The following is a 56,295-nucleotide window of genomic DNA, read 5'->3' on the forward strand; positions in this document are numbered from 1 at the left end:
CCGGCTGGTGACGTCGCCGGTCGGCAGCGGCGGGGGCTCCGGCGGGACGAAGTGGTCGTCGTCGCCGTCCTCGGCCAGTTCGAAGTCGCGCGGGCCCGAGTTCGCCGCCGGGAGCACCGGCCGGCCGGAGCGGGGGCGGGGCTGCGGTGCGAGGTCGGCGAGGTCGTCGGGGTCGGCCTTGCGGTCCCCGTCCTTGTAGCCGCCCTTCAGCTCGTTCTGGGCGCGGAGGTTCTCGATCTCGGGCCAGTTCGGGTTGTTGAGGTCGACCGGGTCGTCGAACTGGGCGACCAGGGCGGCGAAGATCTCGTCCTGCTCGGCCTGGCTGCGCTCGGGAGTCCGGTGCGGCCGGGGCCGGGCGGGGGCGGCGGGACCGCTGTCCGCGGGCGCGGGCGTGGTGCCGCCGTCCGCCCCGGCGCCGGGTGAGGGCGCGTCTGCCGCGGCCGCGTCCTCCGGGGGCACGTCCTTCGAGGCGGCACCGCCCGAAGGCGCACCGCCCGAAGGCGCACCGCCCGAGGGCGCGTCTCCCCGGGCCGTGCCGCCGTTGGTCGCGCCGTCCTCGCGAGGTGCCTCGTCCCCGCCGCCCGCCGTGCTGCTCTCGTGCACTTCCGGCCCTTCAGCCATGGTGATCGTCCGATTCGACCCGGGTGACGCCCGCCGTGTCCGCGGGGGCCAGCCGATGGATGAAGTCCAGGCTCGCCGCGAATATTTCCGCCGCGTCGTGGTCCAGCGTCGCGACGTGGAAGCTGCGCTCGCACAGCCGCTCCGTCACATCGGTCGAGGATATCCGGGCGAGCACCAGTTCCGAGTTGGCCGGGGAGACCACGTGGTCCTGCGGGCTGTGCAGGAGCAGCACCGGCCGGGTCACCTCCGGCAGCCGCCGCTGGACCTCGCGCCACAGCCGGGCCAGCGACCAGGCGGCGTGCAGCGGCGTCCGGTCGTAGCCGTGCTCGGTCACGCCCGGTGCGGCGATGTCGTCCGAGATCCCGGGCACGCTCGGGACGAGGTGGCGCAGTACCGGAAGCAGCACACTCGCGGGGGTGTCCGAGCGGACCGACGGGTTGACCAGCACCAGCCCGCTGATCGTCGGGCCGTGCAGCGCCGCCAGCCGTAGGGCCAGGGCGCCGCCCATCGACAGCGCGCAGACGAAGACCTGCTCGCACTCCCCGGCCAGGATCAGCAGCTCGCGCTCGACCTCGGCGTACCAGTCCTCCCAGCGGGTCAGCTGCAGGTCCTGCCAGCGGGTGCCGTGCCCGGGCAGCAGCGGCACCGAGACGGTCAGGCCGGCCGCCGCCAGTTCCTCGGCCCACGGCCGCAGCGAGGCCGGCGACCCGGTGAAGCCGTGGCACAGCAGCACCCCCACGCGCCCGCCGCGGTGGCGGTACGGTTCGGCACCGGGCAGCAGCGGCATGGGCGGGCTCCTTCGCGGGCGGGCGGCGCTGGGGGAGGGGACGCTGGAGGGGGAGGGCTGCGGGAATCCGCATCGTCCCACGCCGCGCGCCGGGCCGTACACCCCCTTACGGCGGGCCCGGGCACGGCCCGCGCCCACGGGGCATTAGGATCGACCGGTCCGCATAACAGGAGGCCCGGGTTGTTCTACCGACTGATGAAGTTGATCGTCGCGCCACTGCTTCGGATCTTCTTCCGGCCGTGGTTGGAGGGCGAGGAGAACATCCCCGCCGAGGGTGCGGCGATCATCGCGAGCAACCACCTGTCCTTTTCGGACTCGTTCTTCTTCCCCGCGCTGATCAAGCGCCGGGTGACCTTCATCGCGAAGGCCGAGTACTTCAACACCCCGGGCCTCAAGGGCCGGCTGACCGCCGCCTTCTTCAAAGGCGTCGGCCAGCTGCCGGTGGACCGCTCGGGCGTGCGCGGCGCCGGCGAGGCGGCGATCCGCAGTGCCATCGCGGTGCTGGACCGCGGCGAGCTGTTCGGCGTCTACCCCGAGGGCACCCGCTCGCCGGACGGCAAGCTGTACCGCGGCAAGGTCGGTGGCCTGGCCCGCGTCGCGCTGGCCACCGGCGCGCCGGTCATCCCGGTCGCGATGATCGACACCGAGAAGGTGCAGCCGCCCGGCCAGGTGATCCCCAACTTCGGCATCCGCCCGGGCATCCGGATCGGCCGCCCGCTGGACTTCTCCCGCTACCACGGCATGGAGAACGACCGCTTCATCCTCCGTTCGGTGACGGACGAGGTGATGTACGAGATCATGCGGCTCTCCGGCCAGGAGTACGTGGACATCTACGCCACGGCGGCCAAGCGGCAGATCGCGGACGACAAGAAGAAGGCGGACGCCGAGCGGAAGGCCGCCGCCAAGGCCGAGAAGGCCGAGGCCGAAGCGGAGAAGGCCGAGGCGGAGAAGGCCGAGGCGGAGAAGGCCGAGGCCGAGAAGGGCGAGCAGAAGGAGGGCGGGTCGGCCTGACCCGCCCGGCGGGGCCAGGGGAGGGCTGGGGAAGGACAGGGCGGGGATGACGGACGGCGCGCACGGCAGAACGGCCGGCGGCACGATCGCGGCCGGGGGCATGTCGGTCGAACTGCCGCTCTGGCGGGCCATCTCCTACTTCCGGGTGCTGGCCCTCAGCTACGCCCTGCTCCGCTACTTCAACTCCTACCTGCACTTCCTGCACCCCGTCGCGGGCTGGATCTACTTCGGCGCGCTCACCCTGTGGACGCTCGCCAGCACCCGCGCCTTCGGCGACCCGCGCCGCTGCACCTGGTACGTCCTCGGCTTCGACCTCACGCTGGCCGTCACCGGCATCGTGATGAGCGGCTTGACCGACGCCCCGGCCCGGATCAGCCACGGCGCCCCCACCCTGCCGACCATCTGGGCGGCCGGCACGGTGCTCGGCTTCGCCGCCAAGGGCGGCTGGCGCCCGGCGGCCGCCTCCGGCTCGGTGATCGGCGTGGCCAACATCCTCGGCCACGGCGGCCCGACCGGCGACAACATCCACAACATCGTGCTGCTGCTGGTGGCCGGCGTCGCCATCGGGTACGTCGTCGAGCTGGCCCGGGCCAGCGAGGCCACCCTCACCCGGGCGCTGCAGGTCGAGGCCGCCACCCGGGAGCGCGAGCGGCTCTCCCGGGACATCCACGACGGGGTGCTGCAGGTGCTCGCCCTGGTCCAGCGGCGCGGCGCCGAGACCGGTGCCGCCGGGGACCTCGCCGAGCTGGGCCGCCTGGCCGGCGAACAGGAGCGCGCGCTGCGGGCGTTGATGACCGGCGGCCCGCTGCCCGCACAGCGAGCGGCCGAGCCGGCCGCCGCCGAGCCGGACGACCTCACCGCACTGCTGCGCCCGTACACCGACGAGCGGATCACGCTGTCCGGGCCCGGCACCCCCGTGCTGCTGCCGGGCCCGGCGGCCGGCGAGCTGGCCGCGGCGGTCGGCGCGGCCGTGGACAACGTGCGCCGGCACGCCGGGGAGTCGGCCCGGGCCTGGATCCTGGTCGAGGACGAGCCGGAGGCCGTCACGGTGAGCATCCGCGACGACGGGCCCGGCTTCGCCCCCGGGCGGCTGGGCGAGGCGGAACGGGCCGGGCGGCTCGGCGTCTCCCAGTCCATCCGCGGGCGGCTGGCGGACCTCGGCGGCACGGCCGAGCTGTACTCGGCGCCCGGGGAGGGCGTCGAGGTGGAACTGCGCGTCCCGAGGAAGGCCACCCGATGACTGACCAGCGAACGACCGAGCAGCCGATCACCGACCGGCCGGTGCGGGTGATGGTGGTGGACGACCACCCGATGTGGCGCGAGGCCGTCTCGCGGGACCTGGCCGAGGCCGGGCTGGACGTGGTGGCCACGGCGGGGGACGGCGAGGAGGCCGTCCGCCGGGCCCGGGCCAGCTCGCCGCAGGTCGTCGTGCTGGACCTCAACCTGCCGAGCCTGCCCGGCGTCGAGGTGTGCCGCCAGGTGGTCGCGCACGACCCGGCGGTACGGGTGCTGGTGCTGTCGGCCAGCGGCGAGCACCAGGACGTGCTGGAGGCGGTGAAGTCCGGCGCGACCGGGTACCTGGTGAAGTCGGCCGGGCGGGACGAACTGCTGGACGCGGTGCGGCGTACGGCCGTGGGCGACGCGGTGTTCACCCCGGGGCTGGCCGGCCTGGTGCTCGGCGAGTTCCGCCGGCTGGCCGCCGAGCCCGCCCCGGCCTCGGCGCCGGACGTCCCGAAGCTGACCGCCCGGGAGACCGAGGTGCTGCGGCTGGTGGCGAAGGGCCTGTCCTACCGGCAGATCGCCGACCGGCTGGTGCTGTCGCACCGGACGGTGCAGAACCACGTGCAGAACACCCTGGGGAAGCTGCAGCTGCACAACCGGGTGGAGCTGGTGCGCTACGCGATCGAGCAGGGGCTGGACGAGGAGCTGTAGCCGGGCCGGCTACGGCTCCCCGTCCGCTCGACGGGTCAACCGCTCATCGCGTCGACCGCTCGACCGCTCGACCGCTCAGCGCCGTACGGCCGTCGCGGAGCGCAGCAGGCCCGCGACGATGTCCACCCCGTCGCGGGTGAGCACCGACTCGGGGTGGAACTGCAGGCCCGCGAAGCCGGGCCCGCGCAGCGCGTGGACGTCCCCGGTGACGGCGTCCCGGGCGACCTCGACGCCCCGGGCGGCCAGCCGCTCCGCGTCGGCGTCGGAGCAGCGCGCGGTGAAGGTGTTGTAGAAGCCGACCGTCCGCTTGGTGCCGAACAGCTCGACGGTCTCCTGCGCCCCCTGGTACGGGACGGCCTTGCGGGCGAGCGGGAGCCCGAGCTCGGCGGCGAGCAGCTGGTGGCTGAGGCAGACGGCGAGCAGCGGCGCCGTCCGCTCGCCGGAGCGGACGGCGGCCAGGGCGTCGGCGACGACCGGCCGCAGCAGTGCCATCTTCGGGTCGTCGGCGAGCGCCGGGTCGCCCGGGCCGGGGCCCAGCACCAGCGGGCCTCGGTGCGCCGCGACCAGCTCGCGCAGGCCGGGCCGGTCGAAGCGGACGATGTCGACCTGGTGGCCGAGCGAGGTGAGCAGGTGGGCGAGCATCGCGGTGAAGGTGTCCTCGCCGTCGACGACCAGGGTCGGCTCGGGCTCGGTGACCTCGGCCGGGGACTGCATCCGCAGCCAGAACGGCGCGAGGTCGGCCCGGCGGGAGTCGAGCGCGGCCTGCACCCGGTGGTCGTCGGCGAGCCGGGGGCCGGTCGGGCCGGGCACCCGGGCGGTGGTGGGCCGGGCGCCGATGGCGGTGAGCACGCCGGCGGCCTTGGCGTGGGTCTCGGCGACCTCGGAGTGCGGGTCGGAGTGGCGGACGAGGGTCGCGCCGGCCCGGACGACCAGGCGGCCGGTGGCCGGGTCGATGTCGGCGGTGCGGATGCAGATGGGGGAGTCGAGCTGCTGCCCGCCGCTCGCGGAGCGGCCGATCAGGGCGAGCGCGCCGGAGTAGTAGCCGCGCCCGGTGGGCTCGTAGCGCTTGATGACCCGGGTGGCGTTCTGCACCGGGCTGCCGGTGACGGTGGCGGCGAACATGGTCTCGCGCAGCACCTCGCGGACGTCCATCGAGGTACGGCCGCGCAGCTCGTACTCGGTGTGGGCGAGGTGGGACATCTCCTTGAGCCGGGGCCCGAGGACCTGGCCGCCGAGGTCGCCGACCGTGCACATCATCTTGAGCTCCTCGTCGACCACCATGGTCAGCTCTTCGAGCTCCTTGGGGTCGTGCAGGAACCGGAGCAGCGAGTCGAGGTCGGCGCCGCCGGCCGGGTAGCGGTAGGTGCCGGAGATCGGGTTCATCACGACGGTGCCGCCGCTCTGCCGGACGTGCACCTCGGGGGAGGCGCCGACCAGGACGCGTTCCCCGGTGTGCACCAGGAAGGTCCAGTAGGCGCCGCGCTCCTGCTCCAGCAGCCGGCGGAAGAGCGTCAGGGCCAGCGCGGGCGAGAAGTCCTGGAGCGTGGCGTGGAAGTCGCGGCGGATGACGAAGTTGGCGCCCTCGCCGTTGCCGATCTCCTCCTCGATCACCCGGCGGACCATCGCCGCGTACGTCTCGTCGTCCACGTCGAACCCGCCGCCGGTCAGGGAGACCGGCAACTGCGGTAGTGCGGCGGTGAGTTGGGCGAGCGGAAGGGCGTGCTGCTCGGTCACCGAGAGGGCCAGCAGCGGGGTGCCGTCGTCGTGCGCCTCGAAGCCGCGCTCGCGGATCTGCCGGTACGGGACGAGCGCGAGCAGGTCGTGCGTCGGGCCTCCGGCCGGGGCGCCCTCGGGCACGGGCAGGTCGGCGAGGTGCTCGTAGGCGTCGACGGTGCCCAGCAGCACCTCGACGGTGTCCGGGGCGTGCCGGGGGGTGCGGCGGTGCAGCAGGGCGAAGGCGGGGGCGCCCGGGGCGGTGAGACGGGCGAGCAGCTCGGCGGCGGTGGTCACAGTACGGCTTTCCTTCCGGAGTGGATGGCGAGGGCGGTGCTGGGTCCGCTCCCGGAGAAGCCGTCTGTTCCAACGTCGACGGCCGCCCCGAGGGGCGGCCGTCGTGTCGTCTAGGAACGCGCGATCGGTGGGCCACCCTTGAGGGAAGCCCACCACCAGGAGTGGCTGTGGGGCGCGTGCATGGGGCCGAGCGTAACGGATGGGGCCGAGCGGGCGAGCCCGGGAGCGGCGATTGTCCGGAAGGTGTCTCACCCAGCGAGCAAAGGTCACGGATCGGCGCCGTCACCCCGTAGCCTTGGCGCTGTGACCGTGACGAATCTCCACTCCTGGCAGTCCCTGCCCGCGGCGCAGCAGCCTGAATGGCCGGACCAAGAGGCTCTGCGCAAGACCCTTGCGGAGCTCGCCTCCTATCCGCCGCTCGTCTTCGCCGGCGAGTGCGACCAGCTGCGCGCCCGGCTCGGAGCCGTGGCGCGTGGGGAAGCGTTCCTGCTGCAGGGCGGCGACTGCGCCGAGGCCTTCGACGGCGTCTCGGCGGAGCACATCCGCAACAAGCTGAAGACCCTGCTCCAGATGGCCGCCGTGCTGACGTACGCGGCCTCCGTGCCGGTCGTGAAGGTCGGCCGGATCGCCGGCCAGTACTCCAAGCCGCGCTCCAAGTCGACCGAGACCCGTGACGGCGTGACGCTGCCGGTGTACCGCGGCGACTCGGTGAACGGCTTCGAGTTCACGCCCGAGTCCCGGATCCCGAACCCGGAGCGGCTGAAGCGCATGTACAACGCGTCCGCCGCGACGCTGAACCTGGTGCGCGCCTTCACCACCGGTGGCTACGCCGACCTGCGCCAGGTGCACGCCTGGAACCAGGACTTCGTGCGCAACTCGCCGGCCGGCCAGCGCTACGAGCAGCTCGCCCGGGAGATCGACAACGCCCTGGCCTTCATGAACGCCTGCGGGGTCGCCCCGGAGGAGTTCAAGACGGTCGAGTTCTTCTCCTCGCACGAGGCGCTGATCCTGGACTACGAGACCGCGCTGACCCGCGTGGACTCGCGCACCGGCGAGCTGTACGACGTCTCCGGCCACATGGTGTGGATCGGCGAGCGCACCCGGCAGCTGGACCACGCGCACATCGAGTTCGCGTCCAAGGTCCGCAACCCGATCGGGGTCAAGCTCGGCCCGACCACCTCGGTGGACGAGGCGCTGACCCTGATCGAGAAGCTGGACCCGGAGCGCGAGCCGGGCCGCCTGACCTTCATCACCCGGATGGGCGCGGGCAAGGTCCGCGACCACCTGCCCACCCTGGTGGAGAAGGTCACCGCCTCCGGTGCCCAGCCGGTGTGGATCTGCGACCCGATGCACGGCAACACCTTCGAGGCCTCCAGCGGCCACAAGACCCGCCGCTTCGACGACGTGCTCGACGAGGTCAAGGGCTTCTTCGAGGTGCACCGCGCGCTCGGCACCCACCCGGGCGGCATCCACGTGGAGCTGACCGGCGACGACGTGACCGAGTGCGTCGGCGGCGGCGACGAGGTGCTGGTCGACGACCTGCACCAGCGCTACGAGACGGCCTGCGACCCGCGGCTCAACCGCAGCCAGTCGCTGGACCTGGCGTTCCTGGTGGCGGAGATGTACCGCGGCCAGTGAACGGCCGGCCGGTGAACGGTCGAGCAGTGCCCGGCCGAGCAGTGCACGGCTGATGTGACGAAGGCCCCTCCGGATTCGGGATTCCCGAGCCCGGAGGGGCTTTTTCGTACTCGATTCGCCAGGTAAGGTGAGGCTCAGTGAACTAAGGCTTGCCTTAGTCAAGATCCACTCCGCTCCACCCCGGGAGAGACCGCGATGTACGTGTGCATGTGCCATGCGGTCACCGAGGCCCGGGTGAAGCAGGCCATCGACGAGGGTGCCAACACCCCCCGCCAGATAGCCAAGGGCTGCAAGGCCGGCACCGACTGCGGGTCCTGCGTCCGGCGGATCCAGGCGCTGCTCGGCGAGCACGGCGCCCGGCCCTGCCCGACCGCCCGGCTGGCGGCCAAGCTGGGCCTGGCCGACCCGGAGTCCGAGGCCGCGCCGGCCGACCCCGCCCCGGCCCCGGTCGCTCCCGCCGCGGTCGTCGTCGCGCCGGTGCTGCCGCTCCGGGTGGCGTAGGCGTAGCCGCGGGCGTCGGTCCTAGGATTCCGGCTGCTCGATCAGCTGGGCGATGTAGAGCGCCTCGCCGAGCTTCTCCAGCAGTTCCAGCTGGGTGTCGAGGTAGTCGATGTGGTGTTCCTCGTCGGCCAGGATGTCCTCGAAGATGTTCGCCGAGGTGACGTCGTTCTTGGCCCGCATCACCACGATCCCGCGCTTGAGCCGGTCGATCGCCTCGGCCTCGATCTGGCGGTCGGCCTCGAACATCTCCTTGACCGTCTGGCCGATCCGGACGTGGAACAGCCGCTGGTAGTTGGGCAGCCCGTCCAGGAACAGGATCCGGTCGGTGAGCGTCTCGGCGTGCTTCATCTCGTCGAAGGACTCGTGCCGGGTGTACTTGGCGAGCTTCGTCCAGCCGAAGTTCTCCTGCATCTTGGCGTGCAGGAAGTACTGGTTGATGGCGGTCAGCTCGGCGGTGAGCTGCTCGTTGAGGAACTCGATGACCTCCGGGTCGCCCTGCATGGCGGTGCCTCCTGGGTGAACTCCTGCGGTGCCCGGCGGTCGGGCCTGCGCTGGGCATCCTGGCACCGGAATGGGAAGAAATTCCAGTAAGTTCACACTCACTAGGACATGTGTCGGAATATCCGATTTGTGCGGAAGTCGGTGGGTGGGCGATCGACCGTTGGCCCGTACGGGCGGGGCGCGAACCAGCGCCAAGGGGCGCGCGTGGGGCGCCGCCCGCCGTCTGTCACCATGGAGCCATGGGTCAGTCCGAACAAGAACCGCTTCCGCCGTCTGACCCGGGCCGGCCCGAGGCCGACCTCCCGCCGGGGCAGCGCGTGCAGCACGGCTGGCCCGCCCTGCACTACGGGCCCGTCCCCCGGTTCAACCGGCTGACCTGGGACCTCCAGGTGTTCGGCGCCACCGCCTCGGCGGAGAAGCACAGCCTGGACTTCGCCGCCTTCAACGCCCTGCCCCGCGCCACCGTCCGCGCGGACCTGCACTGCGTGACCAAGTTCTCCGTGCTCGGCAACGAGTGGACGGGCGTGCCCGCCGCCGCCCTGCTCGACCTGGCACCCCCGGCGCCGGGCGTCACCCACGTGATGGTCTGGGCCGAGTACGGCTACAGCGCCAACCTGCGGCTGGCGGACTTCGCCGACGAGCGCACCCTGCTCGCCACCCACCGCAACGGCGAGCCGCTGACCGCCGAGCACGGCTTCCCGGTCCGGCTGGTCGTCCCCCGGCTGTACGCCTGGAAGGGCCCCAAGTGGGTCCGCGCGGTCGAGTACATGCGGGCCGACCGGCGCGGCTTCTGGGAGGAGCGGGGCTACCACAACCTCGCCGACCCGTGGCGCGAGCAGCGCTACTCCCACCAGGAGGAGCCCGGCGACGGGCCGCTGCGCTGAGCCCTCCCGGGTGTTGAACCGCCCTAGATGAACGGGAAGTTGACCGTCACGACCGAGCGCTGCGGGCGCCGCTCGCCGGCGGCCGGGGACTGGCTGGACACCTTGCCGGTGCCGAACAGGTTCACCCCGCTGGTCTGCATCGTGAAGCCGGCCGCCTGGAGCGCCTTCTGCGCGTCCTCCTTGCTCATCCCGGTCACGTCCGGGACGGCCACCATGCCCTTGCTCACCACCAGCGACACCGCGGTGTTCTCCGGCAGCAGCTGACCGGCGGCCGGCGAGCTGCTGATCACCGTGCCCTCGGCCACGGTGTCGCTGTTGGTCTCGGTGACCGTGCCCCTGGCCAGCTGGGCGCCGGTCAGCGCGGTGGCGGCCTGGTCGGCGGGCTTGCCGACGAGGTCCGGCACGGCGATCCGCTTGGGGCCCTTGGAGACGGTGACCGTCACGGTGTCGCTGCGGCGGGTGCGCGCGCCCACCCCGGGGTCGCTGGAGATCACCTGCCCGGCCGGGACGGACTCGCTGTACACCTCGACGAACCTCCCGTGCATGCCCTCGTCGTCCAGCAGGCGCTGCGCCTCGGCGCGGTCCTTGCCGAGCATGCCGGGCACCGGCCCGTACAGGCCCTGGGTCAGGCCGTACGTCGCGCCGCCGACCGCCAGCACCAGGGCGGTCAGCACGGAGGCCCAGATCAGCGGCTTGCGGGGGAGGCGGCGCGGGCGGCGCGGCCGGCGCGGCCGGGCCGGGGTCGGCTCGTCGTACGGGCGCGGCTCGGCGAGCAGCTGGTCCAGCAACTCCGGCGGCACGTCCAGCACGCTGGTGCGCTCGGTCGGCGGGGCGTCGGCGGGCCGGGGCAGCGGCTGGATCACCGAGGTCGGCTCGTTGGTCGGGTAGCGCGGGCTGGGCCGGGTGGAGGCGGGCGGCTCGGCGTCCAGCTCGGCCGGGGTGAGGCCGCGGCGCACCCGCTGCAGCGCGGCGAGCAGCTCGACCGCGTCGTACGGGCGGGCCTCGGGAGCCCGGGAGCAGGCGCCGGCGACTATCGCGTCCAGCGCCGGGGCGACGGCGGGGGCCACCAGTGAGGGGGCGGGGACGTCCTCGTGCAGGTGCTTGTACATGACCTGGACGGGGTTGTCGCCGGTGTGCGGGCGCCGGCCGGTGAGCATCTCGTACAGCAGGATGCCGGCCGCGTAGACGTCGACCCGCTGGTCGGTGGACGCGTCCGGGAGGATCTGCTCGGGGGCCAGGTAGGAGACGGTGCCGAGCACGGTGGCGCCGGTCGCGGTGGTGGCCGTCGTGGGGGCGCCGTCCGCGCTGCCCAGCACCCGGACCAGGCCGAAGTCGGCGACCTTGACCAGGCCGCTCTCGGTGATCAGCACGTTCTCCGGCTTGACGTCCCGGTGCACCAGCCCGGCCCGGTGGGCGGCGCCGAGGGCGGCCAGCACCGGCTCCAGGACGTCCAGCGCGGCCCGCACCGACAGCGCGCCGCGGTCGCGCAGCAGGTCGCGCAGGGTGCGGCCGGGGACGTACTCCATGGCGAGGAAGACGTGCCCGGCGTCCGCGCCCTGGTCGAAGACGTTGACCACGTTGGGGTGGGTGAGCCGGGCGACGGCCTTGGCCTCGCGGATGAAGCGGGCGGTGAAGCCCTCGTCGCCGGCCAGCTGCGGGTGCATCACCTTGAGCGCGACGACCCGGTCGAGCCGGGTGTCGGTGCCCCGGTACACGGTGGACATCCCGCCGGCCGCGATGCGCTGCTCGACCCGGTACCGGCCGTCGAGCAGGGTACCGATCAGCGGGTCGTGCGATGCCATGTCCACCCGGGGGAGTCTAGTGGCGCGGCCGGAGGCCGATCCCGGCGGACACCGCTCCGGGACCGGCTTGTGACACGGCCTACCGGGCCCCGGCCGTCAGAAGGCCGGGTGCTCGCGGGTGTCCAGGTCCGCCCGGCCCGCCATCGCGGAGGAGGCCTCGGCGTGGAAGCGGCGCGGGATGCGGCCGGCCCGGTGGGCCAGGCGCCCGGCCTCGGCGGCGTGCCGCATCGCCTCGGCCATCAGCACCGGGTCCTGGGCGCGGGTCACCGCGGAGGCGAGCATCACCGCCGAGCAGCCCAGCTCCATCGCCAGCGCCACGTCGGAGGCGGTGCCGGCGCCCGCGTCCAGGACCACCGGGACGTTGGCGCTCTCCACGATCAGCTGGAAGTTGTGCGGGTTGCGGATGCCCAGGCCGGAGCCGATCGGCGAGCCCAGCGGCATGATCGCCGCGCAGCCGACGTCCTCCAGCTTGCGGGCCAGCACCGGGTCGTCGTTGGTGTACGGGAGCACGGTGAAGCCGTCGTCGACGAGCGTCTCGGCGGCGTCCAGCAGCTCGATCGGGTCGGGCAGCAGGGTGCGCTCGTCGGCGATCACCTCCAGCTTCACCCAGTCGGTGCCGAGCGCCTCGCGGGCCAGCCGGGCGGTCAGCACGGCCTCGCCGGCGGTGAAGCAGCCGGCCGTGTTGGGCAGTACCCGGATGCCGTTGCGGGTCAGCACGTCCAGCACGGAGCCCTGGGTGCTCGCGTTCACCCGGCGCATCGCCACCGTGGTCAGCTCGGTGCCGGAGGCGAGCAGCGCCCGCTCCAGGACCTCCAGGCTGGGGGCGCCGCCGGTGCCCATGATCAGCCGGGAGGAGAAGGTCGTCCCGGCGATGGTCAGCAGGTCGTCGGCCATGGTCAGCCTCCCTGGACGGCGGTGAGGATCTCGATCCGGTCGCCGCTGTTGAGCGACGTCTCGGACCACGAACTGCGGGGCACCACGGCCTCGTTGAGCGCGGCGGCGACGCCGGTGTTGGCGGCGCTGACGGTGGCCACCAGCTCGGCGAGGGTGGTCGTGGCGGGCAGCCGGCGGGGCTCGCCGTTGACGGTCAGGGCGATCTCGGTCATGCGGAGGCCTTCGTGACGGGGTGGTCCTGGGCGAACCGGGTGGGCGTGAACGGCCGTGCCAGCTCCGGGACTTCGCCGGTGGTCAGGTAGTCGGCGAGCAGGTCGGCGGTCACCGGGGTGAGCAGCACGCCGTTGCGGTAGTGGCCGGTGGTGGCGACCAGGCCGGGCAGCGAGGTCGGGCCCAGCAGCGGGGCGTTGTCCGGCGAGCCCGGGCGCAGCCCGGCCGAGGTCTCCAGCAGCGGGAGTTCGGTGATCCCCGGGACCAACTCGTGGGCGTCGCGCAGGAGTTCGTAGACCCCGCCGGCGGTGACGGTGGTGTCGTAGCCCTGCTCCTCGGTGGTCGCGCCGACCACCAGCTCGCCGTTCTCGCGGGGGACGAGGTAGATGTGCTGGCCGCGCACCACGGCGCGGACGTTGCGGGACAGGAACGGCCGGTAGGCGTCCGGTATCCCCAGCCGCAGCACCTGCCCCTTCACCGGGCGGATCGCGGGCAGCACGTCCTCGGGCAGGCCGGCCAGCCGGTGGCTGTGCGGGCCGGCGGCGAGCACGACCCGGTCGGCGGTGACGGTCTCGCCGGAGCCCAGCCGGGCGCCGACCGCGCGGCCGTCCTCGACCAGCAGCTCGACCGCCTCGGCGCGGTGCAGCAGCACCTTCGCGCCCTCGCAGGCGACGACCAGGGCCTCGAGCAGCCGGCGGGGGTCGACCTGGTGGTCGTCCGCGACGTGCAGGCCGCCGCGCACGCCGGGGGCGAGCATCGGCTCCAGCCGGCGGGCCTCCCGGCCGGTCAGCCAGGTCGAGTCCAGGCCCAGCCGCTGGTGGAAGGCGTGCAGTTCGCGCAGCTCCGCGCGGTCGTCGGAGTCCAGCGCGACGGCGATCGTGCCGCAGCGGCGGTAGCCGGTGTCCAGGCCGCCGCTCGCCTCGGAGAGCTCGGCGGCGAAGGCCGCGTACCGCTCGTTCGAGGCCATCCCGAGGCGCAGCAGCGGCTCCTCGCCGTACTGCAGCTCGGTGACCGGGGCGAGCATCCCGGCCGCGACCCCGGCGGCCCCGCCGCCGGGGGCGGGGTCGACCACGATCACGGTCCCCGCGCCGCGCTGCGCGGTGCGCCAGGCCACGGCGAGGCCGATGATGCCCCCGCCGATCACCAGCACGTCCGCGCGGGCGCCTGATGGCAAGCGTGACAAAGCTGCTCTTCTCCCTTCGCCGGTATGACCCGGATCAGGTTCGGACGGTCGCGGGCCGTGCCAGCCCGCCTCTCAGCCCGGTCCGCCGGGCTCCCGTGTGGTGCCACCACCTTAACGCCGGGGGTCGGCCCGGCCGAAGGCCCGTACGCAGGGCGGACGGGCCCGCGCGCGGTGGCCCGCGGGACGGCCGAAGACCCGTGCGGCGGGCGGGCGGTGGAGGGGCCGGCGGGGCCGCGGAGACCCCTCGGTACAGTGACGGGCGTGGCAGAGCTGAGCGGAACGGACCAGGTGGTCGTCATCGTCGGAGCCGGGCTGGCCGGGGCGCAGTGCGCCCTGAAGCTGCGGCAGGGCGGCTGGCGGGGGCGGATCGTGCTGGTCGGCGAGGAGCCGCGCGCGCCGTACGACCGGCCGCCGCTCTCCAAGGACGTGCTGCTCGGCAAGGCCGACGCCACCACCCTGGACATCGACTACGAGGAGCTCGGCGTCGAGCTGCTGCTCGGCCGCCGCGCCACCGGCCTGGCCCCCGGCGTGCTGCACACCGACGCCGGCGAGCTGCCGTACGACGCGCTGGTGATCGCCACCGGCGCCGTCCCGCGCGCCCTGCCCGGCGCCGACCGGGCCCACCTGCTGCACACCCTGGACGACGCCCTGGCGCTGCGCGCGCTGCTGCGCCCCGGCCGCCGGCTGGTGCTGGTCGGCGCGGGCTGGATCGGCGCCGAGGTGGCGACCGCCGCCCGGCAGGCCGGCTGCGAGGTGACCGTCGTGGAGGCGGGCCCGGCGCCGCTGCCGGGCGCGCTGCCGGTCGAGGTGGGCTCGGCGATGGCCGCCTGGTACGCGGAGGCCGGGATCGGGCTGCGCTGCGGGGTCGGCGTCGAGGCGGTGGAGCCGGGCGCGGTGCGGCTGGCGGACGGCTCGCACCTGCCCGCCGACGAGGTGGTGGTCGGCGTCGGCGCCCGGCCCGCGACCGGCTGGCTGGTCGGCTCCGGCGTCGAGCTGGACGCGAGCGGCGCCGTCGTCGTGGACGGCCGGCTGCGCACGAGCCTGCCCGGCGTCCTCGCGGTCGGGGACTGCGTCAGCTACCCGTCGGCCCGGGCCGGCGCCCGGCTGGCCGTCCAGCACTGGGACCACGCCCTGCAGTCCGGCGACGCGGCCGCCGCCTCGGTGCTCGGGGCGGACACGCCCGCGTACGACCCGGTGCCGTACTTCTGGTCCGAGCAGTTCGGGCGGATGGTGCAGTACGCCGGCCGGCACGCCGAGGGCGACGAGCTGCTGTGGCGCGGCAGCCCGCAGGACGCCTCCTGGGCGGTGCTCTGGCTGCGCGACGGCGTGCCGAGCGCGCTGCTGACCGTGGACCGGCCGCGCGACCTCACCCAGGGGCGGAAGCTGATCGAGCGCGGCACGGCGCTGGATCCGGCCCGCGCGGCGGACCCGGAGGTGCCGCTCAAGGCGGCGGCGCGCTGACCTCACGGGTGCCCGTGACCGGGCCCTTGGTGCGCGGACCGGTGCGGAGGTGGCAGTCTGGTGCCGTGAGTGAGATCGATGCCAAGACTGACGCCCTGGTCCCCGAGTGGCTGTACCTGCCCGACATCTCCGAGCGGTGGGGTGTGCTGGTCACCGAGGTCCGCAACATGGTCAAGAAGGGTGACCTGATCGCGGTCCGCCGCGGTCCCAACAAGTCGCTGCAGGTCCCGGCGGCGTTCATCGACGAGGACGGCCCGGTCAAGCACCTGGTCGGCCTGCTGACCGTGCTGCGGGACAGCGGCTTCAGCGACGAAGAGATCATCGCGTGGATGTTCACCGAGGACGCGTCGCTGCCCGGCACCCCGGTGCAGGCGCTGTGGGAGAACCGCGCGACCGAGGTCAAGCGCCGCGCCCAGGCCATGGCGCTGTGATGACCGACCGCCGCGCCCGTCTGGCGGACGCCCGGCTCTACCTGTGCACCGACGCCCGTCGCGAGCAGGGCGACCTGGTTGACTTCCTCGACGAGGCGCTGGCCGGCGGGGTGGACATCGTCCAGCTCCGCGACAAGGGCCTGGAGGCGAAGCAGGAGCTGGAGGCGCTGGAGGTCTTCGCCGACGCCTGCCACCGGCACGGCAAGCTGCTGGCCGTCAACGACCGCGCCGACGTCGCCCACGCGGCCCGGCCGGACGTGCTGCACCTGGGCCAGGACGACCTGCCGGTGCCGGCCGCCCGGGCGATCCTCGGCGAGGACGTCCTGATCGGGCGCTCCTGCCACGCCGAGTCCGAGGTGGACGCGGCGATCGCCGAGCCGGGTGTGGACTACTTCTGCACCGGCCCGGTCTGGCCCACCCCGACCAAGCCGGGCCGCTACGCGCCGGGCCTCGGCCTGGTCTCGTACGCGGCGAAGCAGCCCACCGACCGGCCGTGGTTCGCGATCGGCGGGATCGACCTCGGCAACCTCGACGAGGTGCTGGCGGCCGGCGCCCGCCGGATCGTGGTGGTCCGGGCCATCACCGCGGCGGACGACCCGCGGGCGGCCGCCGCCGAGCTCGCCCGCCGGGTGCGCGCGGCGGTCTGAACCCGCTGAGCACAGGGGCCGTCGCCGTCCGTCAGTACTTGCGGACGGTGGCGGCCTCGGCCAGCGCCAGCAGCACCTCGCGGGCCCGCTCGTCCGCCAGCGGCGCCGCCGCCAGCGCGGCCAGGGCCTGCCGCATCAGCTCGGCGATCCGCTGCTCCACGCGCTCGGGCGCGCCGCTGCGGGCGACCAGCTCGCGCAGCTCGACGACCTCGGCGGCGGCCAGGTCCGGCGCGCCGAGCCGCCGGTCCAGGTGCCGGGCCTCCTCGGCCGACAGACCGCGCATCGCGTGCGCGACCAGCAGGGTGCGCTTGCCCTCGCGCAGGTCGTCCCCGGCGGGCTTGCCGGTGACCGCCGGGTCCCCGAAGACGCCGAGCAGGTCGTCCCGCAGCTGGAAGGCCTCGCCGAGCGGCAGCCCGAACGCGCCGAGCGCCTCGACCAGCTCCGGCCCGGCGCCGGCCAGCAGGGCGCCGACCTGCAGGGGCCGCTCGATGGTGTACTTCGCCGACTTGTAGTGCAGCACCGTCCGCGCGCGCTCCAGCGCGCCGTCGTCGGCCGAGTCGCCGGCCACCGGCTCCAGCACGTCCAGGTACTGGCCGACCATGACCTCGGTGCGCATCAGGTCGAACACCGGCTTGGCGGCCAGCACGGCGGCCGGCTCCAGGCCCGAGCGCAGGAACAGCTCGTCGCACCAGATCAGCAGCAGGTCGCCGAGCAGCACCGCGGCCGAGGCGCCGTACTGCTCGCGGTCGCCGCGCCAGCCGCTCTCCCGGTGCAGCGCCTCGAAGCGGCGGTGGACGGAGGGCAGGCCGCGGCGGGTGTCGCTGCGGTCCATCAGGTCGTCGTGCACCAGGGCGCTGGCCTGCAGCAGCTCCAGCGCGGCGGCCGCGTGGGCGATCCCGTCGCCGGTCGCCGGGCCGCCGGCGGCGCGCCAGCCCCAGTAGCAGAAGGCCGGGCGCAGCCGCTTGCCGCCGTCCAGCAGGAAGTCGCGCAGCGCCTCGGTGGCGGGCGCCAGCTGCGGCGAGATCTTGTCGAGCAGCGTGGCCTGTCCGTCCATGAACTCGGCGAGGGCGTCGTTGACGCGGGTACGGACGTCCTCCACGTCGATGGGGTTGGCCGGCCGGTTGCTGGACGAGGTCACGATGGGGCTCCGCTGATTCACTCGGGTGCAGCAAGCGTAGCGGGGTGGCTGGGAACATCCGTGCGAGCCGCCGCCGGGGCCGTACCGGCCACGGCCGGACATAGCCGGAATACCGCCCAGCGGCCGTCTCACCCAGTGGGATCGGGTTGTCGGCCGCCCGAACCCGGCCGATAGCCTGTCAGCATGGCACTCGGTATCGCTTCCACCCGGACGGACCGCGCACTGACGGTCCGCGAGCTGCTGGCGGCCGGCAAGCGGTCCTTCTCGTTCGAGTTCATGCCGCCACGCACCGAGGTGGGCGAGCAGAAGCTCTGGGACGCCATCCGTCGGCTCGAACCGCTCGACCCGAACTTCGTCTGCATGACCTACGGCGCCGGCGGCTCCTCGCGCGAGCGCACCGTCAACATGGTCGGCCGGATCGCCACCGAGACGACCCTGACCCCGGTGGCCCACCTGACCGCCGTGGACCACTCGATCGCGGAACTGCGCAACATCATCGGCCAGTACGCCGACCAGGGCGTCCGGAACGTCCTGGCCGTCCGGGGCGACCCGCCCGGCGACCCGATGGGCGAGTGGGTCCGGCACCCCGAGGGCGTCACCTACGCGTACGAGCTGGTCGAGCTGATCAAGGGGATCGGCGACTTCTGCGTGGGCGTCGCGGCCTCGCCGAACATGCACCCGCGCTCCACGAACTGGGACGACGACATCCGGCACTTCGTCGGGAAGATCCGGGCCGGCGCGGACTACGCGATCACCCAGATGTTCTTCGAGGTCGACGACTACCTGCGGCTGCGCGACCGGGTCGCGGCGGCGGGCTGCGAGACGCCGATCATCCCGGAGATCATGCCGGTCACCAACGCCAAGCAGCTGGAGCGCTTCCCGCAGCTCAGCGGCTCGGCCTTCCCGGCCGAGCTGGAGTCCCGGCTGCGCTCGGCCATCGACGACCCGGCGGCGCTGCGGGCGATCGGCATGGAGCACGCCACCGCGATGGCCGAGCGGCTGCTCGCCGAGGGCGCGCCCGGCCTGCACTTCATCACCCTCAACCACTCCACCGCGACGCTGGAGATCTACCAGAACCTCGGCCTGCACCAGCGCTGACGCCGTCCACGGGCCCGCCACCGGCACGCCGGAGGCGGGCTCGGTCGTGTGCGGCCGGGCGCCCGGGACGGCGGGAACGCGATGCGGTACCTCGGCCGTTGAACCGGTACAGTCGCCGCACACGCGCGGCGCGCGCGGGCACGCGACTGGAGGTAGCGGGCGGATGGGCATCGGGTACCTGCTGCTGTACGTCGCGTTGGCGGTGGTGGCGCTCTGGCTGATCGCCGAGGTGCTGCTGCAGAACCGGGCGCCGCTGCACTGGCGCGTCCTCGCGCTGGCCGGCTTCCTCGGCGTCGCCGCCGGCATGAAGCTCGGCTCGGTCGTGGTGATCGGCGCCGGGGCCGTCCTGTTCGCGGTCGGCCAGACCTTCGTCACCCTCTCGGTCAAGCGCGGCTACCAGGCCGGCTGGTCCCTGCGCAAGCCGGACGGGAGCCTGCCCGGACCGCTCGCCAAGGTGCCCCTGCTCGGCGCCCTGACCGGCGGCGCCGCCGTCACCGCAGCGGCCGCGGCCACCGCGGAGCGGGTCGGCGAGGTCGGCTCGGTGGAGGAGGCGGAAGCGGTCGCGGAAGCGGTGGCGGAGGACGTCCCGGAGGTCGAACGGACGGCCGCGTTCGAGCCGCAGGGCCTCGCCGAGGACGGCGTCTACGCGCCCGGCTACTACGAGCAGCAGCCGGAGCCCCAGCACCAGGACCCGCAGCACCAGGCGGCGCAGCACCAGGACTTCCAGCACCAGCAGCAGGACCCGTACGCCGGCGCCTACCAGGCCGGCTACGACCAGCAGCAGTGGCAGACCCAGCAGCAGCCGGCCTACGCCTCCTACGACCAGGCGTACGGCGGCTACCCGCAGCAGCACCAGGACGTGCAGCACCAGCAGCAGGACCCGTACGCCGGCGCCTACCAGGCCGGCTACGACCAGCAGCAGTGGCAGCAGGCCCAGCCGCAGCACCAGCAGCAGGGGTGGGACCCGAACGCCCAGCAGCAGTGGCAGCCCGAGCAGGGCATCCCGCAGCAGCCCGGCTACGACCAGCACTACGGCTACCAGCAGCAGAACACCTGGCAGCAGGGCTAGGGATCCGGTCGGGGCTACGCCGGGCCGATCAGGCCGGCGGTGATGCAGGCCGACATGCCGACCCGGGCCAGCCCGCCGCCCGGGTGGGCGCCGCCGCCGACCAGGTAGAGGCCGGGGACGGGCGACTCGTTGGCGGCCTTCAGGCCGGAGGACGGCGCGACCGAGCCGGCGAGCACCGGCTGGGCGACGGCGCCGAACAGCGCGCCGGTCTCCCGCCGGGTGTCCTCCGGGGTGCGCACCACCCGCCACAGCACCCGCTCGCGCAGGCCCAGACCGGCCGCGTCCACGTGGGCGAGCAGCCGGTCGGCGTAGTGCTCGGCGAAGCCGGGGGCCGTCCAGTCGACCTCGCCCTGGGCCGGGACGGTCGCGGTCAGCACCACGCTCTCGTGCGCGTCGTCCGGGCGCAGCGTCGGGTCGTCCGGGCGCAGCACCTGGACGGTCGGGCGCTCGCAGGGCGGCTCGCCGAGGGTGAGGGCGTTCGCCTCGGCGGCCGGATCGGCCGCGTGAACGACCGTCCGGTGCACGGTGCCGGCCGGGCGGCCGCCGCGCAGGGCCAGCAGCACGCTGAACCGGCCGGGCACCTCGACCGGCTCCCAGTCCTCGGGCGGCACCCCCGGCCAGTCGGCCAGGCCCTGGCGGAACAGGGCGCCGGTGTCCATCGCGGAGATCACCACGTCCGCGTCGATCCGGCCGTCCGCCGTCTCGACGCCGCACGCCCGGCCGTCCTCGACGACCACCCGGGTGACGGGCGTGTCGAAGCGGAACGCGACCTTGCGCAGCTCGCAGCGCCGGTACACCGCGTCCGCCAGCGCCCGCAGCCCGCCCCGGACGTACCAGACGCCGAAGGACTGCTCCATGTACGCCAGCACCGCGGCCCCGGCCGGCGCCTGCCCGGACGTCAGGCCGTAGCGCAGCGCGGGCTCGCCCAGCAGGGCGGTCAGGCCCGGGTGGCCGTCGAGCTGCCGGTGCGCCACGGTGTCGAGCGTCCAGCGGACGGGTTTGCGCAGCCGGGCCAGGCCGGTGCGCGGCGGGACGGGGTACGGGTCGGTGTCGAACAGCGCGCGGTCGGCCGGGGTCAGCACGCCGCGCTCGGACGGCAGCGGCTCCTCCAGCAGCGGGCGCCGGGTGGCCTCCCAGACCGTGCGGCCGTGGTTCATCACGGCGCTCCAGCGGGCGCCCGAGCCGGCGCCGAAGGCGGCGTCCAGGGCCTGGCTGACGCCGCCGCGCGAGGCGTTGGGCAGGGTCAGGTCGGTGCCGTCCGGGAACAGGTGCCGGCTCTCCGGGTCGACGGGCGTCAGCTCGACCAGCTGCTCCAGCGGCTCCTTGCCGGTCTTCAGCGCGAGGTCGCGGTAGACGGCGGGCAGGGTGAGCAGGCCGGGACCGGTGTCGAAGGCGAAGCCGTCGCGCTCGTACCGGCCGACCATGCCGCCGTACGTGCCGCTCGCCTCGCAGACCGTCACCCGGTGGCCGAGGGTCGCCAGCCGGGAGGCCGCCGCGAGCCCGCTCATTCCTGCACCGATGACGACGATCTTTGCCATGGCACCCGATCCTAAGCGCCCTGGACCCGGACCCCCGCCCGGGCGGCCCGGCGCTCGCGGCGGCGGGCCCGGAAGGCCCGGATCCGGCTGACCGCCAGCCAGACCAGCAGCAGACCGGCCGCCAGCAGGACGGCGGCGATCGCGGCGGCCGGCCAGGGGTGGAAGATCGCCAGGGTGACCAGGCCGGCCACCGACAGGTCCTCCAGCAGGCTGACCGCGATGTTGCTGGCCGGCTCCGGCGAGGTGTTGACGGCCATCCGCAGGGAGGCCTTCACCAGGTGGGTGACCAGCGCCGTGGTGCCGCCCACCGCGCCGGCGGCGACCTCGCCCAGCGACCCCGGGTCATGGCTCGCCATCAGCACGCCCACGGTGGCGCCGGCGACCGGCCGGATCACCGTGTGCACCACGTCCCAGACGCTGTCCACGTACGGGATCTTGTCGGCCACCGCCTCCAGCAGGAACAGCAGCGCCGCCGCGACCAGCACGTCCGTGCGCTCCAGCGCGGGCGGCACCGACTCCGCGCCGGCGAAGCGGCCCAGCAGCCCGAGCAGCAGCACCACCGCGTACGCGTTGATGCCACTGGCCAGCCCGCTGGTGAAGATCAGCGGCACGATCGTCATCGCACTCCCATGGTTCGCAACTCCGGGCCGTACCGTACCGGCCCGCGGACCGGGACGTCCGCGCAGGTCGCGGCGGTTCCCGGGGCGGCCGGCCGGTCGGGCGGATCTGAGTACGGGTACTCAGATCCGGGGTTGAGTAGTGCAGCGGATGCCCGCGCACCCGCCGGGGCGGGAGAGTGGTGGCACCCGGGAGGCCGGCGCGTCGGGCGTCCGACCGCCCGGGTGGCGGACGCGTCCGTCCACGGGCCGCGACGGCCGGTGGACGGTGGCGAGGTCCGCCGAGGGCGCCGGTCACGGGCCCCGCACCGCCGGCACGGGGCGGCGGAGCGGGCCGGGGGGAGACCGGCCGACCCGGGGGGAGTTCGCTCCGCCGCCCGCGGGGGGACGGCGGAGCGGGGCACACGGCGGCGGCGCGGAGCGGGGGAACGGTCCGCGCCCGCCGCCGGAATGCTGTCCGGGCCGCGTTGTCAGTGGTGCCGTTCACGATGGAGGAGCACGGGCCACCCGGTCCGCGCGCTGCCTCGGAACGGGGGAGACCATGACCATCAGCCATCCTGAGCCCGTCACCGCCCGCCTCCACTCCGCCGCCCTGCCGTACGACCGGGGCCCGCGCCCCGCCGGCGGGGACGTCCATCCCGTGCCGCGCCGGACGGCCGCGCCGCCCGCCGCCCTCGACCTGCTCGCCGACGCGCACCGCACCCTCGCCCGGGCCCGGGCGCTGGAGGACCCGCTGGAGCGCTACGCCACCGCCCACCTGGCCGCACTGCGCACGGTGGCGGCCGTGCTGGCGGTGCGCGGCCGGCCGGAGAAGAACCCGCGCCGGCGCAAGGCGATCCGCAGCGCCTGGGAGGTGCTGCCCGAGGTGGCCCCCGAACTCGCCGAGTGGGCGCTCTACTACGGCGCCGGCGCCCGCCGCCGGGCCGCCGCCGAGGCCGGGATCAGGGGAGCCGCCTCCGCCCGCGACGCCGACGACCTGATCCGCAACTCCGCCCTGTTCCTGCGGCTGGTCGAGCGGCTGCTCGGCCTGCGCGCGGCCCCGCCCGCACCCCGGCTGCCGCTGGGCGCCGGTGACCCGACCGGGGGTGAGCGGAGCGTGTGACGACCCGGTCTAAGGTGGAGGCGTTCTGATCGAACTCCACGTGCCAAGGAGCCCGACCGTGTACCCGACGCGTCCCCGCAGTTCCCTGCGTACCGCCGTGGTGTGGGAGGTGGTGCGGGCAGCCCTGGAGAAGCGGGCGGCCGAGCTGGACCGGCCGGTGCTCGACGTGGTCGACACCGGTGGCGGCACCGGCAACTTCGCCGTGCCCGTCGCCAAGCTCGGCCACCGGGTCACCGTGGTCGACCCGAGCCCGGACGCGCTGTTCGCGCTGGAGCGCCGGGCCGCCGAGGCCGGGGTGACCGACCTCGTCCGGGCCGTCCAGGGCGACACCCAGACGCTGCCCGAGGTGGTCGACGCCGGCAGCGTGGACGCGGTGCTCTGCCACGGCGTGCTGGAGGTCGTCGACGACCCGGCCGAGGCGCTCGGCAGCCTGGCCGGCACCCTGCGCCCGGGCGGGTTCGTCAGCCTGCTGGCCGCCAACCGCAACGGCGCCGTGCTGGCCCGCGCGCTGTCCGGGCACTTCACCGAGGCCCGTACCGTGCTCTCCGCCACGGACGGCCGCTGGGGCGAGCAGGACCCGATGCCGCGCCGCTTCACCGGCGAGGAGCTGGGCCGGCTGGCCGAGGCCGCGGGTCTGCGGGTGGAGTCGGTGCACGGCGTCCGGGTCTTCGCCGACCTCGTCCCCGGCGTGCTGGTGGACACCGAGCCGGGCGCGCTGGAGGCACTGCTGAAGCTGGAGGAGGCGGCCGCCTCCCAGCCCGCGTTCCACGCCGTCGCCACCCAGCTGCACCTGCTGGCCACCCTGGCCTGAACCCGTCGTGGAGCCCGCCGCCGGGCCTGCCGCCCGGCCGCGGCTCAGGCCACCCGCCGCCGTACGGTTCGCACACCGTCCGGCGGCGGTTCGCCGTGCGGACGCCCTCCGGCCGCTTCGGGCTGCGCCGTGGCCCGTTCGTGAAGCTCCCCAGGTCCGGGCCGATTCCACCCGTTCGGGCACTTGTCCGGCTCGCGCGGCGTTGAGCCGGGTGCGGCCCCGACCGGCCGAAGCGGCTCGTCCCACGCGGCGCAGACCACTCCGGAACCGGCTCGCGGACCGTATGATCTGGGTAAAGCCGGAAAGCATGACCGCCGGACGCGTGGGGCATATGGCTGACACGGGCCGGGCCCCCGCACAGGCGTCCGACCACGTGCCCCAAGGCTGATTTCGACTGGCCGCCCCGACCGGGGTGGCGGACCGGTCGCACCCGCGACCGACGAGTAGGAGGACTCCGTGCCGCTCTCGGAGCACGAGCAGCGACTGCTCGACCAGATGGAGCGAGCGCTGTATGCCGAAGATCCCAAATTCGCGTCGGCGCTCGAAGGATCCGGGCTGCGCACCTACACCCGTCGGCGGGTCTACCTGGCCGTCGCCGGCTTCGTGGTGGGCATCGGCCTGCTGATGGGCGGCATGGTCGTCCCGGACCAGATCTGGGTCAGTGTCGTGGGCTTCCTGGTGATGCTCGGATGTGCGGTGTTCGCCGTGACCGGTTGGCGGCGGGGGCCCGCGGGCCAGAGTTCCGGCCCCCGTCCGGCCGCCGCACCGCGCCGCAAGGCCGGGATGATGGACCGGGTGGAGCAGCGCTGGCAGCGCCGCCGGGACGAGCAGACCGGCGGGTTCTGACCCCACCGAAGCCGAAAACGCCGGGGCGGGCAGTCGATCCGACTGCCCGCCCCGGCGTTTCGCCGTTTCGCCGTTCCCGGCCCGGGGCCCCGGAGCGCTCGGCTCCGGTGCCCCGGGGCTCAGGGCTTCGGGCGCCGGGTGAACACCCGCCGCACCGGCCCGAGGACGGCCGCCGACACCCGGTGGACGCGGGCGCCGAGCGCGGCCCGGCCCGCCCCCACCGCGTCGGAGGCCCGCCACCACATCTGCACCGAGGACGGCGGCAGCAGCAGCGCGCGCAGCCGCGTGGCCCGGCCGGCGTTGGCCCGCAGGCCCTCCTGGACGGCCCGGACGTCGGCCGCCAGCGGAGCGGTGGTGACCCGACCGGACGGGGCGTAGAGCGCCCGCTCGGTGGCCAGCGCCACCCGCCCGGTGGCCGCCGCGGTGTCCGGGTCCAGCTTCGAGGCGTCGCTGATCCGGTGGGCGGCCGCCCGCGGGGTGCGCGACTCGTCCGGCGGCATCCCGAAGTCCCAGGCCGAGTCCACCAGCTCCTGCCAGGCGGCCAGCACCTGGGCGTCGGTGAGCTCCGCCGGGCCGTCCCCGCCGGGGCGGCGCCGCCCGCCGCCGCCGAGCCGGCGCCGGCGCAGGGCGTTCCGCCAGAGCATCGGGGTGAGCAGCAGGACGATCACCAGCAGCACCGCGGCGAGGGTGACCAGCAGCTGCCAGGACGGCAGCCAGGACTTGTCCGCGGTGTGGGTGACGGTCTTCGTCTGCGAGCCGCAGTCGCCCAGCTGCTGCTGCTTGCCGCCGCAGTTCTTGCTGGCGCTCGGCGTCGGGGTGGCCCCGGTGGTCGGCGCGGCGGTGGTCGGCGCGGCGGTGGGCGCGGTGGTCGGCGTGCTGGACGCCTCGGTGTACTTGGGCGCGACACCGCGGCTCGGCGTCGGCTCGAAGCGCAGCCAGCCGTAGCCGGAGAAGTACAGCTCGGGCCAGGCGTGGTACATCTTGCCGGTCACCGAGTAGACGCCGCCGCCCTTGGTGTCGCCGGGGGTGAAGCCGACCGCGACCCGGGCCGGGATCTTCAGGGTGCGGGCCATCGCCGCCATGGTGGAGGCGAAGTGCACGCAGAAGCCCTTGCGGTCGCGCAGGAAGACCGCGATGGCGTCGTTGCCGGTGCCGCCGGAGATCGAGGTGTCGTACGAGAACTGCGGGCTGGTGAAGTACCGCACCAGCGCCGTCGCCCGGTCGTAGTCGTTCTGCGCGTCGGCCGTGATCGCCTTGGCCTGCTCGGCGACCACCGGCGGGAGGCCGGCCGGCAGCGCGGTGTAGCGGTCCCGGATGTCCTGCGGCGCGAGGGCCGCCGAGCGCAGCTCGTTGGCGCTGGGGCGCAGGTCGTACGAGGTGACGTGGTAGTTCAGGTCCCGGATCGCGTTGTCGCCGACCGGCACGACGGTGCGGGTCAGCGGGTCGAGCTTCCATTCGCTCCGGTTGGGGACCTGGACGGACGAGGCCGGGTACGGCATCGGCAGCCAGCTCTTGCCGCCCAGCTTGTCGCCGACCCGGAAGTCGCTCTCGATCCGGGGGACCATGGCGTCCCGCAGGCCCTCGGGGTTGGGCAGGTTGGCCGGCAGGTCGTTGACCGTGGTGCTGCTGAGCTTCCAGCTGGTGCCGTCGAACTGGTCGAGCGAGCCGGTGCGCAGGTAGGTCTGGTCGGCCTGCGAGCTGTCCATGCTGTACGTGAAGAGCACGGTGTCACTGGGCTTGCTGATCGCCGCTTCCAGGCTGACCATCGGGTCGAGGCTGCTCGCGGTGCCGCCGGTGCCGGTGCCGTTCCCGGAGGACGATCCGCCGGAGTCGGAGCCCAGCAGGCCGGCGCCGCCGTGCGGCAGCAGGATGGGCAGTAGCAGGGCCACCGCCAGCGCGAGCACGCCGACCTGCCGGCCGCCGGGGCTGACGGAGGTGGCGCCGCCGACGCCCTGCGGGCCGCGGAAGACCTTCCCCCAGCGCGTGGCGCGGTCCTGGCCTTCCGCGAACAGCAGGACGAGGTAGCCGAGCGCGGCCAGCGCGAACCAGATCCAGCTGCCGCGGTCCCCGGCCAGCTTGTTGCCGACCGAGTACAGGGTCAGCAGCGGGAGCCCGGCCAGTGCCGCGCGCCGGTAGGTCACCGCGATGGTGTCCACCACGATGGCGACCAGGCCGACCGAGGAGACCAGGATCAGCCGCAGGCCGGCCGTGGGCGGCGCCGGGATGGCGTACTGCTGGACGTCGTCGACACCGGCCGAGAAGGTGTTGCTGAGGGTGCGCATCGTGGTCGGCCCGGGCACGAACCCGCCGCCGAAGCCGATCAGCAGGAGCAGCAGCAGGAGCAGCAGCTGGGCGATCGGCACGCTCCAGCGGAACAGCGGGGAGCGGCGCAGGCCGGCGCCGGCGGCCGCGAGCACGGCGATCACCAGCAGGCTGAAGGTGAGCCAGCTGCGGGTGGTCAGCAGCGGGAGCAGGCACAGCGAGGCGAGGGCGGTGGCCAGCGCCGAGTAGACGGTCAGTTTGGCCCGAGTGGTCACGCGCCGGCCCCTTCTCGATGGTGGGCGGTCGTCTTGGGGCCGTCGACGCGCTGCCAGAGCTCCGGCAGGGAGTCGCCGGCCCGCACCGGCAGGACGGTCCAGCCGGCCTCGCTCAGCTGGCGGGCCCGGGCGCGGAACTCGTCGCCGCCGGTGTGCGGGGCGAGCATCCGCAGGCCGGTCCAGGTGCCGGTGTCCAGCAGGAGGGCGATCGCCCCGCCGGTGCGGCCGCGCAGCCGGGCGAGCCGGGCGGCCTGGGTCTCGTCCAGTTCGCCGAGCACGGCGACCAGCAGGCCCTCGCCGGAGGCCCGCAGCGGCTCCTCGGCACGGGAGAGCCCCCCGCCGTCCGACAGGTCGACGACCGCGAGGGCGTCCAGGATCAGCCCGGAGGTCTCGGCGGGCTGGTGGTTCCCGCTGTCGGGCGCGGGCACCCAGTGGCCGGTGTCGGTGAGCAGCTGGGTCTGGTAGCCGCGCTGCAGCAGGTGCGCGGTGACGGAGGCGGCGCAGCTCACCGCCCACTCGAAGGAGGAGGCGGGGCCGCTGCCCCGGTGGGCGATCTCCCGGGTGTCCAGCAGGACGGTGGCGCGGGCCTTCTGCGGCTGCTCCTCGCGGCGCACCATCAGCTCGCCGTAGCGGGCGGTGGACTTCCAGTGCACCCGGCGCAGGTCGTCGCCGGGCCGGTACTCGCGCAGGATCACGTCGTCGTCGCCGGCCAGCGCCAGGGTGCGGCTGCGGCTCTCGCCCTGGCCGGCCCACTCGCCGCTGATCCGCACGTGCGGCAGGACCTGGACCTGGGGGACGACGGTGAGCACGTCGTGGGCGGCGAAGGCGCGGTTGACCTCGCACATCCCGAACGGGTCGGACAGCCGCAGCTGCAGCGGCCCGAGCGGGTAGCGGCCGCGCAGGTCGGAGCGGACCCGGTAGGACACCTCGCGGAAGCCGTGCGGCTCGACCCGGTCCAGCACGAAGCGCGGGCGCGGCCCGAGCACGTACGGGACCTTGTCCTCCAGCAGCAGTACGCCGGTGGGCACCCGCGAGACGTTGTCGATCCGCAGGTGGACCCGGGCCTCCTGGCCGGCGACGGCCCGGTGCGGGCTGAGCCGGCGTCCGCTGGCCACCCGGTAGCGGGTGTTGGCGACCACCAGCACGGCGACCATCGGCAGCACGGTGAGCAGCACGCCGACGCGCAGCAGGGCGTCCTGGCCGAGCACGTAGGCGCAGGCCACCAGGGCGAGCCCGGCGGCCAGGAAGGAGCGGCCCCGGGTGGTCAGGCCGCGGATTCCGGCCCGTAGCCCCGAGGCCTGGTCGGATGCCGTCACCTCAGCCCCTCCGGACGGCCGGGCCGCCCTGCGGGCGCGGCAGCGGCACCCGGGAGACCAGCTCGGCGACGATCTGCTCGGTGGTGCGGCGGTTGAGCTGGGTCTCGGCGGTCGGCATCAGGCGGTGCGCGAGGACCGGGACGGCCAGGCGCTGCAGGTCGTCCGGGATGACGTAGTCGCGGCCGTCCAGCGCGGCGGCGGCGCGGGCGGCCCGGACCAGGTGCAGGGTGGCGCGCGGCGAGGCGCCCAGGCGCAGCTCGTGGCTGGCGCGGGTGGCGCCGACCAGGTCGACGGCGTAGCGGCGGACCGGGTCGGCGATGTGCACGGCGCGGACGAGGTCGATCAGCTTGAGGATGTCGGAGGCGTGCGCGACCGGCTGCAGGTCCGCCAGCGGGTCGGCGCCGCCGTGCACGTCCAGCATCGCGAACTCGGCCTCGGGGCTGGGGTAGCCGATCGAGATCCGGGCCATGAAGCGGTCGCGCTGGGCCTCGGGCAGCGGGTAGGTGCCCTCCATCTCGACCGGGTTCTGGGTGGCCACGACCATGAACGGCGAGGGCAGCTCGTAGCTGGTGCCGTCGATGGTGACCTGGCGCTCGGCCATGGACTCCAGCAGCGCGGACTGGGTCTTCGGCGAGGCGCGGTTGATCTCGTCGCCGACCACGATCTGGGCGAAGATGGCGCCTGGGCGGAACTCGAAGTCGCGCTGGTGCTGGTCGTAGATGTTGGTGCCGGTCACGTCGGACGGCAGCAGGTCGGGCGTGAACTGGATGCGGCGCACGGTGCAGTCGACCGAGCGGGCGAGAGCCTTGGCCAGCATGGTCTTGCCGACGCCCGGCACGTCCTCCAGCAGGAGGTGGCCCTCGGCGAGCAGGACCGTGAGGGCGATCCGGATGGCCTCCGGCTTGCCCTCGATCACGCTTTCGATGTTGGCGCGGACCTTGTCCACGACCGCGGCGAGTTCGGGAAGCCCGACCCGGTGGTACCCGTCCGTCCCCTGGCCCCCCGCAGGACCGCCGAGACCGGCCTGATCGTTGTAGCTCGTCACCCGTTTACGCTCCCTGGCACCCTGTCCGGCCTCACCCCGAGGCCGGACCCCACCCCTGCTGGACGCGGCCGGCCCGGGGGCGGTTCCGAGGCTGGACCCGGCGCCGTGGGCGGCCTGCGGCCGCGCCGGCCCCAGGTGGTTCGGGGTCCGACCGGCAGGCGCATTCTCTCCCGCGGGGTGGCCGGAAGTCACCCCAGGGGTCGGTGCGGACGAAGGTGCCCGGGATGCCCCGGGATGCCCGGCCGACGTCGGCCGGGCGGGGGCCCGGGCGGGGGTCTAGTGGATCTCGCGCAGCAGTCCGGTGTGGACGTCGAAGACGAAGCCGCGGACGTCGTCGGTGTGGAGGAGGAAGGGAGAGGTGCGCACCCGCTGCATGGACTGGCGGACGTCGCCGTCCAGGTCGACGAAGGCCTCCACCGCCCACTGCGGGCGCTGGCCGACCTCCGCCTCCAGCTCGCGGCGGAAGTCCTCGGTGAGGCCGAGCAGGCCGCAGCCGGTGTGGTGGATCAGCGCGATCGAGCGGGTGCCCAGGGCGCGCTGGCTGATGGTCAGGGAGCGGATGGTGTCGTCGGTGACGACGCCGCCGGCGTTGCGGATGACGTGCGCGTCGCCGAGTTCGAGGCCGAGCGCGGCGAACAGGTCGAGGCGGGCGTCCATGCAGGCCACCACGGCGATCTTCTGGACCGGGCGGGCGTCCATGCCGCCGTCCCGGAAGGTCACCGCGTACTCGCGGTTGGCGCTCACGAAGCGGTCGATGATGGTGGGTCCGGCGGAGGTGGCAGCGGCGGCGTGCGGCGTGGGCCGGTCAGGGGTCACTGTCATGGGGGTGACGTTAGTGCGATCCGGGGGCCCGTGGAGGGGGGAAGGGCTACAGAACCTGAGGCTGTGACCGAGCGCATAGCCACAACGGGAGGGTTTGTCCCGGCTGGTCCCCGCGGGGATCGCGAGCGAGGTCCGGACGGGGGCGCGCGGCGGCCCGCGAAGGCCCCCGGACGGGGCCGCCCGGAGGCCACCCCAACGGCCGCGACCTGCGGTGATCCGTACCGCCGCCCGGGTGGTGCGCCGGAGCGGGCCATTGACTGGCAAGGTCCGCGCGATAGAGTTTGCGGCGCGGTCGAGCACAGCCGCCGGGGCCCGTCAACCGGGCCTTTCCGGCCGGTGCGGCTCCACCGACGCGGCCCGTGGCCTCCACCCGCTCCGTGCTCACCTGGCGCACCTTCCCCGGCGCCGGGCGGGTGCGTCCTTCCCCTTGAGCGGGCGGGGACCACGGGCCGCGTCGTGCTGCCGGGGGCGGGTGGGCGAGAATGGCCGCAGCTCCCGGACGTCGGGCGCTCCGCACCGAGGAAGGGCGCCACCGCGCATGAGCAGCAACGAACCCGGCCCCAAGCACGTTCCGGTGATGCTGCAGCGGTGCATGGACGCGCTGGCGCCGGCGATCTCGCGCCCCGGGGCGGTGGTGGTGGACGCCACCCTCGGCCTCGGGGGGCACAGCGAGGCCCTGCTCACCCAGTTCCCGGAGGTCCGGCTGATCGCGGTGGACCGCGACCCGCAGGCGCTGAAGCTGTCCGGCGAGCGGCTGGCGCGCTTCGGTGACCGGGCCACCCTGGTGCACGCGGTCTACGACGAGATCCCCGAGGTGCTGGAGCGCCTGGGCATCGACCGGGTGGACGGCATCCTGTTCGACCTCGGTGTCTCCTCGATGCAGCTGGACGAGGCGGACCGTGGCTTCGCGTACGCGCAGGACGCGCCGCTGGACATGCGGATGGACCAGACCCGGGGGATCAGCGCGGCGGAGGTGCTGAACACCTACAGCCACGGCGACCTGGCCCGGATCCTCAAGGTGTACGGCGAGGAGCGGTTCGCCGGGAAGATCGCCTCGGTGATCCTGCGGGAGCGGGAGAAGGAACCGTTCACCAACAGCGCGCGTCTGGTCGATCTGGTGCGCAACGCCATTCCGGCGGCGACCCGCCGCACCGGCGGGAACCCGGCCAAGCGGACGTTCCAGGCCCTGCGGATCGAGGTCAACGGCGAGCTGGAGGTGCTGGACCGGGCGATCCCGGGCGCGCTGGACGTCCTCGCGCTCGGTGGTCGGATCGTCGTGATGTCCTACCAGTCGCTGGAAGACCGCCTGGTGAAGCAGTACTTCGCCGCCGGGGCGACCAGCACCGCCCCGCCGGGACTGCCGTTCATCCCGGAGGAGCACCAGCCCTGGCTCAAACTGATCACCCGCGGTGCCGAGCTGGCCACCGAGGAGGAGATCGAGGAGAACCGGCGCGCCGCGCCCGTACGGCTGCGGGTGGCGGAGAGGATCAGGGACCGTAACAAGCGGGGCTGACACGACGGCCCCGGCGGGGTCCGAAGGGCGGAGGAAAGCGGTGGGGCCGGTGGCCGGTGGGGTCCGGACGGGGCGGGGAACACTCCCCGGGCAGGGCAGGGCGCGGATCACGGTCCGGCCGGGGCGGCGCCCGGTGCGCGGGCGCACGCCGTTCGCCGTGCTCGTGGTGGTGCTGCTGGCCGGCGGGCTGTTCGGGCTGCTGGCGCTGAACACCGCCCTCAACGAGGGCTCCTTCGAGCTGTCCCGGCTGCAGAAGCAGACCACCAAGGCCACCGACGAACAGCAGGGCCTCCAGCACGAGATCGACCAGTCCTCGGCGCCGGACGCGCTGGCCAAGCGGGCCGCCGAACTGGGCATGGTCCCGGCCGGCGGGATGGCCTTCCTGGACGTCCCGAACGGCGGCAAGGTGATCGGCACGCCCGGGCCGGCCCAGGACAGCCCGCCGGTGAAGCGCTCGACGGTCGAGCCGTGGCCGATGAAGCCGACCCCGCAGGCCACCGCCCCGGCGGCCGCCCCTGCCGGCACGCCCAGCCCGGCGGCGTCGAGCAGCGACTCGGTCGTCCAGCTCAACCCCGTCGCCCCGGCCGCACCCGCGCAGCCGCAGCACCCGGGGGGTGCGGCCCGATGAGCACGCCCCGCCAGCCCACCGGCGGTTCCGGATCCGGCTCCGGCGCCGGGAACGGCCGCCGCCAGACGCCCCGCGCCGGTGCGCCCCGCCAGGGCGTGCCGCGCGAGCGCTCCGCCACCGGCCGGCCGCAGCCGGCCAAGGGACAGCCCGCCAAGCAGCCCGTGAAGGGGCAGCCGGTACGCGGGCAGTCCGCCAAGCCCCCGGCCGCCAAGCCCGCGACCGGCCGCGCCCCGGCCGCGAAGCCCGCACCGGCCAAGGCCGCCGCCGCGAAGCCCGCCGCCGCGAAGGGCCAGCCCGCCCGGTCGGCGCAGCCCGGCCGCGGCCCCGCCGCCAAGGTGCAGCCCGCCAAGGTCGCCGCCGCCCGTACTCCGCGCGCGCCGCAGCAGCGCCGCCCCGAGGGCCGCCCGCCGGCCCGGGGCCAGGCCGCGGTGCGGCCGCGCCCGAAGCCCCGGCTGCCGCAGCGGCCCAAGGCCCTGCGGCTGGCCGAGCCCAGGCGCCGGTTGCGGGTGATCACCGTGGTGATGTCGCTGGTGTTCTCGGTGTTCGCCGGGCGGCTGGTGCAGCTCCAGCTGCTGGACTCCGACGCGCTGGCCGCCGACGCCAACAACAACCGCTACCAGAACATCCCGATCACCGCCGAGCGCGGCTCGATAACGTCCTCGGACGGCGTGGCGCTGGCCGCCACCGTCGACGCGTACGACATCACCGCCGACCCGGCGATGTTCACCCCGGAGTCGACCGGCATCCCGGACGCCCCGGAGCAGGCCGCCGCGCTGCTGGCGCCGGTCCTCGGCGTGTCCAAGGAGAAGCTCGCCGCCGACCTGCACACCCCCAAGACCCGCTACAAGCGGCTCGCCGCCCAGCAGACCCCGGCCGCCAAGAACCAGATCAGCGACCTCAAGGCGAGCCTGGAGAAGCAGGCCGGCTCGCGCACCTGCCAGGCGCAGCGCAAGCTCCTGACCAAGCCCGCCGAGCAGGGCGGGCGCACCCGGATCGACAACGAGTGCGCCAACCCGCTCGCCGGGGTGTTCAACCGGGAGACCCAGAAGCGGATCTACCCGGCCGGCGGGCTGGCCGCCAACCTGGTCGGCTTCGTGAACGGCGAGGGCGAGGGCGCGGGCGGTCTGGAGTTGCAGTACCAGAAGCAGCTGGCCGGCAAGGACGGCCACAGCAGCTACGCCCAGGCGGGCGGTCGGCTGGTGCCCACGGCCGGCGGCTCGCGGGAGCCCGCCGTGCCCGGCAGCGACGTGAAGCTGACCATCAACCGCGACATCCAGTGGGCCGCCCAGCGGGCGATCACCGACCAGGTGGCCAACTCCGGCGCGGAGAAGGGCTACGTCGTCGTCCAGGACGTGAAGACCGGCCAGGTCCTCGCGATGGCCACCGCGCCCGGCTTCAACCCGGCCGACCTGTCCAGCGCCAAGCAGTCCCAGCTGGGCAATGCCGCGCTCCAGGACGCGTACGAGCCGGGCAGCACCGCGAAGCTGATGAGCCTGGCCGCCGTGCTGGACACCGGCAAGGCCAACTGGGACACCAAGGTGACGGTGCCGTACCCGCTGGTCCGGGCCGGGCAGCAGTTCAAGGACGACGTCGAGCACGGCACCTGGTACCTGACCCTGGCCGGGGTGCTGGCCAAGTCCTCGAACATCGGCACCATCGAGGCGATCGAGACCCTCGGCGACGGCGACCAGCTGAAGGCCAACCAGGTGCTGGACGGCTACATGCGCAAGTTCGGGGTGGCCCAGCCGACCGGTCTGAACTTCCCGGGGGAGACCCCGGGGAAGCTCAAGAAGCCGGAGGACCTGGTCGCCTCGGAGAAGTACAACATCTCCTTCGGCCAGGGCCCGATGCAGATGAACGCCCTGCAGGCGACGTCGGTGTACTCGACCATCGCCAACGGCGGGGTGCGGGTCGCGCCCAGCATCGTCCAGGGCGTCACCGGCCCGGACGGCACGTACACCCCGACGCCGGCGGGCGAGCAGACCCGGGTGGTCAGCGAGCAGACCGCCAAGACCCTCACCTCGATGCTGGAGTCGGTCGTCGACGACGAGCAGGGCACCGGCGGCAAGGCCGCGATCCCCGGCTACCGGGTCGCGGGCAAGACCGGCACGGCCAACCGGGGGGCCGCCAACGGGGTCGGCTACGACGGCTACACCGCCTCGTTCATCGGCTTCGCCCCCGCCGACGCCCCCCGCTACACCGTCTCCTGCACCCTCCAGGGCCCGGTCAACGGGCACTTCGGCGGCCAGCTGTGCGGGCCGGTGTTCAAGCAGGTGATGGAGTTCACCCTGAAGACCATGCAGGTCCCGCCGAGCGGCAGCCAGGCGCCGAACCTGGCCGTCGACTGGAAGCCGTGAGCGCGCATGAGCAACCAGCGGACCGGTCGGGACGACGGCGCGGCGAAGGGCCGGTTTGGCCCTGGACGCCCTTCGGCGGATAGCCTTCCCGCCGTGCCGAAACCCGATCAAACCACCGTGAGTCCGCCCCGCCCGACCGGGACCGCCGCCCTGCCGCTCGCCGAGCTGGCCTCCCGGCTGGGCCTGCCGCCCGTCGCGGGCGGCGCCGTCACCGGCGTCACCCACGACTCCCGCGCCGTGCGCCCGGGCGACGTGTACGTGGCCTTCCCGGGCGCCAACCACCACGGCGCGGCCTTCGCCGCCAAGGCCGCGGAGGCCGGCGCGGTGGCCGTGCTCACCGACCCGGCCGGGGCCGAACTGGCGGCCGGCACCGGCCTGCCGCTGCTGGTCGTCGACCGGCCGCGGGCCCGGATGGGCGAGCTGGCCGCGATCGTCTACGGCAACCCGTCCGAGCGGCTGCTGATGATCGGGCTGACCGGCACCAACGGCAAGACCACCACGTCCTACCTGGTCGAGGGCGGTCTGCGCGGCGCCGGGCGCAGCCCCGGCGTGATCGGCACCGTCGAGATGCGGGTCGGCGCCGAGCGGATCAAGAGCGAGCGCACCACCCCCGAGGCCACCGACCTGCACGCGATCCTCGGCGTGATGGCCGAGCGCGGCGCCGACGCGGTGACCATGGAGGTCTCCAGCCACGCCCTGGTCTTCGGCCGCACCGACGGGGTGGCGTACGACGTCGCGCTGTTCAACAACCTCACCCCCGAGCACCTCGACTTCCACCCGGACATGGAGGACTACTTCCAGGCGAAGGCCCGGCTCTTCCAGCCCGGCAAGTCCCGCCGCGGGGTGGTCAACCTGGACGACGAGTACGGCCGCCGGCTCGCCGCCGAGGCCGAGATCCCGGTGACCACCTTCTCCGCCGCCGGCGCCGCCGAGGCCGACTGGCGGGCCGTGGACGTGCAGCTCGGGCCGGCCGGCTCCACCTTCCGGGTGGTCGGCCCGGAGGGCGCCGAGGCCGACGCCTCCGTCCCGCTGCCCGGCCCGTTCAACGTCGCCAACGCGCTCGCGGCGATCACCGCGCTGGTCACCGCCGGGCTGCCGCTGGAGCGGGCCGTGGCCGGCGTCGCCGCCGTCCCCGGCGTGCCGGGCCGGCTGGAGCGGGTGGACGCCGGGCAGCCGTACGTCGCCGTCGTCGACTACGCGCACAAGCCGGACGCCCTGCGGGCCGTCCTCGCCTCGCTGCGCGAGGTCACCAAGGGCCGGCTGCACGTCGTGATCGGCTGCGGCGGCGACCGCGACCCGCACAAGCGCGGCCCGATGGGCGACATCGCCGCCCGGCTCGCCGACACCGCCCTGCTGACCAGCGACAACCCGCGCAGCGAGGACCCGCTGGCGATCCTCGCCAGCATGCTGACCGGCGCCGCCGCGGTGCCCGAGGCCGAGCGCGGGGCCGTCCTGGTCGTCCCCGACCGGGCCGAGGCGATCCGCCTCGCCGTCGCCCGCGCGCAGGCCGGGGACACCGTGCTGGTGGCCGGCAAGGGCCACGAGCTCGGCCAGTACGTACGAGACGAGATCCGCCCCTTCGACGACCGGGAGGTGCTGCGCGAAGCGATCGCGCAGGCCACGGCCGCCCGGGGCGACCGAGGAGTAGAGCAGCAGTGATCGCACTGACCCTCGCCGAGGTGGCCGCCGCAGTCGGGGGCTCCCTGGACGGCGCCGACCCGGACGCCCTGGTCACCGGCCCGGTCGAGGTCGACTCGCGCAAGGTGAGCCCCGGCGGCCTGTTCGCGGCCTTCGCCGGCGAGCACGTGGACGGCCACGACTACGCGGACACGGCGGTCGCCGCCGGCGCCGTCGCGGTGCTGGCCTCCCGCCCGGTCGGCGTGCCCGCCGTCCTGGTCGACAGTGTGGTGGACGCGCTCGGCAAGCTGGCCCGCACCGTGGTCGCCCGCGCCGAGGGCACCGCCGTGGTCGCGCTGACCGGCTCGGCCGGCAAGACCAGCACCAAGGACCTGATCGCCCAGCTGCTCCAGCGCCTCGGCGAGACCGTCTACCCGCCCGGCTCGCTGAACAACGAGATCGGCCACCCGATGACCGCGCTGCGGGTCGAGGCCGGCACCCGGCACCTGGTCATGGAGATGGGCGCCCGGCACAAGGGCGACATCGAGTACCTCACCTCGATCACCCCGCCGCGGATCGGCCTGGTGCTGAACGTCGGCACCGCGCACGTCGGCGAGTTCGGCTCGCAGGAGGCGATCGCCGAGGCCAAGGGCGAGATCGTCGAGGCGCTGCCCGCGGCCGGCACCGCGATCCTCAACGCGGACGACCGGCTGGTACGGGCGATGGCCGCCCGGACCAGGGCGAAGGTCGTGTACTTCGGCGAGTCCCCGGACGCCCAGGTGCGGGCCACCGGTGTTCGCCTGGACGCCACCGGACGGCCATCGTTCACGCTCACCACCCCGGCCGGTTCCGCGCCCGTGCAGCTGCGCCTGTACGGTGAGCACCACGTCTCGAACGCCCTCGCCGCCGCCGCGGTGGCGATGGAGCTCGGGATGTCCGTCGACGACGCCGCGGCAGCCCTGGGCGAGGCGGATGCGCTGTCCCGCTGGCGCATGGAGGTCGTCGACCGGGCCGATGGTGTCACCGTCGTCAACGACGCCTACAACGCGAACCCCGACTCGATGCGGGCCGCGCTGCGGGCGCTGGTCTCGATGGGGGGCCGGGGCCCGGAGCGCCGCCGCACCTGGGCGGTGCTCGGCGAGATGCGGGAGCTCGGCGAGGAGAGCCTGGCCGAGCACGACGCCATCGGACGGCTCGCCGTCCGGCTGGACGTCACCAAGCTGGTGGCGGTCGGCGGACGCGAGGCGGCCTGCATGGAACTCGGCGCGAGGAACGAAGGTTCGTGGGGTGAGGAGTCGGTGCTGGTGTCCGACGCGGACGCGGCGGTCGAGCTGCTGCGCAGTCAGCTGCGGCCGGGGGATGTGGTCCTGGTGAAGGCGTCCCGTTCGGTGGGGCTGGAGAAGGTGGCCGAGGCCCTCCTGGCGGACGGTGCTGCCCGATGATGAAGCAGATCCTCTTCTCCGGGATGATCGGCCTGATCCTCTCGCTGGTCGGCACCCCCGCCCTGATCAAGCTGCTCGCCCGGCGTGGCTACGGCCAGTACATCCGCGACGACGGCCCCAAGGCGCACCACAGCAAGAAGGGCACGCCCACCATGGGCGGCATCGCCTTCATCCTGGCGACGCTGATCGCCTACTTCGGGACCAAGGCGATAACGGGCGAGGCCCCGACCGCCTCCGGGCTGCTGGTGCTCTTCCTGACCGCGGGCCTCGGCCTGGTCGGCTTCCTGGACGACTACATCAAGGTCGTCAAGCGCCGCTCGCTCGGCCTGCGGGCCAAGGCGAAGCTGGCCGGCCAGTCCATCGTCGGCCTCGCCTTCGCCGTCCTGGCGCTGCAGTTCCACGACAGCCGCGGACTCAGCCCGGCCTCGGAGTCGCTGTCCTTCGTGCGCGACTTCAAGTGGGCGATCGGCCCCGTGCTGTTCGTCATCTTCGCCTACTTCATGATCGCCGCCACCTCCAACGGCGTGAACCTGACGGACGGTCTGGACGGCCTCGCCACCGGCGCCTCGGTGATGGCCTTCGGCGCCTACACCTTCATCGGCGTCTGGGAGTACGGGCAGAGCTGCGCCTACGCGGCCACCGCCACCGTCAGCTGCTACGACGTCCGCGACCCGCTGGACCTCGCCGTGGTGGCCGCCGCCCTGATGGGCTCCTGCTTCGGCTTCCTGTGGTGGAACACCTCGCCCGCCAAGATCTTCATGGGTGACACCGGCTCGCTCGCCCTCGGCGGCGCGCTGGCCGGCCTGGCGATCTGCTCGCGCACCGAGCTGCTGCTCATCCTGCTCGGCGGCCTCTTCATGATCATCACCCTGTCGGTGATCATCCAGGTCGGCTCCTTCCGGATGACCGGCAAGCGCGTGTTCAAGATGGCACCCCTGCAGCACCACTTCGAACTCAAGGGCTGGAGCGAAGTCCTGGTCGTGGTCCGCTTCTGGATCATCCAGGGCCTGTGCGTGGCCGTCGGCCTCGGCCTCTTCTACGCGGGATACCGGACCGGATGACGAATCCTGACTTCATGAACCTGCCCGTCGTGGTCGCCGGGCTCGGCGTCTCCGGCATCAGCGCCGCGCGCGTGCTGCGCGGCCTCGGCGCGGACGTCACCGTCGTGGACGGCGGCAGCGGCGACGGCCTGAAGGCGCGCGCCGCCGAGCTGACGGCGCTCGGCGTCGCCGTGCGCCTGGGCGACGGCGCGAGCCTGCCCGAGGGCACCCGGCTGATCGTCACCTCGCCCGGCTGGGCGCCGGACAGCCCGCTGTTCGCCGCCGCCGAGGCGGCCGGCGTCCCGGTCTGGGGCGACGTCGAGCTGGCCTGGCGGCTGCGCAAGCCGCTGCCGGCCACCGGCGAGCCCGCCCCCTGGCTGGCCGTCACCGGCACCAACGGCAAGACCACCACCGTCCAGATGCTCGCCTCGATCCTCACCGCCGCGGGCAAGCGCACCGCCGCGGTCGGCAACGTCGGGGTCTCGGTGCTGGACGCGGTGCTCGCCGAGGAGCCGTACGACGTGCTCGCCGTCGAACTGTCCAGCTACCAGCTGCACTGGGCGCCCTCGCTGCGTCCGTACTCGGCGGCCGTGCTCAACCTGGCCCCCGACCACCTCGACTGGCACGGCTCGATGGAGGCGTACGCCGCCGACAAGGGCCGGATCTACGAGGGCAACGTCGTCGCCTGCGTGTACAACCTGGCCGACCCGGCCACCGAGGCGCTGGTCCGCGAGGCCGACGTCGAGGAGGGCTGCCGGGCGGTCGGCTTTGGCCTCGGCGCGCCGAGCCCGTCGAACGTCGGCGTGGTGGACGGCCTGCTGGTGGACCGCGCCTTCGTCGAGGACCGGGCCAGGAGCGCGGCCGAGCTGGGCTCCGTCGAGGACGTCAACCCGCCGGCCCCGCACAACATCGCCAACGCGCTCGCCGCGGCGGCGCTGGCCCGGGCCTACGGGGTCGAGCCGAAGGCCGTCCGCGAGGGCCTGCGGGCCTTCCGCCCGGACGCGCACCGGATCGCCGAGGTGGCCACCGTCCGCGAGGTCGCCTACGTCGACGACTCCAAGGCCACCAACACCCACGCCGCCGCCGCCTCGCTGGCCGCTTTCCGGCCGATCGTCTGGATCGCCGGCGGCCTGGCCAAGGGCGCGACCTTCGACGACCTCGTCCAGGGCGCGGCCGAGCGGCTGCGCGGAGTGGTGCTGATCGGCCAGGACCGCGCGCTGATCCGGGAGGCGCTGGAGCGACACGCTCCGGATGTGCCGGTGATCGAGGCGGCCGAGGGCCAGACTGGCGCGGTGGCGATGGCCGAGATCGTTCGAACGGCCGCATCGCTCGCCCGATCGGGTGACACGGTGCTGCTGGCTCCGGCCTGCGCCTCGATGGACATGTTCACCAACTACGGCGAGCGCGGCGACCTCTTCGCGGCGGCCGTCCGGGAGCTGGCGAGCTAGGCCCCACGGGGGCGTCGTACGAGAGACTGGGCGGGGAGCGGTGGCGGGGCAGGGCAGGGCGGGTTCCGGCGTTTCGGATCGGGACGCCGCCGAGCCGTGGCGCGTGATCTCCGCCACCACGACGAAGTACAAGTCGGCCGGTCCGCTGGCCCGGCTGCGGGCCTTCCGGCTCCGCGTCGGGTACTGGCTGGACCGGCCGCTCACGCCCTACCTGCTGATCCTCGGCACCGTGCTGCTGCTGGTCGTGCTCGGCCTGATGATGGTCTTCTCGGCCTCGCAGATCCTCGCCCTGAACCAGCACCACACCGCGCAGTACTACTTCCTCAAGCAGCTGATCGCGGCCATCCTCGGCCTCGTCCTGCTGGTGGGCTTCGCCTCCGTACCGGTGGCGGTGCTGCGGGTGATCGTCTACCCGGTGATGTTCGGCGTGATCGGCGCGCTCGCGCTGGTCGCGGTCCCCGGCATCGGGGTGCGGATCAACGGCAACCAGAACTGGCTGGACTTCGGCTTCTTCCAGTTCCAGCCCTCCGAGTTCGCCAAGCTCGCGCTGGTGCTCTGGGGCGCCGACCTGCTCGCCCGCAAGCAGAAGACCGGCACCCTCGGCTCGTGGAAGCACCTGCTGGTGCCGCTGGTGCCGGGAGCCCTGCTGCTGCTCGCGCTGATCATGATCGGCGGCGACATGGGCACCTCGATGATCCTGGTCGCCATGGTCTTCGCGCTGCTCTGGATGGTCGGCGCACCGCTGCGGCTGTTCGTCGCCACCCTCGGGGTGGCGGTGGTGGTCTGCACCGCCCTGGTGGTCACCGTCCCGCACCGGGCGGAGCGCCTGGGCTGCATCGGTATCACCAAGCTCGACCCGGACGGCGCCTGCTTCCAGGCCCTGCACGGCGTCTACTCGTTCGCCCTCGGCGGCGGCTTCGGTACCGGCCTCGGCGCGGGCGTGGAGAAGTGGGGGCAACTGCCCGAGGCGCACACCGACTTCATCTTCGCCGCGACCGGCGAGGAACTCGGCCTGGTGGGGACGCTGTCCGTGATCGGTCTCTTCGCGGCACTAGGCTACGCGGGTATCCGTGTGGCCATCGGTACGAAGGACCCCTTCGTCAGGTACGCCGCGGGAGCCGCCACCACTTGGATCATGGCGCAGGCCATGATCAACCTGGGGTCGGCGCTGGGACTGCTGCCGATCGCGGGCGTCCCGCTCCCGCTGTTCTCCTACGGCGGTTCCGCCATGCTGTCGGCCATGTCCGCGATCGGAGTGCTGCTGTGCCTGGCACGCAGTTCCTCGGGCGCGAAGGCGGCCCTGGCCGCCCGGAGCAAGAACTCCCGGATCAGGAAGCGACTGGCCCGGGTGCTGCCACGACGACGAACCACAGCGCGCCCGGCCCCGGGGCCGGCACGCAGGGAGCGGTGAATTTCGGTGCATGTCGTACTCGCCGGCGGGGGGACCGCCGGTCACATCGAGCCGGCCATGGCCCTCGCGGACGCCCTCCGCAGGCACGACCCGTCCGTCGGGATCACCGCCCTGGGCACCGAGCGGGGCCTGGAGACCCGGCTGGTACCCGAGCGCGGCTACCAGCTGGAGCTGATCCCGGCCGTCCCGCTGCCCCGCAAGCCGACTCCCGAGCTGATCACCGTCCCCGGCCGGCTGCGCGGCACCGTCCGGGCCGCCCAGGAGATCATCGAGCGGGTCAACGCCGACTGCGTGGTCGGCTTCGGCGGCTACGTCGCGATGCCCGCCTACCTGGCCGCCAAGCGGGCCGGCGTGCCGATCGTCGTGCACGAGGCCAACGCCCGCCCCGGCCTGGCCAACAAGATCGGCGCCCGGTACTCCGACTTCGTCGCGGTCTCCACCCCGGACAGCAAGCTGCGGGACTCCCGCTACATCGGCATCCCGCTGCGCCGCACCATCGCCACCCTGGACCGGGGCGCCGCCCGGCCGGAGGCCCGCCAGTACTTCGGCCTCGACCAGCGGCTGCCCACCCTGCTGGTCTCCGGCGGCTCGCAGGGCGCGCGCCGGCTGAACGAGACGATCACGGCGATCGCCCCGCGGCTGCAGCAGTACGGCGTGCAGATCCTGCACGCGGTCGGCCCGAAGAACGAGCTGCCGCAGGTCGCGGACGTCCCCGGGATGCCGCCGTACCGACCGGTGCCGTACATCGACCGGATGGACCTCGCCTATGCGGCGGCCGACCTGATGCTGTGCCGGGCCGGCGCCATGACGGTCGCCGAGCTGGCCGCGGTCGGCCTGCCCGCCGCCTTCGTGCCGCTGCCGATCGGCAACGGCGAGCAGCGGCTGAACGCCCAGCCGATGGTCAAGGCCGGCGGCGGCCTGCTGGTGGACGACGCCGAGCTGACCTCCGACTGGGTGCTGCAGAACGTGCTGCCGGTGCTCACCGACCCGCAGCGGCTGTGGGACATGAGCCGCGCCGCCGCCGAGTTCGGCCGCCGGGACGCCGACGACCTGCTGGTCGGCATGGTCTACGAGGCCATCCAGGCCCACCGCGGCGGCCGCCGCCGTGGCTGACGGCCGGCTCGCCGACCCTCTGGAGCACGAACTGGAGGACGAGGAGCCCGCTCCTCGCCTCCGGCTCTCCCGGAGGGGCATCGTGGTGCTGAGCGTGCTCGGCGCCGCGGTGCTGGGCGCGCTGGCCTGGCTGGTGTTCCTCTCCTCCGTCCTGGACGTGCGCGACGTCGCCGTCCAGGGCGCGACGGACGACAAGCTGACGTCGGACCAGGTCCGGGAGGCGATCGGCGGCCTGGCCGGCGGACCGCTGGCCAGGGTGGACCTGGACGGCGTCCGGCACCGGGTGGAGGCGATCCCTCGGGTGGCGAAGGCCGAGGTGTGGCGGGGCTGGCCGCACACCCTGCAGGTCAAGATCGTCCAGCGTACCGCGGCGGCCGCTGTCAAGGGGGAGGACGGCCAGTTCACCCAGGTGGACGCCGCCGGCGTGAGCTTCGCCACCGAGGCGGCTCCGCCGGAGGGCGTGCCGGTCGTGGAACTGCGGCTCAGTCAGCAGGCGAAGGACGTGGACGGAGTGATCTCCCGTCCGCAGCTGGTGCAGGGTGCGGTGGCGGTGGCCGCCGGACTGCCGCCCGAGGTGGCCAAGCGGGCCGGCGCGGTGCTGGTGCACTCGTACGACGACATCGAGTTGCAGCTCAGCGGGGGTGCGACGGTGCGCTGGGGGAGTCCGGAGCAGAACGACCGGAAAGCGCGGGTCCTGGTGGCGTTGCTGAGCCAGAAGGGCACGAACTACGACGTGAGTGCGCCGGAGGCGCCGGCGGTGTCCGGATGATCCGGTAGGTTCTGTGGCTGAGGGAGGGGTTGACGCCTTGGAGTGTCGGCCCGACCCTTGGTGGTCACCCCGGTTTCATATGCCGGCCGATGATCACATAGGCTCAAAAGAAAAAGGGAAGCTCGGCGTGTTCGTTGAAACACGTGCCCAGGGCCACCTAGTGTCCTGTGTCACCAGACTGTGTCCCTTGGTGATGTGACGGAGGCACAGGACTAACCCTAAAGGTCAAGTTTAGGGTTGGGGTCGGTGGTCGGCATTTCGGACATTCAGTCAGAAACCAGGCTCCCTACCCATCGACATCCGTCGGTTTACGTCCCCTTCACCGGGTCGAGCCGACCCGGAATCTCGAGGCGAGAGGCCTTCGACGTGGCAGCACCGCAGAACTACCTCGCAGTCATCAAGGTCGTCGGTATCGGCGGCGGTGGTGTCAACGCCATCAACCGGATGATCGAGGTCGGTCTCAAGGGCGTCGAGTTCATCGCGATCAACACCGATGCGCAGGCCCTCCTCATGAGCGACGCCGACGTCAAGCTCGATGTGGGCCGTGAACTCACCCGGGGCCTCGGCGCCGGCGCCAACCCCGAGGTCGGCCGCAAGGCCGCCGAGGACCACCGCGAGGAGATCGAGGAGGTCCTCAAGGGGGCCGACATGGTCTTCGTGACCGCCGGCGAGGGCGGTGGCACGGGCACGGGCGGCGCGCCCGTCGTCGCCAACATCGCCCGCTCGCTGGGCGCGCTGACCATCGGCGTGGTCACCCGCCCGTTCACCTTCGAGGGCCGTCGCCGGGCCAACCAGGCCGAGGACGGCATCGCGAGCCTGCGCGAAGAGGTCGACACCCTCATCGTGATCCCCAACGACCGGCTGCTGTCCATCTCGGACCGCCAGGTCAGCGTCCTCGACGCGTTCCGCTCGGCCGACCAGGTCCTGCTCTCCGGTGTCCAGGGCATCACCGACCTGATCACCACCCCGGGTCTGATCAACCTCGACTTCGCCGACGTCAAGTCCGTCATGTCGGACGCCGGTTCGGCGCTCATGGGCATCGGCTCGGCCCGCGGCGAGGACCGCGCCAAGGCCGCCGCCGTGATGGCGATCTCCTCGCCGCTGCTGGAGGCCTCGATCGACGGCGCCCGCGGCGTGCTGCTGTCCATCTCGGGCGGCTCCGACCTCGGCCTGTTCGAGATCAACGAGTCGGCCCAGCTGGTCAGCGAGGCCGCGCACCCCGAGGCGAACATCATCTTCGGTGCCGTCATCGACGACGCGCTCGGCGACGAGGTGCGGGTCACCGTCATCGCGGCCGGCTTCGACGGCGGTCAGCCGCCGGCGATCGTCCGCGACCCGGTCGTCAAGTCGACCCCCGCGGCCCCGGCCACGCCGCCGGCCGCCCCGGAGCGCCCGGCCGGCCGGCCGTCGTACGGCGGCATCGGCTCGGTGACCTCCCGGCCGGAGGGCGAGTCCTCGGCTCCGGCCCGCTCGACCGAGAGCCCGGCCACCACCACCGCGGCCGCCCCGGTGCCGCCGCAGGTGCAGCCCGCCCGGCAGCCGTTCGTGGAGAGCCCGGCCGAGGAGCTCGACGTGCCGGACTTCCTTAAGTGATCGATCACGCGGTACGCGACGGTGCTCACTTCGCCTTCACCGACCGGTGGGGCGGGGTGAGCACTTCGCCGTACGGGGCGTTGAACCTCGGTGGCGCGGTGGGGGACGACCCCGCGGCCGTCCGGGAGAACCGGGTGATCGCCGCCCGGGAGCTGGGGCTGGACCCGGCCGACGTGGTGTGGATGAACCAGGTGCACGGGGCCGAGGTCGCCGTGGTGACCGGGCGCCAGCCGCTCGGCCAGGCGCCGACCGTCGACGCGGTGGTCACCGACCGGCCGCTCGCGCTGGCCGTGCTGACCGCCGACTGCACCCCGGTGCTGCTGGCCGACCCGGTGGCGGGCGTGGTGGGCGCGGCCCACGCGGGCCGGCCCGGGCTGGCGGCCGGCGTGGTGCCCGCGGCCGTGCGGGCGATGGTCGGACTCGGGGCCGACCCGGCGCGGATCACCGCCGCCACCGGCCCCGCGGTCTGCGGCCGCTGCTACGAGGTGCCGGCCGAACTGCGCGCCGAGGTCGCCGCCGTGGTGCCGGAGGCGTTCGCCGAGACCTCGTGGGGAACGCCGGCCCTGGACGTGCCGGAGGGGGTCGCGGCCCAGCTGGCCGCGGTGGGGGTCACCGGACTGGTGCGCTCACCGGTCTGCACCCTCGAATCCGCCGATCACTACTCCTATCGCCGCGAGCAGCGCACGGGCCGGCTCGCGAGCTACGTCTGGTTGGGCTCTGAACAGTGATGACGAACGACATCTACGGACCGTTCCCGGGGAGCGCCGAGTTCTCCCTCGCCCTGACGGAGGGCCAGCGGGCCCGGTTCGAGGAGCTGGGGACCAACCTCGACGTGGTCGAGCGCCGGATCGTGGACGCCTGCGCGGCCGCCGGGCGCCCGCGCGGGGACGTGACGCTGATCGTCGTCACCAAGACCTACCCGGCCGAGGACACCGCACTGCTCGCCGGACTGGGGGTGACGGACGTCGCGGAGAACCGTGACCAGGACGCCGCGCCCAAGGCGGAACAGTGCAGAAACCTTCCTCTTGACTGGCACTTCGTCGGACAGCTGCAGACCAACAAGGTCCGCTCGGTCGTCCGGTACGCGAACCACGTGCACTCGGTGGACCGGCTGCGGCTGGTCGAGTCGCTCTCGGCGGCGGTGCTCAAGGCCGAGCGGCCGGAGCTGGGCTGCCTGGTGCAGGTGGCGCTCGACAAGGAGCACGGAGAGGGCGAGCACCGGGCCGGGGTCGCCCCGGAGGACGTCGCCGAACTGGCCGACGCGATCGCCGACACGCCCGGGCTGCGACTTGACGGTGTGATGACCGTCGCTCCGCTGGCCGGTCCGCTGGCCGGGGACCCCGCCCGCGCCTTCGATCGGCTGACGGAAATCGCAACCGCCGTACGGGCGGCCCATCCGGCTGCCACCATGGTTTCCGCAGGGATGAGCGGGGACCTGGAGCAGGCGATTGCCGCCGGTGCGACACATGTGCGCGTCGGAACGGCGGTACTCGGAGTGAGGTCACCCCTCAGGTAACGTCACCGGGTAGTAGATCAGACTGCAGGACAAAATAGGACAGAATCTAGCAGCTCCTCGGGGCGGCTAGCGAACCGTGGATCGCAGCTCCGCGGCCCCCACTCCACGAACTCTGACAGGTCGTCGGCCTGACGCGCCGTCGTGGGGGGACTGCGGAATCCGCTGAGCAGGGCCGCGGCCCGGCGGTCCACCACAAGCGGAGGAGACAGGAGCATGGCCGGCGCGATGCGCAAGATGGCGGTCTACCTCGGCCTCGTGGAGGACGAGACGTACGACGGCCAGGGGTACGACCCCGACGACGACTACGACGCGGACCCTGAGCCGATCCGCACGGGTCAGCGGACCGAGGACATTCCCCGGCCGGCCGCCGCGCCCGCTCCGGTCTCCTCGATCACCCCCCAGCCCGTCCCGGCCGCGGTGCCGATCCGGCAGGAGACCCCGAGGATGGCCCCAGTGTCGTCCATCACACCCGAACGCCGCCACAACCTGGAGAAGAGCGCCCCGGTGATCATGCCCAAGGTAGTGAACGAACGAGAGCCCTACCGCATCACCACGCTGCACCCGCGGACCTACAACGAGGCCCGTACCATCGGGGAACAGTTCCGTGGCGGCACCCCGGTGATCATGAATTTGACCGAGATGGACGACACGGACGCGAAGCGGCTCGTAGACTTCGCCGCTGGACTCGTCTTCGGTCTGCACGGCAGTATCGAGCGCGTGACACAGAAGGTGTTCCTGCTGTCGCCTGCTAACGTCGATGTCACGGCGGAGGACAAGGCTCGGATCGCCGAGGGTGGGTTCTTCAACCAGAGCTGACCCGGCCACGACTTTACGTGTGGATCTGATCAACAGTGGGTCAACGACAGGTGACGAGCGAGAGGCCGGCCCCAGGGCCGCGACCGGGGAGAGGGAAGCGCGATGAACATCGTGTGGGCGGTGCTCTACTACGCCCTGGTCGTCTTCCTGGTGTTCCTGCTCGTGAGACTGGTGATGGACTGGGTGTTCCAGTTCGCGCGTTCGTGGCGGCCCGGCAAGGCCATGGTCCTGGTCCTGGAGGCCACGTACACTGTCACGGATCCGCCGCTCAAGCTTCTTCGGCGGTTCATCCCGCCGTTGCGTTTCGGGGGCGTGGCAGTCGACCTGTCCTTCTTCGTACTGATGATCATTGTGTATGTCCTGATCTCGCTTGTGCACCCCTAGTCGTAGGTGAGCGATGCGACAGGATGCCGGTGTGCCGACGATCACGTTGAGGTGAAGAGATGCCATTGACCCCCGAGGACGTTCGGAACAAGCAGTTCACGACCGTCCGCCTGCGTGAAGGCTATGACGAGGACGAGGTCGATGCCTTCCTCGACGAGGTCGAGGCGGAGCTGACCCGCCTCCTCCGGGAGAACGAGGACCTGCGGGCCAAGCTGGCCGCCGCGACTCGCGCCGCCGCGCAGAACCAGGCCAACATGCGGAAGGAACCGCCGCAGGACGCGCCCCGTCAGGGCGGCGCCCCGGTGCCGGCCGCCATATCCGGCCCGCCGGTTCCCGGCCAGCAGGGCCCGGGCGGACCGCAGCAGATGGGCCCGGGTGGTCCCCAGCAGATGGGCCCCGGCGGTCCGCAGCAGCAGCAGCAGCAGATGGGCAACCAGCCCCTCGGCCTGCCCTCCGGCGCCCCGCAGCTCCCGGCCGCCCCCGGCGGTCCGATGGGCGGCCCGCCGCAGCAGATGAACCAGACCATGGGCGGCCAGCAGCAGCTGGTCCAGCCGATGGGCGGTCAGATGCTCCAGCCCATGGGCGGCCCCGGTGGCCCGCAGCAGATGGGCAACCCGATGGGCCAGGGCATGGGCCAGCAGCAGATGCAGCCGATGGGCGGCCCCATGGGCGCGCCGCAGCAGATGGGCGGTCCGCTCGGCGGCCCCGGCCCGATGCAGCAGCAGGCCCCCGGCGGCGACAGCGCTGCCCGCGTGCTCGCGCTCGCGCAGCAGACCGCCGACCAGGCGATCTCCGAGGCCCGTTCCGAGGCCAACAAGATCGTCGGCGAGGCGCGCAGCCGCGCCGAGGGCCTGGAGCGGGACGCCCGTGCCAAGGCCGACGCGCTGGAGCGGGACGCGCAGGAGAAGCACCGCGTCGCGATGGGCTCGCTGGAGTCGGCCCGCGCCACGCTGGAGCGCAAGGTCGAGGACCTGCGGGCGTTCGAGCGTGAGTACCGGACGCGCCTGAAGTCGTACCTGGAGACCCAGCTGCGCCAGCTGGAGTCGCAGGCCGACGACTCGCTCGCCCCGCCGCGGATCCCCGCCACCGCGTCGCTGCCGCCGGCGGCCTCGTCGATGGCGCCGGCCGGTGCCGGCGCGATGGGCTCCGGTGCACCGTCCTTCGGTGGGAACCAGCCGTCCTTCGGGGGCAGCGCGCCGTCCTTCGGCGGGCAGAACTCCTTCGGCGGGAACGCGCCGGCGCCCAGCTTCGGCGGGCAGGCGAACGGCGGCAGCGGGGCTCCGCAGATGCAGCCGGCCGGGATGACCCAGCCGATGGCGGCCGTCCGGCCGCAGCCGCCGCAGCCGATGCAGCAGGCTCCGGCGCCGATGCGGGGCTTCCTGATCGACGAGGACGGCGACAACTGAGGTTGTAGCCCGGCTCTTCGAGAGCGCCCCCTTTCCGACCTCCGGGTCGGGGAGGGGGCGCTCTTTTCGGTTTTCCGGGGGCCGGACCCGCGGCTCGCGGGCGGGGGCGCGGGTGAGCCAGGGGCTTCCGGGGTGGGAACGCAGAAGTCGCCGCCACCTCCGGGGAGGTGGCGGCGACTTCGGGTGGGTCAGGCCTTGCGGAGCTGGAAGGTGAGGCCGAGGGCCTCGTCGGTGAAGGACTCGGAGGTCCAGTCGGCCGCGCCGGCGGCGAAGTCGGTGGCCAGGACCTCCTCGGCGACGAGGGGACCGTGCTCGGCGATGGCCTCGGCGGTCTCCTCGTTGGCGGCGCGCCAGCGCAGGACGATGCGGTCGGCGACGTCGAGGCCGGAGTTCTTGCGGGCCTCCTGGATCTGGCGGATGGCGTCGCGGGCGATGCCGAGGCGCTTCAGCTCCGGGGTGATGGCCAGGTCGAGCGCGACGGTGGCGCCGGACTCGTTGGCGACGGCCCAGCCCTCGCGCGGGGTCTCGGTGATGATCACCTCGTCGGGGGACAGGGTGACCGTCTCGCCGTCGAGCTCGACCGAGGTCTCGCCGTCGGCACGCAGCTCGGCGGCCAGGCGGGCGGCGTCGGTGGCGGCGACCGCCTTGGCGACGTCCTGCACGCCCTTGCCGAAACGCTTGCCCAGCGCGCGGAAGTTGGCCTTGGCGCTGGTGTCGACCAGCGAGCCCCCGACCTCGGCGAGGGACTCCAGGGTGGAGACGTTGAGCTCCTCGGCGATCTGCGCGCGCAGGTCGGCGGGCAGCTCCTCCCAGCCCTGGGCCGCGACCAGCGCCCGGGAGAGCGGCTGGCGGGTCTTCACGCCGGACTCGGCGCGGGTGGCCCGGCCCAGCTCGACCAGGCGGCGGACCAGCGCCATGTGCTTGGAGAGCTCGGCGTCGATCAGTGCCTCGTCGGCCACCGGCCAGCTCGCCAGGTGCACCGAGGCCGGGGCGTCCGGGGCGACCGGGACGACCAGGTCCTGCCAGACCTGCTCGGTGATGAACGGGGTGAGCGGGGCCATCAGGCGGGTGACGGTCTCCAGCGCCTCGTGCAGGGTGGCGAGCGCGGCGGCGTCGCCCTGCCAGAAGCGGCGGCGGCCGCGGCGGACGTACCAGTTGGACAGGTCGTCGACGAAGCCGGAGAGCAGCTTGCCGGCGCGCTGGGTGTCGTAGGCCTCGAAGGCGGCGTCGACCTCGCGGACCAGGGTGTTCAGCTCGGAGAGCACCCAGCGGTCCAGCTGCGGGCGGTCGGCCGGGGCCGGGTCGCTCGCGGACGGCGCCCAGTTCGCGGTGCGGGCGTACAGGGCCTGGAAGGCGACGGTGTTCCAGTAGGTGAGGAGGGTCTTGCGGACCACCTCCTGGATCGTGCCGTGGCCGACCCGGCGGGCCGACCAGGGCGAGCCGCCGGCCGCCATGAACCAGCGGACGGCGTCGGCGCCGTGCTGGTCCATCAGCGGGATCGGCTGCAGGATGTTGCCCAGGTGCTTGGACATCTTGCGGCCGTCCTCGGCCAGGATGTGGCCCAGGCAGACGACGTTCTCGTAGCTGTTCTTGTCGAACACCAGGGTGCCGACCGCCATCAGCGTGTAGAACCAGCCGCGGGTCTGGTCGATCGCCTCGGAGATGAACTGCGCCGGGTAGCGCTTCTCGAACAGCTCCTTGTTCTGGTACGGGTAGCCGTACTGGGCGAAGGGCATCGAGCCCGAGTCGTACCAGGCGTCGATGACCTCGGGCACGCGGGTGGCGGTGCCGCCGCAGTCGCGGCAGGCGAAGGTCACGTCGTCGATGAACGGGCGGTGCGGGTCGAGGCCGCTCTGGTCGGTGCCGGTGAGCTCGGACAGCTCGGCCAGCGAGCCGACGCAGGTGAGGTGGCCCTCCTCGCAGCGCCAGATCGGCAGCGGGGTGCCCCAGTAGCGGTTGCGGCTGAGCGCCCAGTCGATGTTGTTGTTCAGCCAGTCGCCGAAGCGGCCGTGCTTGACCGTCTCCGGGAACCAGTTGGTGGCCTCGTTCTCGCGGATCAGCGCGTCCTTGACGGCGGTGGTCCGGATGTACCAGGACGGCTGCGCGTAGTAGAGCAGCGCGGTGTGGCAGCGCCAGCAGTGCGGGTAGCTGTGCTCGTACGGCAGGTGGCGGAAGAGCAGGCCGCGCTCCTTGAGGTCCGCGACCAGGGCCTCGTCGGCCTTCTTGAAGAACTGGCCGCCGACCAGCGGGACCTCGGGGGCGAAGGTGCCGTCGGCGAGCACCGGGTTGACCACCGGCAGGCCGTACTTGCGACAGGTCGCGAGGTCGTCCGCGCCGAAGGCCGGGGACTGGTGGACGATGCCGGTGCCGTCCTCGGTGGTGACGTAGTCGGCGTTGAGGACGTAGTGCGCGTCCTCGATCTCGACCAGGTCGAACGGGCGCCGGTAGGCCCAGCGCTCCATCTCGGCGCCGGTGAAGGACTCGCCGGTGGTCTCCCAGCCCTCGCCGAGGGCCTTGGCGACCAGCGGCTCGGCGACGACCAGCCGCTCGGTGCCGTCGGTGGCCACCACGTAGGTGACCTCCGGGTGGACGGCGGCGGCGGTGTTGGAGACCAGGGTCCACGGGGTGGTGGTCCAGACCAGCAGGGCGGCCCGGCCGGCCAGCGGGCCGCTGGTCAGCGGGAAGCGGACGAAGACCGAGGGGTCGACGACGGTCTCGTAGCCCTGGGCCAGCTCGTGGTCGGACAGGCCGGTGCCGCAGCGCGGGCACCAGGGGGCGACCCGGTGGTCCTGGACCAGCAGGCCCTTGTCGAAGATCTGCTTGAGCGACCACCAGACGGACTGGACGTACGACGGGTCCATCGTCCGGTAGGCCTCGTCGAGGTCGACCCAGTAGCCCATGCGGGTGGTCAGCTCGGCGAAGGCGTCGGTGTGGCGGGTCACCGAGTCGCGGCACTTGGCGTTGAACTCGGCGATGCCGTACGCCTCGATGTCCTGCTTGCCGGAGAAGCCCAGCTCCTTCTCCACGGCCAGCTCGACCGGGAGTCCGTGGCAGTCCCAGCCGGCCTTGCGGGCGACGTGGTAGCCCTTCATGGTCCGGTAGCGCGGGAAGACGTCCTTGAAGACGCGGGCCTCGATGTGGTGCGCGCCGGGCATGCCGTTGGCGGTCGGCGGGCCCTCGTAGAACACCCACTCGGGGCGGCCCTCGGACTGCTCCAGGCTGCGCTGGAAGATCTTGTTGTCCTGCCAGAAGGAGAGGATCTGGTGTTCGAGGGCGGGGAGGTCCACCTGTGCGGGGACGGGGTTATAGGTGCTCATCGCGGACGTCTACCTCCGGCGGATGCTGGGACTGGATCCTCCGGAGGGACGAGACGGCCTTCGCCGACCCGCGGTACCACCCTCCTTGGCCGCGGATGCTGCGTCGCGACCCTCTTGTTTGGGCTTGCTGCCGGGTCTAGTGGGCCGCTCGCGGTCGCGGGTGGCCGTTCTTCCGGCGGCTCCGGGGTGATCTTCCCGCCGTGCACACCCCCGGGCTCGCACCGTCCCCGGGTCGCTGGTGGCTGCGTACGTCGGTACTCGTCCCATCTGCGCCTTGCAAGGGCCAGTGTATCGGCCTGCGGCAAGTCGATTCCGCCACGCGGTTCCGGGGCCGGTGGGGGGCGGTGCCGGCCCGGTGTCCCGGCTCGTTCCCGGGCGGTGCGGGCAGGCGGTTAGGCGGGGGTGATCTGGGCACAACCTTGTAGCGCGAGGGGCGTGGTGGCTGGGGCGGCTGCCTGGGTGGGATCGTTGTGAGGCGTCGGTATGTCATGTTGTGACCGGTTTTGATCGGGATTATCGTTCCGGCACTGGAAGCCGCCGGGAACCGGCGGCTCGATTCGTTCGTAGATGGGGTCGAAGCCATGGCTGAGAAGGGAACCGGCGCGGGTACCGCCACCAAGCGGGCACGCAAGGCCGTGGCGGTCGATCCAGGGGAGGGGATTGTGACCACAACCGCACCGAAGAGCGGCACCGACACCGTGACCGTTCCGCGCGGCGCCGAGTCCGTCGACCCGGCCACGCTGCCGGTCCGGCCCGGCGAGGAGCCGTGGACGGCCGAAGAGGTCCACGAGCTGCACGACGAGCTGATCAGCGACCTGGAGCGGCTGCGCGGCGAGATCGACGCCGCCGACGCCGCCATCGCCGGTCTGATGCGCGACTCCAACGACGGAGCCGGCGACGACCAGGTGGACGCCGGTACGAAGAACATCTCGCGGGAGAGCGAACTGGCGCTGGCCAACAACGCCCGCGACAGCCTCGCCCAGACCGAGCGGGCGCTGGAGCGGCTGGAGGGCGTCGGCTTCGGCATCTGCGAGTCCTGCGGCCAGGCCATCGGCAAGGCCCGGATGCAGGCCTTCCCGCGGGCGACGCTCTGCGTGCAGTGCAAGGCCAAGCAGGAACGCCGCTGAACCTGGTCACCAGGGGGACGCAGGGGGTCGGGCTTGCCGTACGCTCGACCCCGTGACGTCGCCCGGCGTGCCCGGACCGGCTGGACCGGGTGGGATTCGGGCGGGCGTCGGCCCCCAGCACCCTCCTCCGGCTCCGGACCGGGGGAACTCCATCGGCAGCGGAGCGGATCATCAGTACGCAAGGTTCCCCCCAGACCCGGGACGAAGCCGTCCCGAACCCCGCCGATGACGTGGAGGTGCCCGTGGCCGATCCCGCCGAGCCGGCGGAGGCGGCACCCGCGAACGGGGCCACGGCGGTGGACAAGCCCAAGGGCCCGCGGCGGATCGGCGTCCTGCTGGTCATCGCGGTGCTCGCCTTCCTGATCGACCTCGGCAGCAAGCTGCTGGTCGTGGCGCGGCTGGAGAACCACGCGGCGATCAAGGTGGCCGGGGAGGTCGTCACCTTCCAGGTGATCCGCAACTCCGGAGCCGCGTTCGGCATGGGGCAGGCGCTCACCGTCGTCTTCACGATGATCGCCGCAGCCGTCATCGTCGTCATCTGGCGGATCGCCCGGCGGCTCTACAGCCTGCCCTGGGCGATCGCGCTCGGACTGCTGCTCGGCGGGGCGCTGGGCAACCTCACCGACCGGCTGTTCCGCTCGCCGGGCGTCTTCCGCGGGCACGTCGTGGACTTCATCTCCGTCCAGCACTTCGCGGTGTTCAACCTCGCCGACTCGGCGATCGTCTGCGGCGGGATCCTCGTCGTCCTGCTGTCCTTCCGGGGCAGCAACCCGGACGGGACCGTTCACCAGCAGGTGGAGAAGGACGAGAAGGAGTAGCCGGGCGGGCGGGGCCCGGGGGGCGGCCGGCCTCCGATGGGAGGGGTGGGCCGCGTTTCCGGCATACTCGTACGGGTGAGTACCGCAGCGCAGATCCGCAGCCTCCCCGTACCCGACGGCCTGGAGGGCGAGCGCCTCGACGCCGCCCTCGCCCGGATGTTCGGGTTCTCCCGGACCAAGGCCGCCGAGCTGGCCGCCGAGGGCAAGGTGACCCTCGACGGCGCGGTGGCCGGCAAGTCGGACCGGGTCACCGCCGGCTCCTGGCTGGAGGTCGAGATCCCGGCCCCCGCCGCCCCGGTGCAGATCGTCGCCGAACCGGTCGACGGCATGCGGATCGTGCACGACGACGAGGACATCGTGCTCGTCGACAAGCCGGTCGGCGTCGCCGCGCACCCCAGCCCCGGCTGGACCGGCCCCACCGTCATCGGCGGGCTCGCGGCCGCCGGCTACCGGATCTCGACGTCGGGCGCCGCCGAGCGGCAGGGCATCGTGCACCGGCTCGACGTCGGCACCTCCGGCCTGATGGTCGTCGCCAAGTCCGAGCGGGCGTACACCGACCTCAAGCGGCAGTTCCACGACCGGATCACCGAGAAGCGCTACCACACCCTGGTCCAGGGGCACCCGGACCCGATGAGCGGCACGGTGGACGCGCCGATCGGGCGGCACCCCAGCTCCGACTGGAAGTGGGCCGTCACGCGCGACGGCAAGCCCTCCATCACCCACTACGACCTCATCGAGGCGTACCGGGCGGCCTCGCTGCTCGCCATCAAGCTGGAGACCGGGCGCACCCACCAGATCCGCGTCCACATGTCCGCGCTGCGCCACCCCTGCGTCGGCGACCTCACCTACGGCGCCGACCCGACGCTCGCCAAGCGGCTCGGGCTCACCCGGCAGTGGCTGCACGCCGTCTCGCTCGGCTTCGAGCACCCGGCGGACGGGCAGTGGGTCGAGTTCCAGAGCGAGTACCCGGACGACCTGCGGAAGGCGCTCGACGTCATCGCGGCGGAGAGCTGATGGGGTTCGTCCTGCGGACCGCCGAGGGCGAAGCCGACCTCGCGCTGGCGCGGGCCGTGCGGCGCGAGGTGTTCGTCGTCGAGCAGAGCGTGCCGGAGGAACTGGAGTACGACGAGTACGACGCCACCTCGGTGCACGTGCTGGCGCTGGCCGACGACGGGACGGCGCTGGGGACCGGGCGGCTGATCTTCGGCGCGCAGGCGGCCGAGCTGACCGGCGGCGTCGAGGGGCGGGTGCTGCTCGGGCGGCTCGCGGTGCGGGCCGCCGCGCGGGGCACCGGGCTCGGGGCCGCGCTGGTGCGGGCGATCGAGGCGGCCGGGGCCGAGCGCGGGGGCGTCGAGGTCGAGCTGCACGCGCAGGTGCGGGCGCTCGGGTTCTACGAGCGGCTGGGGTACGTGGCTCAGGGGCCGGTGTACGACGATGCGGGGATTCCGCACCGGACGATGACCCGGGTCCTCTAGCCCTTCCCGGGCCGGGGTTCCGTGACCAGCGGGCCCGCGGCCGAGTGCGCGGT

50 protein-coding genes and 1 riboswitch (1 of these 51 only partly in view) are annotated in these 56,295 nt (G+C 73.5%); of the genes, 34 read left to right on the forward strand and 16 right to left on the reverse strand.

From position 1 onward, the window contains the following. Positions 1 to 621, reverse strand: the 5' portion of a protein-coding gene (locus ACPC54_RS01070; protein ID WP_498959789.1) for a hypothetical protein. 192 nt of this gene lie to the left of the window's left edge; only the first 621 of its 813 coding nucleotides appear in the window; it begins with the start codon at positions 619 to 621; its stop codon lies beyond the left edge, outside the window. Next, positions 614 to 1,408, reverse strand: a complete 795-nt coding sequence (locus ACPC54_RS01075; RefSeq protein WP_498959791.1) for an alpha/beta hydrolase — start codon at positions 1,406 to 1,408, stop codon at positions 614 to 616. Before ACPC54_RS01075 ends, ACPC54_RS01070 begins: the two co-directional genes overlap by 8 nt. A 195-nt stretch (positions 1,409 to 1,603) precedes the next feature. Here ACPC54_RS01075 and ACPC54_RS01080 point away from each other — a divergent pair, with 195 nt between their 5' ends. The 3 genes from ACPC54_RS01080 to ACPC54_RS01090 are packed head-to-tail and all read left to right on the forward strand — an operon-like array spanning position 1,604 to position 4,351. Beyond that, positions 1,604 to 2,419, forward strand: a complete 816-nt coding sequence (locus ACPC54_RS01080) for a lysophospholipid acyltransferase family protein (RefSeq protein WP_498960535.1) — start codon at positions 1,604 to 1,606, stop codon at positions 2,417 to 2,419. A 46-nt stretch (positions 2,420 to 2,465) separates the two neighbouring features. Beyond that, entirely contained in the window at positions 2,466 to 3,659 is a 1,194-nt protein-coding gene (gene macS, locus ACPC54_RS01085) for a MacS family sensor histidine kinase (protein ID WP_498959793.1), read from the forward strand. Then, positions 3,656 to 4,351 (forward strand): response regulator, encoded by a 696-nt coding sequence (locus ACPC54_RS01090; protein WP_498959795.1) that lies wholly within the window; start codon positions 3,656 to 3,658, stop codon positions 4,349 to 4,351. The genes macS and ACPC54_RS01090 overlap by 4 nt, the downstream gene beginning before the upstream one ends. Positions 4,352 to 4,426: 75 nt before the next feature. Here the strand turns inward: ACPC54_RS01090 and ACPC54_RS01095 are convergent, their stop codons facing one another. Further along, positions 4,427 to 6,361: an anthranilate synthase family protein gene (locus ACPC54_RS01095; protein WP_498959797.1), complete on the reverse strand. Its 1,935-nt coding sequence runs from the start codon at positions 6,359 to 6,361 to the stop codon at positions 4,427 to 4,429. A 303-nt stretch (positions 6,362 to 6,664) separates the two neighbouring features. Between ACPC54_RS01095 and ACPC54_RS01100 the strand changes: the two genes are divergently transcribed. Together ACPC54_RS01100 and ACPC54_RS01105 are read left to right on the forward strand one after the other, a co-directional pair. Further along, positions 6,665 to 7,999 carry a class II 3-deoxy-7-phosphoheptulonate synthase gene (locus tag ACPC54_RS01100; RefSeq protein WP_498959799.1) on the forward strand — a complete coding sequence of 445 codons (1,335 nt, stop codon included), beginning with the start codon at positions 6,665 to 6,667 and terminating at the stop codon, positions 7,997 to 7,999. Between the two features lie 195 nt (positions 8,000 to 8,194). Next, positions 8,195 to 8,500: a (2Fe-2S)-binding protein gene (locus tag ACPC54_RS01105; protein ID WP_498959800.1), complete on the forward strand. Its 306-nt coding sequence runs from the start codon at positions 8,195 to 8,197 to the stop codon at positions 8,498 to 8,500. Positions 8,501 to 8,521: 21 nt separating this feature from the next. On the opposite strand, the gene bfr is transcribed toward ACPC54_RS01105, so the two are convergent. Next, entirely contained in the window at positions 8,522 to 9,001 is a 480-nt protein-coding gene (gene bfr / locus ACPC54_RS01110; RefSeq protein WP_498959802.1) for a bacterioferritin, read from the reverse strand. 239 nt (positions 9,002 to 9,240) lie between these two features. On the opposite strand from bfr, the gene ACPC54_RS01115 reads away from it, so the two are divergent. Next, positions 9,241 to 9,885: a sulfite oxidase-like oxidoreductase gene (locus ACPC54_RS01115; RefSeq protein ID WP_498959804.1), complete on the forward strand. Its 645-nt coding sequence runs from the start codon at positions 9,241 to 9,243 to the stop codon at positions 9,883 to 9,885. A 23-nt stretch (positions 9,886 to 9,908) separates the two neighbouring features. Here the strand turns inward: ACPC54_RS01115 and pknB are convergent, their stop codons facing one another. From pknB to thiO, 4 genes are all read right to left on the reverse strand, one after another. Next, a complete protein-coding gene (gene pknB, locus ACPC54_RS01120; protein WP_498960537.1) occupies positions 9,909 to 11,687 on the reverse strand; it encodes a Stk1 family PASTA domain-containing Ser/Thr kinase in 1,779 nt (592 codons plus the stop codon). 96 nt (positions 11,688 to 11,783) lie between these two features. After that, a complete protein-coding gene (locus ACPC54_RS01125) occupies positions 11,784 to 12,581 on the reverse strand; it encodes a thiazole synthase (protein ID WP_498959806.1) in 798 nt (265 codons plus the stop codon). A 2-nt stretch (positions 12,582 to 12,583) separates the two neighbouring features. Further along, positions 12,584 to 12,793 (reverse strand): sulfur carrier protein ThiS, encoded by a 210-nt coding sequence (gene thiS / locus ACPC54_RS01130; RefSeq protein WP_498959809.1) that lies wholly within the window; start codon positions 12,791 to 12,793, stop codon positions 12,584 to 12,586. Beyond that, a complete protein-coding gene (gene thiO / locus ACPC54_RS01135) occupies positions 12,790 to 13,965 on the reverse strand; it encodes a glycine oxidase ThiO (RefSeq protein ID WP_498959811.1) in 1,176 nt (391 codons plus the stop codon). Before thiO ends, thiS begins: the two co-directional genes overlap by 4 nt. A gap of 3 nt (positions 13,966 to 13,968) precedes the next feature. After that, a riboswitch (TPP riboswitch) is annotated at positions 13,969 to 14,081 on the reverse strand. A 154-nt stretch (positions 14,082 to 14,235) separates the two neighbouring features. Between thiO and ACPC54_RS01140 the strand changes: the two genes are divergently transcribed. From ACPC54_RS01140 to thiE, 3 genes are all read left to right on the forward strand, one after another. Beyond that, positions 14,236 to 15,435, forward strand: a complete 1,200-nt coding sequence (locus ACPC54_RS01140; RefSeq protein WP_498959813.1) for an NAD(P)/FAD-dependent oxidoreductase — start codon at positions 14,236 to 14,238, stop codon at positions 15,433 to 15,435. Between the two features lie 65 nt (positions 15,436 to 15,500). Further along, positions 15,501 to 15,866 carry an Rv2175c family DNA-binding protein gene (locus tag ACPC54_RS01145; RefSeq protein WP_498959815.1) on the forward strand — a complete coding sequence of 122 codons (366 nt, stop codon included), beginning with the start codon at positions 15,501 to 15,503 and terminating at the stop codon, positions 15,864 to 15,866. After that, complete coding sequence (gene thiE / locus ACPC54_RS01150; protein WP_498959817.1) at positions 15,866 to 16,513, forward strand: thiamine phosphate synthase; 648 nt, start codon at positions 15,866 to 15,868, stop codon at positions 16,511 to 16,513. Before ACPC54_RS01145 ends, thiE begins: the two co-directional genes overlap by 1 nt. A 31-nt stretch (positions 16,514 to 16,544) precedes the next feature. Here thiE and ACPC54_RS01155 read toward each other — a convergent pair whose 3' ends face one another. After that, positions 16,545 to 17,651: a polyprenyl synthetase family protein gene (locus tag ACPC54_RS01155; RefSeq protein WP_498959819.1), complete on the reverse strand. Its 1,107-nt coding sequence runs from the start codon at positions 17,649 to 17,651 to the stop codon at positions 16,545 to 16,547. A 183-nt stretch (positions 17,652 to 17,834) separates the two neighbouring features. On the opposite strand from ACPC54_RS01155, the gene metF reads away from it, so the two are divergent. Together metF and ACPC54_RS01165 are read left to right on the forward strand one after the other, a co-directional pair. Then, the gene (gene metF, locus ACPC54_RS01160) at positions 17,835 to 18,749 is read left to right on the forward strand and encodes a methylenetetrahydrofolate reductase [NAD(P)H] (RefSeq protein ID WP_498959821.1); all 915 of its coding nucleotides are present in this window, start codon (positions 17,835 to 17,837) and stop codon (positions 18,747 to 18,749) included. Between the two features lie 163 nt (positions 18,750 to 18,912). Further along, positions 18,913 to 19,818 carry a hypothetical protein gene (locus ACPC54_RS01165; protein ID WP_498959823.1) on the forward strand — a complete coding sequence of 302 codons (906 nt, stop codon included), beginning with the start codon at positions 18,913 to 18,915 and terminating at the stop codon, positions 19,816 to 19,818. 14 nt (positions 19,819 to 19,832) lie between these two features. Here the strand turns inward: ACPC54_RS01165 and ACPC54_RS01170 are convergent, their stop codons facing one another. Both ACPC54_RS01170 and ACPC54_RS01175 read right to left on the reverse strand, forming a co-directional pair. Further along, positions 19,833 to 21,356, reverse strand: a complete 1,524-nt coding sequence (locus ACPC54_RS01170; protein ID WP_498959825.1) for a phytoene desaturase family protein — start codon at positions 21,354 to 21,356, stop codon at positions 19,833 to 19,835. 11 nt (positions 21,357 to 21,367) lie between these two features. Beyond that, positions 21,368 to 21,976: a DUF4126 domain-containing protein gene (locus ACPC54_RS01175; protein ID WP_498959827.1), complete on the reverse strand. Its 609-nt coding sequence runs from the start codon at positions 21,974 to 21,976 to the stop codon at positions 21,368 to 21,370. Between the two features lie 538 nt (positions 21,977 to 22,514). On the opposite strand from ACPC54_RS01175, the gene ACPC54_RS01180 reads away from it, so the two are divergent. The 3 genes from ACPC54_RS01180 (at position 22,515) to ACPC54_RS01190 (ending at position 24,732) form a co-directional block, all read left to right on the forward strand. Next, complete coding sequence (locus ACPC54_RS01180; RefSeq protein ID WP_498959829.1) at positions 22,515 to 23,075, forward strand: SAV_6107 family HEPN domain-containing protein; 561 nt, start codon at positions 22,515 to 22,517, stop codon at positions 23,073 to 23,075. 58 nt (positions 23,076 to 23,133) lie between these two features. Continuing rightward, the gene (locus tag ACPC54_RS01185; protein ID WP_498959831.1) at positions 23,134 to 23,886 is read left to right on the forward strand and encodes a methyltransferase domain-containing protein; all 753 of its coding nucleotides are present in this window, start codon (positions 23,134 to 23,136) and stop codon (positions 23,884 to 23,886) included. 456 nt (positions 23,887 to 24,342) lie between these two features. Next, on the forward strand, positions 24,343 to 24,732 hold the full coding sequence (locus ACPC54_RS01190) for an SCO2097 family morphological protein (RefSeq protein WP_045692139.1): 390 nt from the start codon (positions 24,343 to 24,345) through the stop codon (positions 24,730 to 24,732). 119 nt (positions 24,733 to 24,851) lie between these two features. Here the strand turns inward: ACPC54_RS01190 and ACPC54_RS01195 are convergent, their stop codons facing one another. From ACPC54_RS01195 to ACPC54_RS01210, 4 genes are all read right to left on the reverse strand, one after another. Further along, the gene (locus tag ACPC54_RS01195; RefSeq protein WP_498959834.1) at positions 24,852 to 27,269 is read right to left on the reverse strand and encodes a transglutaminase TgpA family protein; all 2,418 of its coding nucleotides are present in this window, start codon (positions 27,267 to 27,269) and stop codon (positions 24,852 to 24,854) included. Further along, positions 27,266 to 28,585 (reverse strand): DUF58 domain-containing protein, encoded by a 1,320-nt coding sequence (locus tag ACPC54_RS01200; protein ID WP_498959836.1) that lies wholly within the window; start codon positions 28,583 to 28,585, stop codon positions 27,266 to 27,268. The genes ACPC54_RS01195 and ACPC54_RS01200 overlap by 4 nt, the downstream gene beginning before the upstream one ends. A gap of 1 nt (position 28,586) precedes the next feature. Further along, positions 28,587 to 29,630, reverse strand: coding sequence for an AAA family ATPase (locus ACPC54_RS01205; protein WP_498959838.1), 1,044 nt, complete (start codon positions 29,628 to 29,630; stop codon positions 28,587 to 28,589). Between the two features lie 276 nt (positions 29,631 to 29,906). Beyond that, entirely contained in the window at positions 29,907 to 30,452 is a 546-nt protein-coding gene (locus tag ACPC54_RS01210) for a beta-class carbonic anhydrase (RefSeq protein WP_498959840.1), read from the reverse strand. Positions 30,453 to 30,990: 538 nt separating this feature from the next. Here ACPC54_RS01210 and rsmH point away from each other — a divergent pair. The 16 genes from rsmH (at position 30,991) to ACPC54_RS01290 (ending at position 49,505) form a co-directional block, all read left to right on the forward strand. Beyond that, entirely contained in the window at positions 30,991 to 31,965 is a 975-nt protein-coding gene (rsmH, locus tag ACPC54_RS01215; RefSeq protein ID WP_498959842.1) for a 16S rRNA (cytosine(1402)-N(4))-methyltransferase RsmH, read from the forward strand. Between the two features lie 133 nt (positions 31,966 to 32,098). Continuing rightward, positions 32,099 to 32,593, forward strand: a complete 495-nt coding sequence (gene ftsL, locus ACPC54_RS01220) for a cell division protein FtsL (RefSeq protein WP_498959844.1) — start codon at positions 32,099 to 32,101, stop codon at positions 32,591 to 32,593. After that, positions 32,590 to 34,950: a peptidoglycan D,D-transpeptidase FtsI family protein gene (locus ACPC54_RS01225; protein ID WP_498959846.1), complete on the forward strand. Its 2,361-nt coding sequence runs from the start codon at positions 32,590 to 32,592 to the stop codon at positions 34,948 to 34,950. Before ftsL ends, ACPC54_RS01225 begins: the two co-directional genes overlap by 4 nt. Positions 34,951 to 34,956: 6 nt before the next feature. Continuing rightward, positions 34,957 to 36,609 carry a UDP-N-acetylmuramoyl-L-alanyl-D-glutamate--2,6-diaminopimelate ligase gene (locus tag ACPC54_RS01230; protein WP_498959848.1) on the forward strand — a complete coding sequence of 551 codons (1,653 nt, stop codon included), beginning with the start codon at positions 34,957 to 34,959 and terminating at the stop codon, positions 36,607 to 36,609. Continuing rightward, entirely contained in the window at positions 36,606 to 38,009 is a 1,404-nt protein-coding gene (locus tag ACPC54_RS01235) for a UDP-N-acetylmuramoyl-tripeptide--D-alanyl-D-alanine ligase (protein ID WP_498959850.1), read from the forward strand. Before ACPC54_RS01230 ends, ACPC54_RS01235 begins: the two co-directional genes overlap by 4 nt. Further along, entirely contained in the window at positions 38,009 to 39,070 is a 1,062-nt protein-coding gene (gene mraY, locus ACPC54_RS01240) for a phospho-N-acetylmuramoyl-pentapeptide-transferase (RefSeq protein ID WP_498960539.1), read from the forward strand. Before ACPC54_RS01235 ends, mraY begins: the two co-directional genes overlap by 1 nt. After that, entirely contained in the window at positions 39,067 to 40,497 is a 1,431-nt protein-coding gene (gene murD, locus ACPC54_RS01245; RefSeq protein WP_498959852.1) for a UDP-N-acetylmuramoyl-L-alanine--D-glutamate ligase, read from the forward strand. Before mraY ends, murD begins: the two co-directional genes overlap by 4 nt. A gap of 103 nt (positions 40,498 to 40,600) precedes the next feature. Then, a complete protein-coding gene (ftsW, locus tag ACPC54_RS01250; RefSeq protein WP_498959854.1) occupies positions 40,601 to 41,908 on the forward strand; it encodes a putative lipid II flippase FtsW in 1,308 nt (435 codons plus the stop codon). A 6-nt stretch (positions 41,909 to 41,914) separates the two neighbouring features. Then, complete coding sequence (murG, locus tag ACPC54_RS01255) at positions 41,915 to 43,021, forward strand: undecaprenyldiphospho-muramoylpentapeptide beta-N-acetylglucosaminyltransferase (RefSeq protein WP_498959856.1); 1,107 nt, start codon at positions 41,915 to 41,917, stop codon at positions 43,019 to 43,021. Next, the gene (locus ACPC54_RS01260) at positions 43,014 to 43,790 is read left to right on the forward strand and encodes a cell division protein FtsQ/DivIB (RefSeq protein WP_498959858.1); all 777 of its coding nucleotides are present in this window, start codon (positions 43,014 to 43,016) and stop codon (positions 43,788 to 43,790) included. The genes murG and ACPC54_RS01260 overlap by 8 nt, the downstream gene beginning before the upstream one ends. Positions 43,791 to 44,156: 366 nt before the next feature. Further along, positions 44,157 to 45,383, forward strand: coding sequence for a cell division protein FtsZ (gene ftsZ / locus ACPC54_RS01265; RefSeq protein ID WP_498959860.1), 1,227 nt, complete (start codon positions 44,157 to 44,159; stop codon positions 45,381 to 45,383). After that, positions 45,380 to 46,111 (forward strand): peptidoglycan editing factor PgeF, encoded by a 732-nt coding sequence (gene pgeF / locus ACPC54_RS01270; RefSeq protein WP_498959862.1) that lies wholly within the window; start codon positions 45,380 to 45,382, stop codon positions 46,109 to 46,111. Before ftsZ ends, pgeF begins: the two co-directional genes overlap by 4 nt. Next, positions 46,111 to 46,899 (forward strand): YggS family pyridoxal phosphate-dependent enzyme, encoded by a 789-nt coding sequence (locus ACPC54_RS01275; protein ID WP_498959863.1) that lies wholly within the window; start codon positions 46,111 to 46,113, stop codon positions 46,897 to 46,899. Before pgeF ends, ACPC54_RS01275 begins: the two co-directional genes overlap by 1 nt. A 213-nt stretch (positions 46,900 to 47,112) precedes the next feature. Further along, positions 47,113 to 47,715 carry a cell division protein SepF gene (locus tag ACPC54_RS01280; protein ID WP_031071810.1) on the forward strand — a complete coding sequence of 201 codons (603 nt, stop codon included), beginning with the start codon at positions 47,113 to 47,115 and terminating at the stop codon, positions 47,713 to 47,715. A gap of 102 nt (positions 47,716 to 47,817) precedes the next feature. After that, positions 47,818 to 48,099, forward strand: a complete 282-nt coding sequence (locus ACPC54_RS01285) for a YggT family protein (RefSeq protein ID WP_498959866.1) — start codon at positions 47,818 to 47,820, stop codon at positions 48,097 to 48,099. A gap of 59 nt (positions 48,100 to 48,158) precedes the next feature. Beyond that, positions 48,159 to 49,505, forward strand: a complete 1,347-nt coding sequence (locus tag ACPC54_RS01290; RefSeq protein ID WP_498959868.1) for a DivIVA domain-containing protein — start codon at positions 48,159 to 48,161, stop codon at positions 49,503 to 49,505. Positions 49,506 to 49,693: 188 nt separating this feature from the next. On the opposite strand, the gene ileS is transcribed toward ACPC54_RS01290, so the two are convergent. After that, positions 49,694 to 52,822, reverse strand: coding sequence for an isoleucine--tRNA ligase (gene ileS / locus ACPC54_RS01295; protein ID WP_498959870.1), 3,129 nt, complete (start codon positions 52,820 to 52,822; stop codon positions 49,694 to 49,696). A gap of 662 nt (positions 52,823 to 53,484) precedes the next feature. On the opposite strand from ileS, the gene ACPC54_RS01300 reads away from it, so the two are divergent. The 4 genes from ACPC54_RS01300 to ACPC54_RS01315 all read left to right on the forward strand — a co-directional run bounded on the left by ACPC54_RS01300 (position 53,485) and on the right by ACPC54_RS01315 (position 56,242). Then, a complete protein-coding gene (locus ACPC54_RS01300) occupies positions 53,485 to 53,949 on the forward strand; it encodes a TraR/DksA family transcriptional regulator (RefSeq protein ID WP_498959872.1) in 465 nt (154 codons plus the stop codon). Positions 53,950 to 54,116: 167 nt separating this feature from the next. Beyond that, positions 54,117 to 54,767: a signal peptidase II gene (gene lspA, locus ACPC54_RS01305; protein ID WP_498960541.1), complete on the forward strand. Its 651-nt coding sequence runs from the start codon at positions 54,117 to 54,119 to the stop codon at positions 54,765 to 54,767. A 75-nt stretch (positions 54,768 to 54,842) separates the two neighbouring features. Continuing rightward, positions 54,843 to 55,781: an RluA family pseudouridine synthase gene (locus ACPC54_RS01310; RefSeq protein ID WP_498959874.1), complete on the forward strand. Its 939-nt coding sequence runs from the start codon at positions 54,843 to 54,845 to the stop codon at positions 55,779 to 55,781. Next, positions 55,781 to 56,242, forward strand: a complete 462-nt coding sequence (locus tag ACPC54_RS01315; protein ID WP_498959876.1) for a GNAT family N-acetyltransferase — start codon at positions 55,781 to 55,783, stop codon at positions 56,240 to 56,242. Before ACPC54_RS01310 ends, ACPC54_RS01315 begins: the two co-directional genes overlap by 1 nt. Positions 56,243 to 56,295 lie beyond the last annotated feature (53 nt).

The sequence above is a fragment of the Kitasatospora sp. NPDC094028 genome (genome assembly GCF_049543595.1).
In the GTDB taxonomy this organism is placed as follows: Bacteria; Actinomycetota; Actinomycetes; order Streptomycetales; family Streptomycetaceae; genus Kitasatospora.

Coding starts and splice junctions, on each gene's coding strand:
- ACPC54_RS01075 (WP_498959791.1), bottom strand. CDS start 1,408: ATGCCGCTGCTGCCCGGTGCCGAACCGTACCGCCACCGCGGCGGGCGC.
- ACPC54_RS01080 (WP_498960535.1), top strand. CDS start 1,604: ATGAAGTTGATCGTCGCGCCACTGCTTCGGATCTTCTTCCGGCCGTGG.
- macS (WP_498959793.1), top strand. CDS start 2,466: ATGACGGACGGCGCGCACGGCAGAACGGCCGGCGGCACGATCGCGGCC.
- ACPC54_RS01090 (WP_498959795.1), top strand. CDS start 3,656: ATGACTGACCAGCGAACGACCGAGCAGCCGATCACCGACCGGCCGGTG.
- ACPC54_RS01105 (WP_498959800.1), top strand. CDS start 8,195: ATGTACGTGTGCATGTGCCATGCGGTCACCGAGGCCCGGGTGAAGCAG.
- bfr (WP_498959802.1), bottom strand. CDS start 9,001: ATGCAGGGCGACCCGGAGGTCATCGAGTTCCTCAACGAGCAGCTCACC.
- ACPC54_RS01115 (WP_498959804.1), top strand. CDS start 9,241: ATGGGTCAGTCCGAACAAGAACCGCTTCCGCCGTCTGACCCGGGCCGG.
- pknB (WP_498960537.1), bottom strand. CDS start 11,687: ATGGCATCGCACGACCCGCTGATCGGTACCCTGCTCGACGGCCGGTAC.
- ACPC54_RS01125 (WP_498959806.1), bottom strand. CDS start 12,581: ATGGCCGACGACCTGCTGACCATCGCCGGGACGACCTTCTCCTCCCGG.
- thiS (WP_498959809.1), bottom strand. CDS start 12,793: ATGACCGAGATCGCCCTGACCGTCAACGGCGAGCCCCGCCGGCTGCCC.
- thiE (WP_498959817.1), top strand. CDS start 15,866: ATGACCGACCGCCGCGCCCGTCTGGCGGACGCCCGGCTCTACCTGTGC.
- metF (WP_498959821.1), top strand. CDS start 17,835: ATGGCACTCGGTATCGCTTCCACCCGGACGGACCGCGCACTGACGGTC.
- ACPC54_RS01165 (WP_498959823.1), top strand. CDS start 18,913: ATGGGCATCGGGTACCTGCTGCTGTACGTCGCGTTGGCGGTGGTGGCG.
- ACPC54_RS01170 (WP_498959825.1), bottom strand. CDS start 21,356: ATGGCAAAGATCGTCGTCATCGGTGCAGGAATGAGCGGGCTCGCGGCG.
- ACPC54_RS01175 (WP_498959827.1), bottom strand. CDS start 21,976: ATGACGATCGTGCCGCTGATCTTCACCAGCGGGCTGGCCAGTGGCATC.
- ACPC54_RS01180 (WP_498959829.1), top strand. CDS start 22,515: ATGACCATCAGCCATCCTGAGCCCGTCACCGCCCGCCTCCACTCCGCC.
- ACPC54_RS01210 (WP_498959840.1), bottom strand. CDS start 30,452: ATGACAGTGACCCCTGACCGGCCCACGCCGCACGCCGCCGCTGCCACC.
- rsmH (WP_498959842.1), top strand. CDS start 30,991: ATGAGCAGCAACGAACCCGGCCCCAAGCACGTTCCGGTGATGCTGCAG.
- ACPC54_RS01225 (WP_498959846.1), top strand. CDS start 32,590: ATGAGCACGCCCCGCCAGCCCACCGGCGGTTCCGGATCCGGCTCCGGC.
- ACPC54_RS01230 (WP_498959848.1), top strand. CDS start 34,957: ATGAGCAACCAGCGGACCGGTCGGGACGACGGCGCGGCGAAGGGCCGG.
- mraY (WP_498960539.1), top strand. CDS start 38,009: ATGAAGCAGATCCTCTTCTCCGGGATGATCGGCCTGATCCTCTCGCTG.
- murD (WP_498959852.1), top strand. CDS start 39,067: ATGACGAATCCTGACTTCATGAACCTGCCCGTCGTGGTCGCCGGGCTC.
- ACPC54_RS01275 (WP_498959863.1), top strand. CDS start 46,111: ATGACGAACGACATCTACGGACCGTTCCCGGGGAGCGCCGAGTTCTCC.
- ACPC54_RS01280 (WP_031071810.1), top strand. CDS start 47,113: ATGGCCGGCGCGATGCGCAAGATGGCGGTCTACCTCGGCCTCGTGGAG.
- ACPC54_RS01285 (WP_498959866.1), top strand. CDS start 47,818: ATGAACATCGTGTGGGCGGTGCTCTACTACGCCCTGGTCGTCTTCCTG.
- ACPC54_RS01290 (WP_498959868.1), top strand. CDS start 48,159: ATGCCATTGACCCCCGAGGACGTTCGGAACAAGCAGTTCACGACCGTC.
- ileS (WP_498959870.1), bottom strand. CDS start 52,822: ATGAGCACCTATAACCCCGTCCCCGCACAGGTGGACCTCCCCGCCCTC.
- ACPC54_RS01315 (WP_498959876.1), top strand. CDS start 55,781: ATGGGGTTCGTCCTGCGGACCGCCGAGGGCGAAGCCGACCTCGCGCTG.